Source organism: Streptomyces sp. NPDC048278 (genome assembly GCF_040652195.1).
Classification (GTDB): Bacteria; Actinomycetota; Actinomycetes; order Streptomycetales; family Streptomycetaceae; genus Streptomyces.
In genome coordinates, this window is record NZ_JBEZLP010000007.1 from 281,572 (window position 1) to 337,488 (window position 55,917).

Annotated in this window: 52 protein-coding genes and 1 pseudogene (2 of these 53 cut by a window edge); 30 read left to right on the top strand and 23 right to left on the bottom strand. The window is 69.7% G+C overall.

Annotation, left to right across the window (positions count from 1 at the left end):
- The 10 genes from AB0D74_RS15850 to AB0D74_RS15895 all read left to right on the top strand — a co-directional run.
- A protein-coding gene (locus tag AB0D74_RS15850) for an acyl-CoA synthetase (protein WP_362585803.1) crosses the window boundary here: on the top strand, positions 1-1,344 show its 3' portion. The gene continues 252 nt to the left of window position 1, outside the view; only the last 1,344 of its 1,596 coding nucleotides appear in the window; its start codon lies off the left edge, out of view; the stop codon is at positions 1,342-1,344.
- Positions 1,345-1,386: 42 nt separating this feature from the next.
- Positions 1,387-2,610, top strand: coding sequence for an LLM class flavin-dependent oxidoreductase (locus AB0D74_RS15855; RefSeq protein ID WP_362585805.1), 1,224 nt, complete (start codon positions 1,387-1,389; stop codon positions 2,608-2,610).
- A 7-nt stretch (positions 2,611-2,617) separates the two neighbouring features.
- Entirely contained in the window at positions 2,618-3,571 is a 954-nt protein-coding gene (locus AB0D74_RS15860; RefSeq protein WP_362585808.1) for an alpha/beta hydrolase, read from the top strand.
- Between the two features lie 91 nt (positions 3,572-3,662).
- Complete coding sequence (locus AB0D74_RS15865) at positions 3,663-4,931, top strand: acyl-CoA dehydrogenase family protein (protein ID WP_362585811.1); 1,269 nt, start codon at positions 3,663-3,665, stop codon at positions 4,929-4,931.
- Positions 4,921-6,126 (top strand): flavin reductase, encoded by a 1,206-nt coding sequence (locus AB0D74_RS15870; RefSeq protein WP_362585814.1) that lies wholly within the window; start codon positions 4,921-4,923, stop codon positions 6,124-6,126. Before AB0D74_RS15865 ends, AB0D74_RS15870 begins: the two co-directional genes overlap by 11 nt.
- A 52-nt stretch (positions 6,127-6,178) precedes the next feature.
- Positions 6,179-7,339 carry a membrane dipeptidase gene (locus AB0D74_RS15875; RefSeq protein WP_362585817.1) on the top strand — a complete coding sequence of 387 codons (1,161 nt, stop codon included), beginning with the start codon at positions 6,179-6,181 and terminating at the stop codon, positions 7,337-7,339.
- A gap of 37 nt (positions 7,340-7,376) precedes the next feature.
- Positions 7,377-7,901 (top strand): VOC family protein, encoded by a 525-nt coding sequence (locus tag AB0D74_RS15880; protein WP_362585820.1) that lies wholly within the window; start codon positions 7,377-7,379, stop codon positions 7,899-7,901.
- A 43-nt stretch (positions 7,902-7,944) separates the two neighbouring features.
- Positions 7,945-8,787, top strand: coding sequence for a fumarylacetoacetate hydrolase family protein (locus tag AB0D74_RS15885; RefSeq protein WP_362585823.1), 843 nt, complete (start codon positions 7,945-7,947; stop codon positions 8,785-8,787).
- Positions 8,784-10,307 carry a CoA-acylating methylmalonate-semialdehyde dehydrogenase gene (locus AB0D74_RS15890; RefSeq protein ID WP_362585825.1) on the top strand — a complete coding sequence of 508 codons (1,524 nt, stop codon included), beginning with the start codon at positions 8,784-8,786 and terminating at the stop codon, positions 10,305-10,307. The genes AB0D74_RS15885 and AB0D74_RS15890 overlap by 4 nt, the downstream gene beginning before the upstream one ends.
- Positions 10,308-10,326: 19 nt before the next feature.
- The gene (locus AB0D74_RS15895; RefSeq protein ID WP_362585828.1) at positions 10,327-11,742 is read left to right on the top strand and encodes an FAD-binding oxidoreductase; all 1,416 of its coding nucleotides are present in this window, start codon (positions 10,327-10,329) and stop codon (positions 11,740-11,742) included.
- Positions 11,743-11,830: 88 nt separating this feature from the next.
- On the opposite strand, the gene AB0D74_RS15900 is transcribed toward AB0D74_RS15895, so the two are convergent.
- Positions 11,831-12,562: a glucose 1-dehydrogenase gene (locus AB0D74_RS15900; RefSeq protein WP_362585831.1), complete on the bottom strand. Its 732-nt coding sequence runs from the start codon at positions 12,560-12,562 to the stop codon at positions 11,831-11,833.
- Positions 12,563-12,615: 53 nt separating this feature from the next.
- Positions 12,616-13,413: an NAD(P)-binding domain-containing protein gene (locus AB0D74_RS15905; protein WP_362585834.1), complete on the bottom strand. Its 798-nt coding sequence runs from the start codon at positions 13,411-13,413 to the stop codon at positions 12,616-12,618.
- A 256-nt stretch (positions 13,414-13,669) separates the two neighbouring features.
- Between AB0D74_RS15905 and AB0D74_RS15910 the strand changes: the two genes are divergently transcribed.
- From AB0D74_RS15910 to AB0D74_RS15930, 5 genes are all read left to right on the top strand, one after another.
- Positions 13,670-14,713, top strand: coding sequence for an AraC family transcriptional regulator (locus tag AB0D74_RS15910; protein WP_362585837.1), 1,044 nt, complete (start codon positions 13,670-13,672; stop codon positions 14,711-14,713).
- A 56-nt stretch (positions 14,714-14,769) separates the two neighbouring features.
- Complete coding sequence (locus tag AB0D74_RS15915; protein WP_362585840.1) at positions 14,770-16,293, top strand: NAD(P)/FAD-dependent oxidoreductase; 1,524 nt, start codon at positions 14,770-14,772, stop codon at positions 16,291-16,293.
- 2 nt (positions 16,294-16,295) lie between these two features.
- Entirely contained in the window at positions 16,296-17,444 is a 1,149-nt protein-coding gene (locus AB0D74_RS15920; protein WP_362585843.1) for a serine hydrolase domain-containing protein, read from the top strand.
- Between the two features lie 91 nt (positions 17,445-17,535).
- The gene (locus AB0D74_RS15925; protein ID WP_362585846.1) at positions 17,536-17,859 is read left to right on the top strand and encodes an antibiotic biosynthesis monooxygenase family protein; all 324 of its coding nucleotides are present in this window, start codon (positions 17,536-17,538) and stop codon (positions 17,857-17,859) included.
- 57 nt (positions 17,860-17,916) lie between these two features.
- The gene (locus tag AB0D74_RS15930; RefSeq protein ID WP_362585849.1) at positions 17,917-18,936 is read left to right on the top strand and encodes an alcohol dehydrogenase catalytic domain-containing protein; all 1,020 of its coding nucleotides are present in this window, start codon (positions 17,917-17,919) and stop codon (positions 18,934-18,936) included.
- A gap of 66 nt (positions 18,937-19,002) precedes the next feature.
- Here the strand turns inward: AB0D74_RS15930 and AB0D74_RS15935 are convergent, their stop codons facing one another.
- A complete protein-coding gene (locus tag AB0D74_RS15935; RefSeq protein WP_362585852.1) occupies positions 19,003-19,587 on the bottom strand; it encodes a TetR/AcrR family transcriptional regulator in 585 nt (194 codons plus the stop codon).
- Positions 19,588-19,728: 141 nt separating this feature from the next.
- Between AB0D74_RS15935 and AB0D74_RS15940 the strand changes: the two genes are divergently transcribed.
- Positions 19,729-20,421 carry a PaaI family thioesterase gene (locus AB0D74_RS15940; RefSeq protein ID WP_362585855.1) on the top strand — a complete coding sequence of 231 codons (693 nt, stop codon included), beginning with the start codon at positions 19,729-19,731 and terminating at the stop codon, positions 20,419-20,421.
- A 104-nt stretch (positions 20,422-20,525) separates the two neighbouring features.
- On the opposite strand, the gene acnA is transcribed toward AB0D74_RS15940, so the two are convergent.
- A complete protein-coding gene (gene acnA / locus AB0D74_RS15945; protein WP_362585858.1) occupies positions 20,526-23,147 on the bottom strand; it encodes an aconitate hydratase AcnA in 2,622 nt (873 codons plus the stop codon).
- Between the two features lie 129 nt (positions 23,148-23,276).
- Here acnA and AB0D74_RS15950 point away from each other — a divergent pair, with 129 nt between their 5' ends.
- Positions 23,277-24,626 carry an MFS transporter gene (locus tag AB0D74_RS15950; protein WP_362585861.1) on the top strand — a complete coding sequence of 450 codons (1,350 nt, stop codon included), beginning with the start codon at positions 23,277-23,279 and terminating at the stop codon, positions 24,624-24,626.
- 79 nt (positions 24,627-24,705) lie between these two features.
- Here the strand turns inward: AB0D74_RS15950 and AB0D74_RS15955 are convergent, their stop codons facing one another.
- Entirely contained in the window at positions 24,706-25,569 is an 864-nt protein-coding gene (locus tag AB0D74_RS15955; RefSeq protein ID WP_362585864.1) for an FCD domain-containing protein, read from the bottom strand.
- 80 nt (positions 25,570-25,649) lie between these two features.
- Positions 25,650-26,750 (bottom strand): lactonase family protein, encoded by a 1,101-nt coding sequence (locus AB0D74_RS15960; protein ID WP_362585867.1) that lies wholly within the window; start codon positions 26,748-26,750, stop codon positions 25,650-25,652.
- An 84-nt stretch (positions 26,751-26,834) separates the two neighbouring features.
- Here AB0D74_RS15960 and rraA point away from each other — a divergent pair, with 84 nt between their 5' ends.
- Positions 26,835-27,320, top strand: a complete 486-nt coding sequence (gene rraA, locus AB0D74_RS15965) for a ribonuclease E activity regulator RraA (RefSeq protein ID WP_362585870.1) — start codon at positions 26,835-26,837, stop codon at positions 27,318-27,320.
- Positions 27,321-27,607: 287 nt separating this feature from the next.
- On the opposite strand, the gene AB0D74_RS15970 is transcribed toward rraA, so the two are convergent.
- Positions 27,608-28,171: a helix-turn-helix domain-containing protein gene (locus AB0D74_RS15970; RefSeq protein WP_362585873.1), complete on the bottom strand. Its 564-nt coding sequence runs from the start codon at positions 28,169-28,171 to the stop codon at positions 27,608-27,610.
- A gap of 119 nt (positions 28,172-28,290) precedes the next feature.
- Between AB0D74_RS15970 and AB0D74_RS15975 the strand changes: the two genes are divergently transcribed.
- Together AB0D74_RS15975 and AB0D74_RS15980 are read left to right on the top strand one after the other, a co-directional pair.
- Positions 28,291-29,772: an MFS transporter gene (locus tag AB0D74_RS15975; protein WP_362585875.1), complete on the top strand. Its 1,482-nt coding sequence runs from the start codon at positions 28,291-28,293 to the stop codon at positions 29,770-29,772.
- A 218-nt stretch (positions 29,773-29,990) separates the two neighbouring features.
- Complete coding sequence (locus tag AB0D74_RS15980) at positions 29,991-30,491, top strand: DUF3291 domain-containing protein (protein ID WP_362585878.1); 501 nt, start codon at positions 29,991-29,993, stop codon at positions 30,489-30,491.
- A gap of 119 nt (positions 30,492-30,610) precedes the next feature.
- On the opposite strand, the gene AB0D74_RS15985 is transcribed toward AB0D74_RS15980, so the two are convergent.
- Complete coding sequence (locus tag AB0D74_RS15985) at positions 30,611-31,267, bottom strand: TetR/AcrR family transcriptional regulator (protein WP_362585881.1); 657 nt, start codon at positions 31,265-31,267, stop codon at positions 30,611-30,613.
- A gap of 122 nt (positions 31,268-31,389) precedes the next feature.
- Between AB0D74_RS15985 and AB0D74_RS15990 the strand changes: the two genes are divergently transcribed.
- Genes AB0D74_RS15990 through AB0D74_RS16000 form a run of 3 tightly spaced genes read left to right on the top strand, consistent with a single transcriptional unit; the run spans position 31,390 to position 36,003 of the window.
- Positions 31,390-34,218 carry an amino acid permease gene (locus tag AB0D74_RS15990; protein ID WP_362585884.1) on the top strand — a complete coding sequence of 943 codons (2,829 nt, stop codon included), beginning with the start codon at positions 31,390-31,392 and terminating at the stop codon, positions 34,216-34,218.
- The gene (locus AB0D74_RS15995; protein WP_362585887.1) at positions 34,211-35,038 is read left to right on the top strand and encodes an SDR family oxidoreductase; all 828 of its coding nucleotides are present in this window, start codon (positions 34,211-34,213) and stop codon (positions 35,036-35,038) included. Before AB0D74_RS15990 ends, AB0D74_RS15995 begins: the two co-directional genes overlap by 8 nt.
- On the top strand, positions 35,035-36,003 hold the full coding sequence (locus AB0D74_RS16000) for a patatin-like phospholipase family protein (RefSeq protein ID WP_362585889.1): 969 nt from the start codon (positions 35,035-35,037) through the stop codon (positions 36,001-36,003). Before AB0D74_RS15995 ends, AB0D74_RS16000 begins: the two co-directional genes overlap by 4 nt.
- A 594-nt stretch (positions 36,004-36,597) precedes the next feature.
- Here the strand turns inward: AB0D74_RS16000 and AB0D74_RS16005 are convergent.
- Positions 36,598-37,194: a TetR/AcrR family transcriptional regulator gene (locus AB0D74_RS16005; RefSeq protein WP_362585892.1), complete on the bottom strand. Its 597-nt coding sequence runs from the start codon at positions 37,192-37,194 to the stop codon at positions 36,598-36,600.
- Between the two features lie 148 nt (positions 37,195-37,342).
- On the opposite strand from AB0D74_RS16005, the gene AB0D74_RS16010 reads away from it, so the two are divergent.
- The 3 genes from AB0D74_RS16010 to AB0D74_RS16020 all read left to right on the top strand — a co-directional run bounded on the left by AB0D74_RS16010 (position 37,343) and on the right by AB0D74_RS16020 (position 39,666).
- Complete coding sequence (locus tag AB0D74_RS16010; protein WP_362585895.1) at positions 37,343-38,362, top strand: zinc-binding dehydrogenase; 1,020 nt, start codon at positions 37,343-37,345, stop codon at positions 38,360-38,362.
- Between the two features lie 73 nt (positions 38,363-38,435).
- Positions 38,436-38,894 carry a nuclear transport factor 2 family protein gene (locus AB0D74_RS16015; protein WP_362585898.1) on the top strand — a complete coding sequence of 153 codons (459 nt, stop codon included), beginning with the start codon at positions 38,436-38,438 and terminating at the stop codon, positions 38,892-38,894.
- Between the two features lie 4 nt (positions 38,895-38,898).
- Positions 38,899-39,666, top strand: a complete 768-nt coding sequence (locus AB0D74_RS16020; protein WP_362585901.1) for an SDR family NAD(P)-dependent oxidoreductase — start codon at positions 38,899-38,901, stop codon at positions 39,664-39,666.
- Between the two features lie 770 nt (positions 39,667-40,436).
- Here the strand turns inward: AB0D74_RS16020 and AB0D74_RS16025 are convergent.
- The 7 genes from AB0D74_RS16025 to AB0D74_RS16055 all read right to left on the bottom strand — a co-directional run bounded on the left by AB0D74_RS16025 (position 40,437) and on the right by AB0D74_RS16055 (position 45,935).
- On the bottom strand, positions 40,437-41,384 hold the full coding sequence (locus AB0D74_RS16025; RefSeq protein WP_362585904.1) for an NADP-dependent oxidoreductase: 948 nt from the start codon (positions 41,382-41,384) through the stop codon (positions 40,437-40,439).
- 117 nt (positions 41,385-41,501) lie between these two features.
- Positions 41,502-42,182, bottom strand: coding sequence for a DsbA family oxidoreductase (locus AB0D74_RS16030; protein WP_362585907.1), 681 nt, complete (start codon positions 42,180-42,182; stop codon positions 41,502-41,504).
- Positions 42,182-42,352 (bottom strand): hypothetical protein, encoded by a 171-nt coding sequence (locus AB0D74_RS16035; RefSeq protein ID WP_362585910.1) that lies wholly within the window; start codon positions 42,350-42,352, stop codon positions 42,182-42,184. The genes AB0D74_RS16030 and AB0D74_RS16035 overlap by 1 nt, the downstream gene beginning before the upstream one ends.
- A gap of 104 nt (positions 42,353-42,456) precedes the next feature.
- Entirely contained in the window at positions 42,457-43,524 is a 1,068-nt protein-coding gene (locus tag AB0D74_RS16040; RefSeq protein ID WP_362585913.1) for an LLM class flavin-dependent oxidoreductase, read from the bottom strand.
- A 231-nt stretch (positions 43,525-43,755) separates the two neighbouring features.
- Entirely contained in the window at positions 43,756-44,421 is a 666-nt protein-coding gene (locus AB0D74_RS16045; protein WP_362585916.1) for a helix-turn-helix domain-containing protein, read from the bottom strand.
- A gap of 39 nt (positions 44,422-44,460) precedes the next feature.
- Positions 44,461-44,727 (bottom strand): fumarylacetoacetate hydrolase family protein, encoded by a 267-nt coding sequence (locus AB0D74_RS16050; RefSeq protein WP_362585919.1) that lies wholly within the window; start codon positions 44,725-44,727, stop codon positions 44,461-44,463.
- Between the two features lie 335 nt (positions 44,728-45,062).
- Entirely contained in the window at positions 45,063-45,935 is an 873-nt protein-coding gene (locus AB0D74_RS16055) for a helix-turn-helix transcriptional regulator (protein WP_362585922.1), read from the bottom strand.
- Between the two features lie 187 nt (positions 45,936-46,122).
- Here AB0D74_RS16055 and AB0D74_RS16060 point away from each other — a divergent pair, with 187 nt between their 5' ends.
- Positions 46,123-46,899: an SDR family oxidoreductase gene (locus AB0D74_RS16060; RefSeq protein ID WP_362585925.1), complete on the top strand. Its 777-nt coding sequence runs from the start codon at positions 46,123-46,125 to the stop codon at positions 46,897-46,899.
- Between the two features lie 46 nt (positions 46,900-46,945).
- A pseudogene (locus AB0D74_RS16065) lies at positions 46,946-47,104 on the top strand (acetyl-CoA C-acetyltransferase); the annotation flags it as partial.
- A 369-nt stretch (positions 47,105-47,473) separates the two neighbouring features.
- Here the strand turns inward: AB0D74_RS16065 and AB0D74_RS16070 are convergent.
- From AB0D74_RS16070 to AB0D74_RS16100, 7 genes are all read right to left on the bottom strand, one after another.
- On the bottom strand, positions 47,474-48,055 hold the full coding sequence (locus tag AB0D74_RS16070; protein WP_362585928.1) for a helix-turn-helix domain-containing protein: 582 nt from the start codon (positions 48,053-48,055) through the stop codon (positions 47,474-47,476).
- Between the two features lie 32 nt (positions 48,056-48,087).
- A complete protein-coding gene (locus AB0D74_RS16075; RefSeq protein ID WP_362585931.1) occupies positions 48,088-49,257 on the bottom strand; it encodes an aminotransferase class I/II-fold pyridoxal phosphate-dependent enzyme in 1,170 nt (389 codons plus the stop codon).
- A 24-nt stretch (positions 49,258-49,281) separates the two neighbouring features.
- Positions 49,282-50,076 (bottom strand): SDR family oxidoreductase, encoded by a 795-nt coding sequence (locus tag AB0D74_RS16080; protein ID WP_362585935.1) that lies wholly within the window; start codon positions 50,074-50,076, stop codon positions 49,282-49,284.
- A 73-nt stretch (positions 50,077-50,149) separates the two neighbouring features.
- Entirely contained in the window at positions 50,150-51,154 is a 1,005-nt protein-coding gene (locus AB0D74_RS16085) for a biotin-dependent carboxyltransferase family protein (protein ID WP_362585938.1), read from the bottom strand.
- Positions 51,151-51,894, bottom strand: coding sequence for a carboxyltransferase domain-containing protein (locus AB0D74_RS16090; RefSeq protein WP_362585941.1), 744 nt, complete (start codon positions 51,892-51,894; stop codon positions 51,151-51,153). The genes AB0D74_RS16085 and AB0D74_RS16090 overlap by 4 nt, the downstream gene beginning before the upstream one ends.
- A gap of 18 nt (positions 51,895-51,912) precedes the next feature.
- Entirely contained in the window at positions 51,913-52,728 is an 816-nt protein-coding gene (locus tag AB0D74_RS16095; protein ID WP_362585944.1) for a 5-oxoprolinase subunit PxpA, read from the bottom strand.
- A gap of 31 nt (positions 52,729-52,759) precedes the next feature.
- Positions 52,760-54,136: an MFS transporter gene (locus AB0D74_RS16100; protein ID WP_362585947.1), complete on the bottom strand. Its 1,377-nt coding sequence runs from the start codon at positions 54,134-54,136 to the stop codon at positions 52,760-52,762.
- A 513-nt stretch (positions 54,137-54,649) separates the two neighbouring features.
- Between AB0D74_RS16100 and AB0D74_RS16105 the strand changes: the two genes are divergently transcribed.
- Complete coding sequence (locus AB0D74_RS16105; RefSeq protein WP_362585950.1) at positions 54,650-55,288, top strand: RraA family protein; 639 nt, start codon at positions 54,650-54,652, stop codon at positions 55,286-55,288.
- Positions 55,285-55,917 carry the 5' portion of a D-2-hydroxyacid dehydrogenase gene (locus AB0D74_RS16110; RefSeq protein WP_362585953.1) on the top strand. It continues 435 nt past the right edge of the window, so 633 of the gene's 1,068 nt are visible here — the first part of the coding sequence; it begins with the start codon at positions 55,285-55,287; the stop codon falls past the right edge of the window. Before AB0D74_RS16105 ends, AB0D74_RS16110 begins: the two co-directional genes overlap by 4 nt.

Below are 55,917 nucleotides of genomic sequence, written 5' to 3' on the forward strand. Positions count from 1 at the left end.
TACGCCCTGGCCAGGCTGGGCGCGATCATGGTGCCGATCAACTTCATGCTCAACGCGACCGAAGTTGCCTACATCCTGGAGCACTCCGAAGCCACCGGACTCGCCGTCGAGGACGCGCTGCACCCTGTCGCCGAAGAGGCCGTCCGGCTGAGCGGTGTCGACCTGAAGGCCCGGGGCTGGATCGCCCTCGCAGGGGAGCCGCGCCCCGAGGGCTGGGAGGATGTCGCCTTCTGGGCCGACAGCGGCGAGGACGGTGCGCCTGCCGTACTCGTGGACGACGACGACCCGGTCCGCCTGATGTACACCAGCGGCACCGAGTCTCGTCCCAAGGGCGCCCTCCTGAGCAGCCGCAGTCTCATCTGCCAGTACGTCTCGTGCGTCGTCGACGGCGAGATGGTCCACGACGACATCGAGATCCACGCGCTCCCGCTCTACCACTGCGCGCAGCTCGACTGCTTCCTCGGACCGGACGTCTACGTCGGCGCGACGAGCATCGTGCTTCCACGCCCCGACCCCGAGGTGATCCTGCGGACCATCGAGGAGGAGCGGGTGACGAAGCTGTTCTGCCCTCCCACCGTCTGGATCTCCCTGCTGCGCAGCCCGGCCTTCGCCACCACGGACCTGTCCAGTCTGCGCAAGGGGTACTACGGAGCCTCGCCCATGCCGGTCGAGATCCTCCGGGAACTGCGGGAGCGGCTGCCGCAGGTCCGCCTGTGGAACTTCTACGGGCAGACCGAGATGGCCCCGCTCGCGACGATCCTCAAGCCGGACGAGCAGATCAGTCACGCCGGTTCGGCGGGACGCCCGGCCCTCAACGTCGAGACCCGCCTCGTCGGCGACGACGGCCATGACGTGCCGCCGGGCGAGGTCGGCGAGATCGCGCACCGCAGCCCGCAGGCCACGCTCGGCTACTTCCGGGACGAGGAGAAGAGCGCGGACGCCTTCCGCGGCGGCTGGTTCCACTCGGGTGATCTCGGTGTGATGAGCCCCGACGGCTACCTCACGGTTGTCGACCGCAAGAAGGACATGATCAAGTCAGGCGGGGAGAACGTGGCCAGCCGCGAGGTCGAGGAGGCCCTTTACCGGCTGGTCGGCGTGGCCGAGGCGGCCGTGTTCGGTGTCCCCGACGAGATATGGATCGAGGCCGTCACCGCGGTCGTGGTCCTCCGGGACGGCGCCGGGCTGACCGAGGACGCCGTCATCACCCACTGCCGGTCGCTGCTGGCCGGCTACAAGACCCCCAAACACGTGTTCTTCGCGTCGGAACTGCCCAAGAACCCGAGCGGCAAGATCCTCAAGCGCGAACTCCGGGAGAGCTACGCGCGCGCGGCCGTCGCGCGCTAGTCAGCACCCCCAGGTCGAAGGATCACTCAAAGAGGAGTTGTCATGACCGTCACCCCGGGCATCGACGCGATGCAGTTCGGACTGTTCATCGCACCGCAGCACTACCCGAACCAGAACCCCACCCGCGCCCTGCGCCGCGACCTCGAAACACTGGAGTACGCCGAGACCCTCGGCTTTGTCGAAGGCTGGGTGGGCGAGCACCACTCGTCCGGCCACGAGATCATCGCCTCGCCGGAGGTCTTCGTGGCGGCGGCCGTCGAGCGCACCCACCGGATGCGGCTGGGAACTGGCGTCGCCTCACTGCCCTACCACCACCCCTTCCAGGTCGCGCAGCGGGCCGTCCTGCTGGACCACCTGTCGAAGGGCCGCACGATCCTCGGGATGGGACCGGGCTCATTGCCCTCCGACGCCGCCATGATCGGCGTTCCCTGGGCCGAGACCCGCTCCAGGATGGCCGAGGCCGTCGACGTCATCGTCAGGTTGCTGACCAGCGAGGAAGGGGTGACCCACCACTCCTCCTGGTTCGACCTCGACGACGCATATCTCCAGCTCAAGCCGTTCCAACGCCCCACCCCCGAGCTGGTCTTCACCTCCATGGAGTCGCCCTTCGGCCCCACTTTGGCCGGCCGGTACGGCGCCGGACTGCTCGCGCTCGGCGCCACCAGCCGCAGGGGGTATGCCGCGCTCAGCAACATGTGGCACATCGCGGAGGAGCAGGCCGAGGTCCACGGCACCACGGTGGACCGCAAGAACTACCGCGTCGTCGCGTTCATGCACGTCGCGGAGACACGCAAGCAGGCGTACGCCGAGGTGGCGAAGGGCTTCCCGCGGCACATGAACTACGTCGCCAACGTCAGCGAGCGCACCTTCGCCTGGCTGGAGGAGCAAGCGGCCTCCAACGGCGACGCCCCGTCCGCCGAGCCCACTGTCGAACAGATGATCGATGGCGTGAAGGACACCCACCTGATGTGCGTGGGTGACGTCGCCGACGCCATCGCCTTCATCGAGCACATGCGCGCGAGCGCGGACGGGTTCGGCACCCTGCTGATCACCACCGGGCACGACTGGGCGGCACAGGACGCCGAGCGGCGTTCCCTGGAGCTGATCGCGCGGGAGGTCATGCCGCACTTCCAGGGCTCGACGAGGCCGATGGAGATCGCGGTCCAGCGGGCCGTCGCGACCCGTGAACTGCGCGTCGGCGAACAGCGGGAGAGCATCAAGGTCGCCACGCAGAGCTACGTCGACGCCGGCGGCAAGGTCAGCTGAGGCATCGATGCTCCCCGACGACCAGGTGGCGACGGTGATCCCGGCGCAGGGCGTCGCGGCGGAGGCGGAACTCGCGCGTGCCGTGGAGTGGACCCGTGAGCTGAAGCGCCGGACCCGGGACTGCGCGGACCTGACCGAGGTCCGCGCGGTCACGGGGCGCATGATGGCGACACGGCTGGGGGAGGGGCCGCCGGCCGGGGTCCGGATCGCTCAGGCCGCGTTCGGCGGTGTGCCGGCCGAGGTCGTCACGGCCGACGGCGCACCTCCGGCTGGGCCCGTCCTCCTGCACCTTCACGGCGGCGGGTTCATGCTCGGCGCCCCACCGGACGACCGGCTGTTCCTGTCCGGGGTCGCGACCGGCATCCGGGGGCGGACCGTGTCGGTCGACTACCGGCTCGCTCCGGAGAACCCGTATCCCGCCGCCGTGGACGACGGTGTCGCCGTGTACGAAGCACTGCTCCGCTCCGGGGTGGACCCGAACTCGCTCGTGGTGAGCGGGGAGTCGGCGGGCGGCGGGCTCGCACTGCTGTGTCTGCAACGGGCTCACCGGATCGGACTGCCCCGGCCCGCTGGACTCGTACTTCTCTCGCCGTTGGCCGACTTCACGCTGTCCGGGGCCAGCCACGAGACCAACGCGGAAGGCGAGAGGTTCACTTCACGGGAGGGCCTCGCGCGAGGTCTCGCGAGCTTCCTCGCGGGTGCGGACGCCCACGCCGTGTCGCCGCTGGCGAACGACCTCGCGGGAATCCCGCCGAGTCTGGTGCAGGCCGGGGACACGGAGATCCTCCTGGACGACGCCCGGGGCGTCGCGGCCGGGCTGCGGAGCGCGGGCGTGCCGGTGGCGCTGGAGATCTGGGGCGGCGTCCTGCACACGTGGCACGGCTTTCCTCACATGACAGCGGCGCAGCGTGCCACCACGCACGTCGTGCGGTTCCTGCGCGAGCGCCTGGCCTCGTGCTGACTCCGGGTCGCCGTCGCTGCCTGAACCCCGCGAATCATGCCGTACCACATCGAGACGTATCCAACCCCCCTGAAAGACTTACGGTGCTGCCATGTTGAAGACGAGTGAAGGTGCGCACGACACCCGGCCGTCGGCCGACGCCGGCAACCGTCCGGACGGACGCACCGCGACCGATGAACTGCTGGACCGGGTCAGGGCGTTGCTACCGAACATCCGGGCTCGCGCGGCCGAGGCGGAGGAACTGTGCCGCCTGCCCGAGGCGACCGTCCGGGACCTCACCGAGGCCGGCGTGTTCGCGATGCACGCGCCGGCCGAGTTCGGCGGCGCCGAACTCCAGATAGACGCCCTGTTCGAACTCGCGCTGCTGCTGGGCCAGGCCTGCACCGCGACGGCCTGGACCGCGACGTTCCTCGCGTTCCATAACGCCGCGCTCGGCCGGTTCCCGATCGAGACACAGCGCGAGGTCTACGCCGACCGCAACTACGCGCTGTCCGCAGGGAGTTTCCACCCGCTGCCCGGCACCAAGGGCGAACACGTCGACGGCGGCCTCCGGGTGAGCGGACGGTGGGACTTCTGCAGCGGCATCTTGCACTCCGGCTGGTGCCTGCTCGACGTCCCTGTGGAGCCGGTCGAGGGACGGCCCGCGAACCGCTACGTCTGTCTCCTCCCGATCGGCGACCTCGAGATCCTCGACGTCTGGCACACCACCGGGATGCGGGCGACCGGCAGCAACGACGTCAGCGCGGAGGGGGTGTTCGTCCCGGAGCACCACATCATCCCGACGCATGTCTTCCACGGGACGGAGAGCCCCGGAGCTCTCCTGCGCCCCCAGCACTCGCTGCTGCGGATGCCCTTCTACCGGGCCGCGGGCATCTTCCATCCGGCGTTCGCGATCGGGTCGGCGCAGCGCGCGCTCGATGTCTTCCGCGATGACATCGTCGGCAGGCGCCAGCGGCCCGTGAACGGCGGTCCGCTGGCCGAGGCCCCGCTCACGCACAGCCGGTACGCGCGGGCGGCCCACGCCGTGCAGATCGCGACCCTTCTGGCCCGCTCCCAGGCGGACGAGGCCCGCGAGCACTACGCGGCCCATACGGGCGACCCGGAGCTGGAGCGCCGCGCCTACTTCCGGCTCAGCTCGGTCGGGGCGATCGCACAGGCCGCGGAGGCGGTCGAGCTGGTGACCCGGGTGAGTGGCGGCAGCATGTTCCGCAGCGGCTCCGAACTCGACCGCATCAAGCGGGACATGGCGGTGCTGCTCAACCACAACAGCGGTGACTGGGACTTCCACACCGAGACCGCGGGCAAGGTCCTCCTCGGCCTGCCCACCGACCCCGAGGCGGGTGTCTACCGTGCCCTCTGACATCGCGGCCGTGGCCGCTGACACGATCCCCGCCGAGCGGGCGTCGGACCCCTCGTGGTTCCGCCAGGTCCTCGGGCAGTACCCGACCGGCGTGTGCGTCATCACCGCGGCCGGTCCCGACGGAGAACGCGCCGGGTTCGTGGTGGGATCCTTCACCTCGGTGTCGCTGTCCCCGCCGATGGTGGCGTTCTTCCCCGACAAGAGCTCCACGAGCTGGCCCCGGATCGAACGCGCGGGCCGGTTCTGCGTCAACGTGCTCGCCGCTGACCAGGAGGACGTCTGCCGCAGGTTCGCCTCCCGGGCCGAGGACAAGTTCGCCGGCCTCGCCGTGGGCAGCACCCGTTCGGGCATGCCCCTCCTGGACGAGGTCGTGGCCTGGATCGACTGCGAACTCGAAGCCGTCCATGAGGCGGGCGACCACTACATCGTGCTCGGGCGGGTACTGGACCTCGACGTGTCCACCGGCACGTCACCGCTGCTGTTCTTCCAGGGCGGGTACGGCCGGTTCGCCCGGCACTCCGTCACCGACCTGGACTCGCGCGGCCAGCTCGCCGCCGCCCTGCGGGCGGTCGAGATGGTCCGGACCGACTTCGAGGACCTCGCGGCACTGGTCGGCGGGCACTGCGTCGCCACCACGCTCGACGGGAACGAGGTCGCGGTGATCGCCGGCGCGGGCTTCACCCGGCGCGGCGAGGGCGCCGGCACCCTCGTCGGGCAGCGGCTGCCGTTCTCGGCGCCGACCGGTTCGGTCCTCGCCGCCTGGGGCGGTGCCGATGTCATCGACGAGTGGCTGTCCAGGATGCCGTCCGCCGGGGCCCGCGACGTCCACCGCGAGCATCTGACCGCAGTACGCCGCCGCGGGTACTCCCTGGCGCTGCGCAACGAGGCACACCAGGAACTCACCTCGGCACTGGACCGCATGGCGCTCAACCCGGCGTCGGTGGAACGGGACGAGCTGTACAGCCTCTTCGGCGACCTGGCCTACGACCCGTCCGACGACGAGGACACACCGAGCGACGCGCGGCTCATCAGCGTCCCCGTCTTCGACGAGCACGGCGCGGTCGCCTTCGCCCTGACCGTCTACGGATTCGCCGGACCGTCCTCCGCTCAGGAGGCGCATGAGCGCATCCGCCAGGTCCGCGAGATCGCGAGCCGTGCCACCGACGCCCTCGGTGGACGCACGCCCACCGCCTGACCCTCCCGCGCACCCGCTCCTTTCCGACGGCCGTTCCCCCAAGGAGAGTTCCGTGCCCATCGTACCGATGTCGTCAGCCCGGACCCGGGCGGAGACCCTGGTCAGGGAAGCCTTCCTGCTCCAGGGCTCGGAATTGCCGTGCTCACCGCATGGCGGCGGCGACCGCTTCCTCTTCGACCCCTTCGAGGTGAACGACCAGGTCATCGCGGACTGGCGGGAGGCACACCTGGACGCGGTCGTCGTCCCCACCTTCTGCATGGGCCTCGACCCCCATGCGGGCGTCGTGCGGCAGCTGGCCGCGTGGAACTCCGTCCTGCACGACCACCGTGACCAACTCCTGCGCGTCACGACGGGTGCCGACTTCGAACTCGCCCGGGCCAGCGGCCGGATCGGGGTGCTGATCAGCCTGCACTTCGGCGACCACTTCCGCACCCTCGGCGACGTCGACTTCTTCCACCGGCTCGGCGAACGCAGTTCGACCGTCGTCGTCCGCGGACACAACGCCATCGGCAGCGCCCACCACGAGCGGTACGAGTCCGGCCTCACGCACTTCGGCTGCGCGATCGTCCAGCGCATGAACGAGGTCGGCATGGCCGTCGACATCGCGCACGCCAACGAACGCACTTCGCTGGACGTCCTCGACATCGCCACCAAGCCCGTCTACGTGAGCCACGCCTGTGCCTACGGCCTGTCCCCGCACGAGAAGAACAAGTCCGACGAGGTGCTGCGCAAGCTCGGTGAGGGCGGCGGACTCATCGCCGTACAGCCCGCCAGCCAACTGGTGCGTCCCGTCGAGCCGGTGGAGCTGACACACTTCGTCGACCAGATCGAGTACATCGCCCGGATCGCCGGCCCGCAGAGCGTGGGGCTGGGCTTCGAGGAGCCGTACCAGGGCTGGGGGCACTTCCAGGGGCAGAACCGGCCCGTGCAGTCGGTGACCTTCCAGAAGGGCGAGATCTCCGACGCGAAGCTCGCCGCCACCCCCCGCCCGGTCAACCAGCACCACATCCCGGAGCTGATGACCCGCGACCGCTACACGGTCCTGACCGCCGCGCTCATCGACCGGGGCTTCTCCGACGAGGAGATCCGGGGCTTTCTGGGCGAGAACACCAGGCGGGTCTTCAGCACCATCATGGCCGGCGACGGAAAGCCTCGTGACTACGAGTCCGACTTCCGCGCCGTCCACACCAACATCGGGCACATCGCCCACTGACTCGATCCGGCACCCGCAACCCTTGGACGGTCACGCCATGCCACAGATAGAGGAACTCGCCCACGTGGGGCTCTTCGTCCACGACGTCGACACCCAACTCCGCTTCTACCGCGACACCCTGGGTCTCCAGGTCAGCGACATCGACGAGAAGGCCGGTCTGTACTTTCTCAGCTCCCGGCCGGAGATCGAACACCACGAACTGCTGCTCTGCGCGGGCCGCACGGCGGACCGGGGCACGATGCTGCTCCAGCAGATCTCCTTCCGCTGCCCGACCCTCGAAGACGTCATCGGCTTCTACCGGCGGCTCGTGGCCCAGAACGTCCCCATCGAGTACACGGTGACCCACGGCAACGCCATCGGCGTCTACTTCTACGACCCGGAAGGCAACCGCTGCGAGCTGTACTGGCCGACCGGCCTGAAGGCACGTCAGGGCTTCCTGCTGGAGGTCGACTTCGAGGAACCCACGGAGACGATCCTGGAGAAGGTACGCGTGTACGTCGACGAGCACGGCGAGGCCGGATACGTCGACATGGCCCTGCTCAGCAGGCAGACGGACTCGTGACCGAGGCGCCGCGCCGACCCACTCCACAGGACAGGAACCCCACATGCGCCTGATCGCGTACACCGAGAACGGCCGCCGGCACATCGGCGCCGTCACCGACGGCAAGGTCGCCCCCGTGGCCCCGCTCGACGAGTTCTACGCCGATGCCGCGGCGGCGTTGCGGACCGAGCCCGGGCCGCCCGCGCTGCTGCTCGCCGATCTCGAACAGGTCCCCCCGGTGCCGGAGACCGCCCGTGTGTTCTGCGTGGGTATCAACTACCACTCGCACGCCGGTGAGTCGAAGACCCTGGCGGGCCTGGACGTGCCGCGGGTCCCCATGGTGTTCGGCCGCTGGGCCAGCACCCTGGTCACCGGCGGCACCCCCGTGCCGGTCCCGCCGAACGAACCCGGGCTGGACTGGGAGGTCGAACTCGCGGCCGTGATCGGCACCCGTGCCTGGAACGTGTCCCCCCAGGACGCGTCGGCCCACGTGCTCGGCTACACCGCGTTCAACGACCTGAGCGCCCGCCGCAAACAGCTGGAGACCGCGCAGTTCACCGTCGGCAAGAACGCGGACCGCAGCGGACCGATCGGGCCGGTCCTGGTGACAGCCGACGAGATCTCTCCGGCGGCCCTGCGCGTCCGCACCCGGGTCAACGGCGAGGTCATGCAGGACGGCAACACCCGCGACCTGATCCACGACGTCGGGAAGATCATCTCGTACATCTCCGACACCGTCACCCTGCTGCCCGGCGATGTGATCGCCACCGGCACACCCGGCGGCATCGGCGCCGGCCGCGACCCCCAGGTGTTCCTGCGCCCCGGAGACGTCGTCGAGGTCGAGGTCGAGGGGATCGGCACGGTACGCAATCCCATCGTCGACCGCAGCGAGATCGAGGCACCATGAGCACGGACCCGAACACCCTCCCCGTGATCCCGCACTTCGTCGGGGGAGAGCGCGTGCCGGGCACCTCGGGCCGCCTCGGCGACGTCTTCGACCCCAACACCGGGCGGGTCCAGGCACACGTGGCCCTGGCGGACGCCGCCGAGACCCGCGCGGCCATCGCCGACGCCGAACGCGCCCAGCGGGACTGGGCGGAGTGGAACCCGCAGCGCCGGGCCCGCGTCCTCATGCGGTTCGCGCAGCTCGTCGAGCGGGACATGACCAAGCTCGCCCGGGCCCTCTCCGGCGAGCACGGCAAGACCCTCGCCGACGCGGAGGGGGACATCCGCCGGGGCCTGGACGTCGTCGAGTTCGCCGCCGGTGTCCCGCACCTCCTCAAGGGCGAGCACACGCACGGCGCGGGCGGCGGCATCGACGTCTACTCCCTGCGCCAGCCCCTCGGCGTGGTCGCCGGGATCACCCCGTTCAACTTCCCCGCGATGATCCCGTTGTGGAAGGCCGCGCCCGCCATCGCCTGCGGCAACGCCTTCGTACTCAAGCCCTCCGAACGCGACCCCTCGGTGCCGCTGCTGCTCGCCGAGCTGTTCCTGGAGGCGGGACTGCCACCCGGCGTCCTCAACGTCGTCAACGGGGACCGCGAGGCCGTCGAGGTCCTGCTGACGGACGACCGCGTGCGCGCCGTCGGCTTCGTCGGCTCCACCCTGATCGCCCAGTACGTCTACGAGACCGCCGCCCGGCACGGCAAACGGGCCCAGTGCTTCGGCGGCGCGAAGAACCACGCGCTGGTCATGCCGGACGCCGACCTGGACGAGGCGGCGGACGCGATCGTCGGCGCCGCCTACGGCTCGGCCGGCGAACGCTGCATGGCGCTCTCGGTGGTGGTCCCGGTCGGCGAGGAGACGGCCGAACGCCTCCTGCCCAAGCTGGTGGAGCGGATCAAGGCACTGCGGATCGGCCGCTCCGACGACCCCGGGTCGGACTTCGGCCCGCTGGTGGGCGCGGACGCGGTCGCCCGCGTCGACGGCTACGTGGAGCTGGGCGTGTCGGAGGGCGCGGAACTCGTGCTGGACGGGCGCGGCCAGTGCCCCGCCGGCCACGAGGGCGGCTTCTTCACCGGCCCGACCCTCTTCGACCGGGTCACCCCGGACATGCGCGGCTACCGCGAGGAGATCTTCGGACCCGTGCTGCAGATCGTGCGCGCCGCGGACTTCGAGGAGGCGGTACGGCTTCCTTCCCAGCACGAGTACGGCAACGGGGGAGCCGTCTTCACCCGGGACGGCCGTACGGCCCGCGAGTTCGCCCAGCGGGTCCAGGTCGGCATGGTCGGCGTGAACGTGCCGATCCCGGTGCCGATCGCCTACCACACCTTCGGCGGCTGGAAGAGGTCCGGGTTCGGTGACCTGAACCAGCACGGCCCCGACTCCATCCGCTTCTACACCCGGACCAAGACCGTGACACAACGGTGGCCCAGCGGCGCACCGTCCGACCGGTCGCAGCACTTCGTGATTCCGAACATGGCCTGATCACCGGAGGAGACGACAGTTGACCAAGACCGCTCCCGAGTCACGGGTACCGGACGACGACACCGTGGCCGAACTGCGCCGCCGATTCCGCGGCCCGATACTGCGTCCGAACGACGAAGGCTACGACGACGCGCGCGCGATCTGGAACGCCATGCACGACGCGCGCCCCGCCCTGATCCTGCGGGCGACGGGCACCGCGGACGTGTGCGCCGCGGTGGACTTCGCCCGCGAGGGCGGATGGTCCCCGTCCGTACGCGGCGGCGCGCACGGCGTGACGGGCCACGCAGTGGGCGAGAACGACCTGATGATCGACCTCTCCCTGATGAAGGCCGTACGCGTCGACGCCGAGCGGCGCGTGGCCCACGTCCAGGGCGGCGCCACCTGGGGGGACTTCGACCACGAGGCACAGCTGTACGGGCTGGCGGTCCCGGGCGGAGCCGTCTCCGAGACCGGGGTGGCCGGTCTCACGCTGGGCGGCGGTTACGGATGGCTCACCCGCAAGCACGGGCTCACCCTCGACAACCTCCGCTCGGTGGACATCGTCTGCGCCGACGGCCGTCCCCGGACCGTGAGTGAGAGTGCCGAGCCCGACCTGTTCTGGGCGATCCGCGGTGGCGGCGGCAACTTCGGCGTCGTGACGTCCTTCGAGTTCCAGCTGCATCCGGTGGGTCCGACGGTGCTCGGCGGCGCCGTGCTGTGGCCGTTCGAGAAGGCCGGGGAGGTCGTCCGCTTCTACCGTGACTTCGGGGTGAACTCGCCCCGGGAACTCGGGATCAACTCCGCGGTCGTCACCGTGCCGGACAACCCCCTCTTCCCGGCGGAGCTGCACGGCAGCAAGGTGTACGCCGTCTTCCTGTGCTGGAACGGCCCCCTCGACGAGGGAGAGCGGGTCCTGGAACCGCTGCGCCGTTTCGCGGAGCCCGCGCTGGACCTCATCCAGCCACTGCCCTACACGGCCCAGCAGCAGATGGTGGACCAGCTCGGATCCGGCCCCTTCGGGAGCCGGCAGTACTGGAAGACCGGTTACCTGGACGAGCTGGACGACGCCGCCATCGACGCCTTCCTCGCCTCCGCCGAACGGGCCACCGGGGGCACGCAGTGCGAGCTCAACACCATCGCCGGAGCGCCCAACGAGGTCGATCCCGAGTCGACGGCCTTCACCAAGCGCACCGGCCGCTGGAACCACGTGCACATCCAGTGCTGGGACGACGCGGCGGACGACGAGTCCAACCTCGCCGACGCCCGCCGGGCCGGGGAGCTGATGGCGCCCCACTACGCCGAGGGCGCGTACGTCAACTTCCTGGACAACGAGGAAGCAGAGAAGATCCGGCAGGCGTACGACGAGAAGACCTGGACGCGCCTGCGGGAGACCAAGACCATGTACGACCCCGCGAACCTCTTCCGGCGGAACCAGAACGTACCCCCGATCACCTGACCGGAGGTCCACGCGGTCGACGGACACCGCGAAGCAGGGCTGCGGCGCCACTGGCCGCAGCCCTGCCCAAACGTCTTCGCAGCAGCGCCTACGGCACGATCGAGCCGCCGTCCACGGGGAGCGTCACTCCCGTGGCATAGGAGGAACGGTCGGAGGCCAACCAGACGACTGCTTCGGCCATCTCCTGGGGCGTGGCCGGCCGTCCCATGGGGATCGACTTGCTGAACTCCTCGACGGACGCGGGGGCGTTCCGTATCGCCACGTCGAGCATCGCCGTGCGCGTGAGGCCGGGAGCGATGGCGTTGACACGTATCCCTTGTTTCGCGTAGTCGAGGGCCGCCGCCTTGGTCAGCCCCACCACGCCGTGTTTCGAGGCCACGTACGCCGACATGCCCACCCCGCTGGTCAGGCCGGCCACGGACGCGGTGTTGACGATGACGCCGCCACCCGTCCTCACCATCTGCGGGATCTCCGCCTTCATGCAGACGAACACGCCGGTCAGGTTGATCCGCAGGACACGCTCCCAGTCGGCGACGCCGCATTCGGCCAGCGCAGCGCCGAGGTGTTCGATGCCGGCGTTGTTGTGCGCGACATCGAGGCGCCCCCACGTCTGGACCGTCCTGCGGACCGCGTTCTCCATGGCCACGAGGTCCGACACATCGGCGCGGACGAAAATCGCGTTGTCGGAGCCGACACGGTCGACCGTCGCCTCCCCTTCCTCGACGGCTATGTCCACCACCGTGACGCGGGCGCCCTCCTCGACGAACGCCTCGACGGTCGCGCGGCCTATACCGCTCGCGGCTCCCGTGACGAGTGCCACTTTCCCATCAAGCAGTCCCGACATGCCTTCCTCCCAGAGCCGCGAGATTCTTTCTACGCTCCTTCGGGCCTCCGCCCGGAAATCATGTCCGGTTCGACCCCGGGCGGCAGATTGCCGCCCGCCGGGCCGCGCACCGCCGCCTCGACCAGTGCGCGCACCTCCGCGGCGGGGACGACACCGCCCGAACTCTCCAGACTCCACGAGAACCAGTCCCCCGGCTCCAGTTCGCCCGGAGCCTCTCCGAGATAGGGCGTCACATAGACAGGGGAATTGGGCTCGCAGCGCCAGCTCTCGGAAAGCGGGCCGATGTCCACCGCGTCCCACCCCAGGACGTCCAGCAGCCGGGTGGCTTCCTCTTTCGCCTCCCCGTCGTCGCCGGCGATCGGCAGGGCGCTGCGATCGTCGGCGACGACGGGCCGGGCCAGGGTGAACAACTGGCGTGCACCGATGTTGTTGAACACCTTCACCACGCGGGAATCCGTGAGATGGCGCTGCACCAGTCCGCTGGAGGTGAGGTTGTCCGCATCCAGTTCCGGCAGCCGCCCGTCACGGTCGGGGTAGTAGTTCAAGGTGTCCAACACGATCTTGCCCGCCAGGGCCTCGGCGGGCAGCTTGTCGTACGCATGCATCGGAATGGTCGCCACGACCAGGTCTCCGGCCAGGGCAGCCTCTGCGGGAGTGGCCGCGGATACGTTCTCACCCAGCTCGGCGACCAGGTCTGCGAGCGTTTCGGGTCCTCGCGAGTTACTGAGGACGACATCCAGTCCCGCTGCGACGGCCAGGCGGGCCAGGGCTGCGCCGATTGCCCCGCTTCCGATGAATCCGAGAGTTCGAGGCACGGTGTTCTCCATTGAAATCCAGGCGATTCGCCGCACGAAACTGACATGGATCGCCAGATCCGTTGTCGAAGTGCGTCCAATATTGCACAATAATGATTTCCGGGGTCGTCTCACTTTGATACGGCAGAAGCGTATGGTGTTTGGTCGCTGTACTGCCCTGTTGTCGGCAATGCCTAAAAAATGATGCAGAACGCCGTGGTCAGGCAGGACACCACCTCGTTGCACGGTGAGTGCAACCACTGCGAGCGGGCGAAGATACCGTTGGCCCATGCAGATGGAGATCCGCGCCGCCGCGATCCGGGGTATCGATCGCCTGATTGACGATCTCGGTGGGGACGGGGCCGAGCTGTTGGCCGAGTTCGGCGTTACTCCGGCCGATCTGGGCTCCGACCACGGGTTGTTGCCGACGGTGACGGCCGGTCGGATCCTGCGCAGGGCCACGAAGAAGCTGAAGTGCCCGGATTTCGGTCTGCGTCTGGCGGCATACCAGGACATGTCGATGCTCGGCCCGTTGGCTCTGGCGGTCGGGAACTGTGACACGGTAGGGGAGGGGCTGGACTGCGCGTCCCGGTTCCTGTTCGTGCACAACCAGGGCATTCGCCTGTCTCGCGCGGATGATCCCGAACGTTATGCGGGAGTGGGAGCCGTCGAGTACCGGATGCTGAGTCCGGACATCCCGTACGAGCCGCAGACGATCGACGCCGGGCTGGGGATGCTGCACCGCAATCTCGTCACGATGAGCGGTGGATACGAGTTGCTCGGGGTCCACATGCCTCATCCGCCTCTGGCGGACGAGTCGGTGTACACCGAGTTCTTCGGTGCGCCGGTTCGGTTCAGTACCGGACGCGCCCTGCTGCGGGTGCCGACGAAACTCTTCGCCCAGCCGATGTCGACCCCCGTCAATCCCGAGCTGCGGCACATGGTCGTGGAGTATTTGGAGGCGCACTACACCGATCCCCGTGAGAGCGTGACGGTCACGGTGCGGTCGGCGGTCGGGCGCGCGCTCGGCACGGTTCCCACGCGGATCGAAACTGTCGCCGGGTGGCTGCACATGCATCCGCGCACGCTGCAGCGGCGACTGGCACGGGAGGGCACCTCGTTCCAGTCGATCGTCGACGACGTGCGCAGGACGGCGGCGCACCGGCTGCTGACGGGAACCGACATGCCGTTCTCGCAGGTCGCCTCCCTGATCGAGTTGGCCGGACAGGCGGCGCTCACCCGTGCCGTGCGCCGCTGGTTCGGACGGACACCCACCCAGGTCCGTCGTGACGCCCGGTGCGCCGCGCATTCCCCGAGTGTCGTGCAGGGTTAAATTCTTGTCGCCCAGAGGCAAGTGGAGCCGTCCGGGCGCTTCGATACTCGGGTGCCATGACCAGTTCCCCACACTCCGAGTCGCTGCCCGCCCATGTGGACGTCCTGATCGTCGGCGCGGGGATCTCCGGTATCGACGCCGCGTACCGGGTTCAGTCGCGGTGCCCGGATCGGTCGTACGCCGTGCTGGAGGCCCGTGAGTCCCTGGGCGGGACGTGGGATCTGTTCCGGTACCCGGGGGTCCGGGCCGACTCCGACATCTACACCCTCAGCTTCCCGTTCCAGCCCTGGACCGGCGAGAACTCCATGGCCGACGGGGACGAAATCCTGGAGTATCTGCGGCGCACCGTGGAACGGTTCGGCATCGACCGCCACATCCGCTGCTCGGCCAAGGTGGTCGCCGCGGACTGGTCGGGTGAGACGGCCCGCTGGACGGTGACCGTCGAGCGGAGCGGCGGCGGACGAGAGTCGCACCGATCCACCCTGACGTGCTCGTTCCTCTACATGTGCGCCGGTTACTACGACTACGAACGCGGCCACGAACCCGAGTTCCCGGACTTCGAGTCGTTCGCCGGCCGGGTGGTGCATCCGCAGTTCTGGCCCGAGGGGCTCGACCACACAGGCAAGCGTGTCGTCGTGATCGGCAGCGGCGCCACCGCGATTACGGTGGTCCCCGCGATGGCGCGGGACGCGGCGAAGGTGACCATGCTGCAACGGACCCCGACATGGATCAGCGTGTTGCCGAGACGGGACCGTTTCGCCGCGAAGATCAGACGGTTGTTGCCCGCGAGGTGGGCGCACCAGCTGATCAGGGCGCGCAACGCGGCCTATTCCAACGGCTTCTACCACTACTGCAGGCGTTTTCCCGACCGGGCGCGGGCGCTGTTGACCGCCGCCGCCGCTCGGCGGATCGGCGCGGACACGGCGCGCGAGCACTTCACCCCGTCGTACGCGCCGTGGGACCAGCGGGTGTGCATCACGGCCGATGCGGACCTGTTCAAGGCGATCAAGCGCGGGAAGGCCGACGTGGTCACCGATCACGTCGAGCGGTTCGTCGCGGAGGGGATCGTGCTGCGGTCGGGCAAGGTGCTGTCGGCCGACATCGTGGTGACCGCCACAGGGCTGCGCATGCTCGCGTTCGGTCACGTCGCCGTGAGCGTCGACGGCAAGGCCGTCGAGCCCGCGCGGCACCTGCTGTGGCGGGGCACCATGCTCAGCGACGTGCCGAACTTCGCGCTCTGCTTCGGCTACGTCAACCTGTCCTGGACCATGCGAGCCGATCTCACCGCACGACTGGTGTGCCGAATCCTCAACCACATGCGCCGCGCGGATCTCGCGGCGGTCACTGTTCCCTCGGAGTCCGGAGTCCGCGAGGAGCCCATGATCGGACTGGCGGCGGGCTACGTCCAGCGGGGCGTCCGGAGCTTTCCCCGGCAGGGCCACCGCGCCCCTTGGCGGATGCGCCAGACCTATGTGCTGGACGCGACCGACATCGCCCGCGCGAGCCTCCGTCGCGAACTGCACGGCGTACCGCGTGCGGCGGTGCGCCCGGCCGGCGAGGACCTCCGGACGGGGGGCTGACCATGGCGGATCTCGAAGGGGTCTACGACCCGCGCTTCGCGGAGCTGGCCGAACGGCTGTCCGAGAACCTCGACACCGGGGAGGAACTCGGCGCTTCGGTCGCGGTCGTGGTCGGCGGAGAGTCCGTGGTAGACCTGTGGGGCGGCTGGGCGGACCGGCGGCATATGGTGCCGTGGCGGCGCGACACGATCACCAACGTCTGGTCGTGCACGAAGACGGTGACTTCCCTGGCGGCACTGGTCCTGGTCGATCGCGGGCTGCTCGATGTCGACGCCTCGGTGGCCCGGTACTGGCCGGAGTTCGCCGCGGGCGGCAAGAAGGGCGTGCTCGTCCGGCATCTGCTGTCACACACCTCCGGCGTCTCGGGCTGGGACCGGCCGGTGACCGTCGCGGACGTCTGCGACGTGCCGGCGTCCACGGCCCGGCTGGCCGCGCAGGCACCCTGGTGGCCCTCGGGCACGGCATCCGGCTGTCACCTGCTCAACTACGGCCATCTGGTCGGCGAGTTGATCCGGCGGATCGACGGGCGCACCCTGGGCCGTTTCGTCGCCGAGGAGATCGCCGGTCCGTTCGGCGCCGACTTCCACATCGGACTGCCGGACTCCGAGTTCGACCGGGTCGCCGATGTCGTACCGCCGCCGTTCCGGTCCAGCGACCTCGCGGGCGCCGATCCGAACGGCGTGGCGGTGCGTACCTTCACCGGCCCGGTGGGCGGTGCCGAGGAGTCGTGGCGCCCGCAGTGGCGCCGCGCCGAGATCGGCGCGGCCAACGGCCACGGCAACGCCCGGTCGCTCGCCAGGATCCACTCCGTCATCGCCTGCGGCGGCACGCTCGACGGCATGCGCCTGCTGTCACCGCGGACCGTCGACCAGATCTTCCGACAGCAGACCGACGGCCCGGACCTGGTCCTCGGGGCACACCTGCGTTTCGGCATCGGGTTCGGGCTGCCGTCGCCGGCGGTGCCGTATCTCCCGTCCGGGCGGATCTGTTTCTGGACCGGATGGGGCGGATCGGTGGTCGTGATCGACACCGAACGCCAGGCGGCGATCTCGTACGTCATGAATCGCATGGGCACCGGACTGCTCGGCAGTGACCGCACCGACCAGTACGTGACGGCCGCGTTCGCCTCCCTGGAAAAGGCGCGGACATGAGCTTCGCCCACCGGTTCGGCCCCTGGTTGCCGTGAGCACTAGGACACCTGTCATAATTATAACGAGCGTCATACGGCAAAGGAGTGAAGCCATGACCGATCCGGTAGTCGTCGTAGCGACGATGGTCGCCAGGCCCGGCCAGGAAGAGCTGGTCGAGAAGGCGTTGACGGCGGCGTTGCCCAGGGTGCACGAGGAGCCGGGATGCCTGCGGTACGCGCTGCATCGCAAGGCGGGCACCACCGGCGAGTTCGTCGTGATCGAGAAGTGGGCCTCGCAGGACGACTTCGGCGCGCACTTGAAGGGTGACGCGATGCGCGGGGTCGGAGGCGCCCTGGCCCAAGCCCTGGCCGGTCCGCCGGACGCCGTCTTCCTGGACGCGCTCGCCGCCGGAGACGCGGACACCGGCGCCGTCTGACCCGAATCCAGGACCGGCCGGCCGGCCCGGTACCTCACGCAACCGAGGAGCTTTCCCATGAAGAGCCTGATGTTCGTCGCGCCGGGGCAACTGCGCTTCGACGAGGTCGACGCCCCCACCGTCGTCGACGGCACGGACGCGCTCGTACGCCCGCTCGCGGCCACGACGTGCGATCTCGACCACCATGTCATCGGAGACAAGACGCCGTTCTCCGGATTCGGCCCGTTCCCGCTCGGCCACGAATGCGTGGGCACGGTCGTCGAGGTCGGCCCCGACTGCACGGACGTCGCCGTCGGTGACGTCGTCGGCGTCGCGTGGCATATCGCGTGCGGCACCTGTGCGCAGTGCAGGCTCGGACACACCGCCCGCTGTGTCCTGCACGGCGACGCCCAGTACGGCCTTCCGGTGAACGGTGCCTGGGGCGGCACCTTCGACGAACTCATCCGGGTTCCCTACGCGGACTTCAACCTCGCCACGCTGCCCGCCGGTGTCGATCCGGTGCACCTGGCCTCGATCGGCGACAACTTCGCCCTCGGCTGGGAGACGGTGATGCCCACCGTCGCCGGGATCCCCGACCCGAAAGTCGCGGTCTTCGGCGGGACCGGCTCCATCGGCCTGTACTGCGTCGACGTGGCGGTCCACTGCGCGGGTGCCCGCACTGTCTACTACGACGACGACCCGGTCCGCATGAAGGTCGCCGAGCGCCTCGGCGCGGAGGTCCAGGACGTCAACGGCAAGCGGGAGAAGGACTTCCACCTCGCCGTGGACGCCAGCTGTAACCCCGAGCGGCTGCGCAAGGCGCTGCTGTCGGTCGTGCCCGAGGGGCACGTCAACAGCGTCGGCATCTACTTCGAAGAGGTCCAGCTTCCCCTGCTCGCGCTCTACCAGCGCGGCGTCCACTTCCACAACGGCAAGGGGCACGCGCGGCCGAACATGACTCCGACGCTGGAGGCGGTGGCCGCCGGCAAGCTCCACCCCGAGCTGGTCACCAGCGGAATCTACGGCTGGGACGAGATCCCCGCCGTCCTGACCTCCGACCGGGCCGGCCACAAGCCGATCTTCGTCCTGGAGGGGTGAGAGGCCGAGGCCCGCCGGTCCGGTGCCGGCCGGGCCATGTCGCCCCGGCGTCCCGGGGCGCTGAGGTCACTGGCCGATCGCGGCCAGGACCAGCGCCCGCAACTGCTCCGCAGTGTCGTCGAGAGGCCGGGTGGTGCGCTGGGCGCGGCACATCGCCACCGTCCCCTCGACGGCCGCGACGACAAGTGTGGCGATCTGGGTTGCCTGCTTCGGCTCGGCGCCGTGTGCATGAAGGGAGTCGGCCAGGAGGCGCTCCCACTCGGTGAAGACGTCGGCGGCGGCCGCCAGCGCGGCGGGCGTCTCGTCGGTGGCAGGTTCCTCGATGGAGACGGCGAGGACAGGGCATCCAGCCCGGAAGTCGCTGTCCACGACGATCTTGCGCCACAGTGCGAGAAAGGCCTGCAACCCGGCGACCGGACCCGCCGCCAGCTCCTCGCGCAGGACGCGCGCCGTCCATGCGCCGGTGTAGCGGACGGCCTCCGTCGCCAGCTGCTGCTTGCCCTCGGGAAAGTAGTGGTACGTCGAGCCGAGCGGTGCCCTGGAGTGCTTGGCCGTATCGCGGATGCTCGTCGCGTTCAGGCCGCGTCGGCCGATCATGTCGGCCGCGCCGGCCACGATCCGCTCGCGTGCCGACCCGCTGGACTTCGGCACCTGTGAGACTCCTTCCCGTCCGACTGGCTATAACGCCTGTCATAGTCTAGCGTGAACGCGGCTATAGCAGCTGTCATAGCCGTCCAGGTGGATGACGGAGACCGTCCGGATCCCGCCCCGCCCACCTCTCTGAGAAGACTGATGTATACACCTCTGCCCGATCGGCCGGACACCGGCACTCCCAACCCGCAGACGACGGCGCACGACCTGGATCGCCGGAAGGCGGCTGTCACCCGTCTGGGCCGCGAGTTGCGCGCCCTGGTGGAGGCCACCGTCCGCACCGCGGCCTCCCCGGAGACCCTCCACCGAGTGGCGGACGGCGTTCGCCAGGTCGCCGGAGAACTGACCGGGCGGCAGCGGAGGCGGGCGGAGATCCCCGAGGTCGACGAATTCCCCGTCGGGGCGCGCATGTACAGTCCCGTCACCGGGGCTGGGAGCCCGCTGGCCCCGCCGGTGCGTGTGGAGTCCACCGGCGACGGCCTGCTCGGGCGGTGCACGCTCGGACTCGCCCACGAGGGCCCGCCCGGTTACGGGCACGGAGGCATGAGTGCGATGCTCCTCGACGAGCTGATGGGGCGTGCCTGCGCGACGGCCGGAATGCCGGGCATGACCGTCTCTCTCCGGATGACTTACCACCGCCCCGTGCCGCTGGAGACTCCGCTCCGTATCTTCGCTCGTGTCACCGGCACCGACGACCGTAAGGTCTTCGTCGACGGAACGATCGTCACCGAGGCCGACCCCGCCAAACCCCTGGTCACGGGCGACGGAGTGTTCGTCATGCCGGACCCGGAGCGGGTCCGCGCTCTGTTTCCCGGGATGAGCCAGGAAGCCTGACGACGACGTGGGTCGATGAGGGCGAGGCCGACGGCCTCGCCCTGGCGTCCGCGAGTCCGGCAGCCGGTCGCGGAAGCCGCGTGTGCGCTCCGAACTCGCCTCGCTCAGGAGCTGAGCGTCCGGCGGACGACGTAGGGCAGAATGCCGCCGTGCCGCAGGTAGGCGAGTTCCTGGCGGGAGAAGATCCTGAGCCTCAGCTCCGCGGTCGTCTCGGAGCCGTCCGGCCTCCCGATGCGCAGCATGAGGCGGTTGGTGCCGACCGTCAGGTCGTCGAGCCCCTCGAAGGAGAGGTCCTCCGCACCGGTGAGGCCGTATGCCGAGCCGCTGTCGCCGTCGGCGAACTCGATCGGCAGGACGCCCATGCCGATCAGGTTGGACCGGTGGATGCGCTCGTACGATTCGGCGACGACGGCCCGGACCCCGAGCAGTGCCTGGGCCTTGGCGGCCCAGTCGCGGCTGGAGCCGGCGCCGTAGTTGCGGCCGGCGACCACGACCAGGGCGTGCCCGGCGTCCCGGTGGGTGGCGGCCGCCTCGTACGCGGGGAGGACGGACGAGCGGTCGGCGGCGTATGCGTGTCCGCCCGGCGCCGGCTGGTCCGGGAGCAGCAGGTTGGTGACGGTCGCGTTGGTGAAGGCGCCGCGCAGCATCACCTCGTGGTTGCTGCGGCGGGTGGAGTACTGGTTGAGGTCGCGCCGGGCGGTGCCGCGTCTGGTCAGCCAGTGGCCCGCGGCGCTGGTGGCGGGGATGGCGCCGGCCGGGGAGATGTGGTCGGTGGTGACGTCGTCGCCCAGGTGCAGCAGGAGCCTGGCCCGGTCAAGGCGCAGTCGGACCGGAGGTTCCGGTGACAGGCCCGTCAGATGCGGAGGCCGGCGTATGTAGGTGGAGTCCGGGTCCCAGGGGAAGTGGGTGCCGGCGGGGGCCTGGATCTGTTGCCAGGCCGGGGTGCCCTGCCGGATGCGGGAGGCGTTGTCCCGGAACATCTCCGGGCGTACGAACTCCCTCACCCGCGCGGCGACTTCTTCGTCGGAGGGCCACAGATCCTTGAGGTGGACGGGGGTGCCGTCGGTGCCCGTGCCCAGAGGCTCTTGGTCGAAGTCGTGCAGGATCGAGCCGGCCAGGGCGTAGGCGACGACCAGCGGCGGGGAGGCCAGGTAGGACAGGGAGATCCGTGGGTTGACGCGGCCGGCGAAGTTGCGGTTGCCGGAGAGCACGGCGACGGGTTCGACGGCGTTCTTCGCGGCGAGCCGCTCCATCTGCGGGTGCAGGGGGCCGGAGTTGCCGATGCAGGTCATGCAGCCGAAGCCGACGATGTGGAAGCCGGTCTTCTCCAGTGCGGGCAGCAGATCGGCCGCGCGGAGGTAATCTTCGACGACCCGTGAGCCGGGGGAGAGGGAGGTCTTCACCCAGGGCTTGGCGGTCAGGCCGGCCGCCACCGCCCGCTCGGCGAGGAGCCCGGCCTGCACGACCAGCGTGGGGTTGGCGGTGTTGGTGCAGCTGGTGATCGCGGCGATGGCGATCGGGCCTTCCGGCAGCGGTTCGTCGAACTCGCCTGTCTCCACGGCGTAGTTGTCGGCGGGTCGCGCGGCAAGCCGGTAGGACTCCGGTACGGACGACAGCGGCACCCGCTGGTGGGGCAGGCTGGGCCCGGCCAGGCTGGGTTCGACCATGCCGAGGTCCAGGTCGATGACCTGGTCGTAGCGAGGCTCGGTGCCGTCGTCGGTGCGCTTGAGGCCCTGAGCGGTGAGGTAGGCGTCGACCAGCCGGACGTGCTCCTCGTCCCGGCCGCTGAGCCGGAGGTAGGCGGCGGTCTCGTCGTCGTACGGAAAGAAGACACAGGTCGCCCCGTACTCGGGTGCCATGTTGGAGACCGCGGCGCGCTCCGCCCAGCCCAGGCGCGCGACACCGTCACCACAGAACTCGACGAACTTGTTCACCACGCCTTCGGCACGCAGCAGTTCGGTCAGGGTCAGGGCGAGATCGGTGGCGCCGACACCCGGGCTCAGCCGGCCGGTGAGGCGGACGCCGACCACCTCGGGGTACTGGATGGTGACCGGCTCGCCGAGCATGGCCGCCTGGCCCTCCAGGCCTCCGACGCCCCAGCCGACCACGCCGAGTGCGTTGATCATCGGGGTGTGGCTGTCGGTGGCGACCAGCACGTCCGGATGCAGGACCGGCAGCCCGTCGTCATCCGGGTCCGTCACGCACACCACCTGCGCCAGGGCCTCCATGTTGACCTGGTGGATGATGCCGGTGCCGGGCGGGACCACGCGGAAATTGTCCACGCTGCCCTCGGCCCACTTCACCATCCCGTACCGCTCGCCGTTGCGCCGGAAGTCGATCAGCAGGTTCCGCTCGACGGCGTCGGGGCGGCCGTACTCCTCGACGATGACGGAGTGGTCCACGGTCAGGTCCACCGGGATGGACGGCTGCAGCCGCTCGGGGTCACCGCCGAGTTCGGCGACGCTGTCGCGCATCGCCGCGAAGTCGGCCAGGGCCGGCAGGCACGTGGTGTCGTGCAGCATGATCCGGTTCGGATGCACCGGCACCTCGCAGGCGCCCTTCCCCGCCAGCGCCCGCGCGGCAACCTCCGGGAGGGCTTCGGGTGCCCGGCGGGCGATGTTCTCCAACAGGATCCGCATGGCGTACGGAAGCCCCGGCAGCCGATCGGACGGCAGCAGCTCGTCAAGCGGCCGGTAGCGGTAGGAGAGACCGCCGACGGTGAGCACAGCGGTGCGATGGCAATCGGAACTCAAAACCTGACTCCGGGTCTCTTGACGCGGCGAAGAACACCCCCAATATTGTCTCAAGCCGCTCATTGATACAACCGCTCTTGCCTGAGCCGTCTGGAGCTCCGTATGGCGATCAACGTCGATCCGAGCGAGGCCACCGCGACGATGCGTACCGTTTCCCGGCGCATCCTCCCGTTCCTCTTCGTGCTCTACGTCGTCAACTACATCGACCGCGCGAACATCGGCTTCGCCGCCCTGCAGATGAACAAGGAACTGGGCCTGAGCAGCCAGGCCTTCGGCCTCGCGGCCGGACTGTTCTTCTGGGGCTACTTCCTCTTCGAGGTGCCCAGCAACCTGGCCCTCGCGCGCTTCGGCGCGCGCCGCTGGATCGCCCGGATCCTGGTCAGCTGGGGGCTCCTCGCCACCGTCATGGCGTTCGTGCACTCCCCGGTGCAGCTGTACGTGCTGCGTTTCCTGCTGGGTGTCGCGGAGGCCGGCTTCTTCCCCGGCATCGTCATCTACCTGACGTACTGGTTCCGCAAGAAGGAGGTCGCCACCGCGACGGCCCTCTTCCTCACGGCGATCCCCGCCGCGTACGTCATCGCCGCACCGCTCAGCGCGCTGATCATGGACCATGTCCACTGGTTCGGACTCAGCGGCTGGCGCTGGATGTTCATTCTCGAAGGCGCGCCGGCCGTGGTGCTCGGCATCGCTTGCTACTTCGTCCTCACCGAGAAGCCCGCCGACGCGAAGTGGCTCACCGAGCGACAGCGGGAGTGGCTGACCGCCGAGCTGGAGCAGGAGCAGGAGGCCAACCCGCACGCCAAGAAGCTGAGCACGCTGAAGGTCATGGCCGATCCGAAGGTCCTGCTCCTGGCCGTGGTCTACTTCGTCTACCAGGCCGGCAGCCTGGGCGTCGGCTACTGGCTGCCGCAGATCGTGAAGGGCTTCTCGTCCGGCCTGAGCAACACTGCGGTCGGCTTCATCAGCGCGATCCCGTACGTCGTCGCCGCCGTCGGCATGGTGTGGTGGTCGCGCCGCTCCGACCGTACCGGTGAGCGCAAGATGCACTCTGCGATCCCGCTCGCGCTGGCCGCCGTCGCCCTGATCGCCGCGGGCTTCGCCCACTCCGCGGTGCTCGGCATGACCCTGATCGCCATCTCCCTGACCGGCATGTACAGCTTCAAGTCGCCGTTCTGGGCGCTGCCGACGCAGTTCCTCACCCGCTCCACCGCAGCGGTCGCCGTCGCGGTGGTCAACTCCATCGGCAATCTGGGCGGCTTCTTCGGCCCGTATGCCATCGGCTGGGTGAAGGGCTCCACCGGAAGTGCCACGGGCGGGCTTGTGTTCCTCGGTGGTCTGACGGCGCTGGCCTTCGTGCTCACCGTCGCCATACGGATCAACGGCGCCACCAAACCTCCGAGCGGGCGACGGCGGACCGGTGAGACACAGCAGCCGTCGTCCGTCACGCCGTAGTCGTCCGGAGCTGTCGGCCCGGATCTCGACAGCCGGCCCCGCCGCGTCGGCGGCGGGGCCGGCTGCTCTGTCACAGGTACTAGGTTTCGGGGCCGGCCCCGGTCTTCACCGACCGCACCTTGCCCAGGTGTTCGTGGAGAAAGGCCGAGGCCTCCTTGAGGTCGCCGTTCTCGACCAGGTCCAGGATCCGCAGATGCTCCCGGGTCTGATTGGCCAGGCGGGAGCGGTCGAGCTGGTGACGGTACTCGATCAGGCGGCGCAGCCGGTTGACCCGCCGGACCGAATCCAGCAGGAACTGGTTGCCGGAGCAGCCCACCAGCATCTCGTGGAACGACGCGTTGACCTGGAACAGCTCCGCCCGCGGCAGGAGCAGGATGTTCCCGTGCAGCAAGGCCTCCTGCTGCTGCCGGTGCACGGCGAAGGCCTTGTGGTCCGGGGTGAAGCCGGGTTCCAGGAGCGCGGCGGGCTCGATGATCATGCGGAACCGGTAACTCTGCGCGTGAGCCTCGACCGTTGCCATGACGTGCTGGAATTCCCAGCCGCGCCCGCCCGCTTTGCGCCGTACGAGATCCTCGGCCTCCATCCGGGACAGCACGCGGTCGGCCTGTCGCGGCGTCAGACGGTAGCGGCGGGCGATGTCCGCGGAGGTGAAGGAGCCGCTGAAACGTCCGCCGACATAGTCGTCCGCGATCTCGAAGTACGCCGCCTGCTCCACGTCCTCACCGTCGGTGAGGTCGGGGCGGGAGAGCGCGCCTGCGTCACGGGCCAGGAAGAAGCCGCGGTTGGGCACGCGGTCCAGGATGCCCACCTCGGCGAGGAAGAGCATCGCCTTGCGCACCGGCGTACGGGAGACCTCCAGCTCGTCCGCCGCCCACTGCTCGGTGATGTGCGCGCCTTCGTCGAGACCGCTGCGACGCATCAGGTCCACGAGCTGCGTGGCCATGGAAGTGGTCAGGTTCAGCCGTGACATGGCCCCCTGCGCTCTGCGCGTGATGGAACAGGACACCTCATCCTATGAACCCCTCACGGGAAGAGGACACACACGGGTGAGCCGGTCCGTACGACCGCGCCGTTCGGGCGTGGAAGGCCCGTGCCCGGGTCCACGTCGAAGACGACTATGGAGTGACTGCGCTCGTTGGCGGCGTACAGTTTCCTGCCGTCCGGACCGAGACAGAAGAAGCGGGGCCGGATGCCCTCGGTGGACGTCCAGCCCACGGGCGTCAGCATGCCGTCCTCCACCGCGAACACGCCGATGGTGTCGGGTTCGGGACCCCCGGGGGTGCTGTCCCCGGCGCCACCGCGATTCGACGCGTACACGAACCGCCCGTCCGGGCTGACCGCGATCTCCCCGCCACGGCTGTCGCCGGTCGTCGTGGGCGCGGTACTGGACAGTGTCTGGACGGCTTCGAGCGCTCCGTCCCGCGCGTCCCAGCGGTACGTGGTGACGGTCGAGCGCAGTTCGTCGATGGTGTAGGCGTACGGAAGGCGCGGGTGGAAGGCGATGTGCCGGGGACCGGCGCACTCTCGGGCCGCGGCCGACCGCAGGTGACCGAGCTTCCCGGAGTCCGGCTCCAGAGTGAGCGTGAAGACCTGGTCCAGGCCCTTGTCCGGTACGACGACGAAGCGGCCGTCGGGGGTGAAGGGCACGTGATGTGGCTTGGAACCGGTCTGGTCCGTGCGGTGTGGGCCGGGCTCGCCGGGCAGGGCGAGGAGATCCGAGACAGGACCGAGCCGTCCGTCGGCCAGCAGCGGCAGGGAGGCGACGCTGCCCGAGGAGTGATTGGCGACCACCAGGAAACGGTCGGTGGGGTCGACCGCCAGGTGCGCGGGATTGCGGCCACCGGTCTCCTGCCGCCCGAGGGCGCTGAGCAGCCCGCTGTCCGGGTCGATGCGGAAGGCGCTGACGTAGTCGAGGTCGCCGTGGGCGGCGTACAGGAAACGCCGGCTGTGGTCGGTCGCCAGGAAGGTCGGATTGTCGAGGCCGACGGTCTGGAGGAGCGTCCAGACATCGCCCCGAGGACCCACGTCGTACACCTCGATGCCCTTGCCCCGGCCTTCACGCGCCGCTGTGGTGCGGGAGCCGACATAGGCGACGGCGCCTGTCCGGCGATCGGTTACGGTCATGGGCATATTGTATTGGTCTGCCTTCTGATACAAAAGGGCGGCGTGTGTCGCACCCGCTCACAGCCCCGTCGCCCTGGAGGCCCGATGTCCACCACCCCGGTTCCCACCGCCGACCTCGTAGACCGCTACGGGGAGGAGCTGCGTGTCTGTGACACGCAGCTCACTTCGTACGGCTCGGTCCGTTCCTTCTGCGGCCCCGTCCGCACGGTCTCCTGCCATGACGACAATGCCTTGCTGCATGAGCTGCTGCGCAAGCCCGGCGACGGGCACGTGGTGGTCGTCGACGGCCTTGCCTCCCTGCGCACCGCACTCCTCGGCGACATCATGGCCACCCGCGCCCGGGACAACGGCTGGGCGGGCCTGGTCATCCACGGCGCCGTCCGTGACGTCCCCGCACTGGCCGGCATCCACCTCGGGGTACGGGCCCTCGGCGCCAACCCGCGCAAGAGCGGCAAGGCCGGCACCGGGGCCGTCGATGTCCCGGTCACCTTCGGCGGGGTGACCTTCCATCCGGGCGACATGTTGCACGCCGACGACGACGGCGTCGTACTGCTGCCGAATCCGTCCTGAGACCTCGACGACGTGCCTCTGCGCCGGCTGCCGCGGACGCCCGGGCCGCGCCCCTGCTTGCCGTCGGTAGGAATGGCCATCCCGTCCCGAGGGGTCTGTCCGGGAAAAACTGATCCGAATTCTGCATGCCTTTGTGTAGCGATCGAGTCCGTCGACGCGACCCCAACGCCCCTGCTCCGCACGTCGCTGTGGGGGATGCCGGTCTGGCTGCGTTGGCCGTCGACGGGGCCGTATGGCGTCGAGGCGCTGTGCGCTTGCGTGCGCGGCGCCGCGACTCGGTGTGCAGATCATGCATCGCGTATACGTAGTCCGGCGAGCACCGCGTCGAGCATCGGTTGTCGGTACTGCGGAGTGCCGGGGATCTTGGCCACGGCGACAACCAGATCAAGGATCTGGTCGAGATCGAGTCCGGTACCGATCCGGTGTGCGTCCTGGGCGGCGGTGAGCAGAGGCTGGCCGGCGGAGAGCATCCGGCCCCGGGTGTCGAAGACGGGGTTGTCGGTGTCGGTCTGCTCAACGAGCGCGATGACGACGGGCCGCTTGGTGGTGACGTACTGGAAGAACCGGCGCAGCCAGTTGGCGAGGCGCTCTTCCGGGTCGTCGCCGTCGATTGTCGCAGCGGCGGCGCAGACCTCGTCGACCTCACCGGAGAGCAGTGCTTCCAGAAGTTCGTGGCGGCTCTTGAAGTTGCGGTAGAGGGTTGCGGGGTTGACCCCGGCCCTTCGGGCGATCTCGGCCATCGACGTCGCGGGCCCGTCCTCGGCGAACGCTGCGCGGGCGGCATCCAGGATCCGCTGACGGTTGCGGACCGCGTCGGCCCTCTTCGAGGGCGAGGGTACATGGTCAGCCATTCGAACATCCTTGCGTGCGAGGCCGAAGCTCAGTTGCGTAAACGAAGAGGGTGTTCGTATCATCCGAACTGCCACTTCGTTTCACTCGGAACTCTAGCTCCTCGACCAAAGGATCCGCCGTGAGCGCAGCAAACACCCCCATCGCCCCGACCGGGGCGATGGCGATGAGCGGCCCTCCGTATCCCGTCCGCCGCTGGCTCGTACTGGTGATCTGCTGCCTCAGTGTGGGTGCGACCGGCATCAACCTGACCATCGTCAACGTGGCGCTCCCGTCGATCAGTGCGGACCTGCACGCCTCGCTCAGCAGCCTGCAGTGGACGGTTTCCGTCTATTCCCTGGTCATGGCCTGCCTGCTGATACTTTCGGGCTCGATGGCCGACCGCTTCGGCCGTAAGCGGATCTTTCAGCTTGGGCTGACGATATTTGCCCTCGGCTCCCTGTTGTGCAGCCTGGCGCCCGGCGTGGGGTGGCTGATCACCTTCGTCGGCGTGCAGGCGGTGGGCGGCTCGATGCTCAACCCGGTCGCGATGTCGATCATCGTCAGCGTTTTCCCCGACCGTGGTGAGAGAGCACGCGCGATCGGTGTGTGGGGATCCGTGATCGGGGTCACCATGGCAGCCGGGCCAGTCCTCGGTGGCCTGCTGGTCAGCGACATCAACTGGAGGTCGGTGTTCTGGATCAGTGTTCCGATCGGGGTCGCCGCCTTCGTTCTTGCCCGCAGGTTCGTCCCCGAGTCCAAGTCCGCCCGGGCCCGTACCTTCGACCCGTACGGCCAGGCGCTGATCATCGTCTTGTTCGTGTCGGTCATCGCCACCACGATCGAGGGCCCCCGCCGCGGGTGGACCGATCCCTGGATCATCGCGTTGATCGTGCTCGCCGGCGCGGCTCTGATCGGGATTCTCCTTGTGGAGCCCCGCCGACCTGAGCCCCTGATCGACCTGCGGTTCTTTCGCAGCCCTCCGTTCTCCGGAGCGAATCTGATCTCTCTGATGATGACCGCTGGTCTGGGCGGGTTCCTGTTCCTCAACACTCTTTACCTCCAGGACATCCGCGGCTGCAGCCCACTGCGCGCCGGTGTCATGGTCATTCCGATGGCCGCAGGCCAAGCCGTCGCCGCCACTGCCTCCGGGCGACTCGTCGCGGCCCGACGCAACCGTCTCGCCCTTGCGCTGGGCGGTGCCCTCCTGGCCGCGGGCGCCTTCCTCCTCGTCGCCCTGACCGCTCATACCGCCATCGCTTGTCTGCTGGTCGCCTACGCCGTCTTCGGCCTCGGCGCGGGCATGGTCAGTCCGCCGGTCAGCCACACTGCCGTAGCGGGACTGCCGCTGGACCAGGTCGGCGTCGCAGGCGCACTCGCCGCCAGCGCCCGCCAGTTCGGCAGCGCCATCGGAGTCGCGGTCGCCGGCTCGATCGTTGCCAACTCCCACAGCGGGTTCATCCAGTCGAGCCACGCCGCCTGGGTCGTCATCGGAGGCTGTGGACTCGCCGTGCTGGCGCTGGGCATCATCTCCACCGGCAGCTGGGCGAGGGACGTGGCCGCCCGGAATGGTCGGCGTCTCACCGACCGCGCCGACGACAGAAGCGAATATCGCCCGGCTTGACGTGTTGTCGGCTTCACTTCCCTGCGGGCCTCGCCTCGAACTGTGATTCCCCCCCGGACCGTCGCTTCGAGGCTACCGGGAGACGGATCGCGTCGGCCCACGGGCGTTGCTGCTCCACGGTCGATATGACGTGCGGGCAGTGCGGTGGGAACGGATTTCCTGTTCGGAAAACATAGGCACGGGCCGACAGCCCGAGCCCTTGGCGGAAAGCGGCCGGCATGAGCAGCATCGCCCTTTACACCTTCGGCTTACTCGATCCCGCAGCGGGACCGTCCAGGCTGGACGACTTTGCCAGGCGCGGTCGCGAAGTCTTCAGCGCCAGCGATCAGGCGTCCGGATTTCTTGGCCGAGCCGAAGGGGCCGAGGAGCCCGCGACATATTCGCCCGGTGAGGACTTCGGGCGCTGGGGTCTCTACGCGTTGCCCCTCGACCTTCCGGACTTCGAGGATCACGACCCCCAACTCCATATCGCCACGCTGAGCCTGTGGCAGGATATCGAGAGCGCGCGCCTCTTCGTATACAGAGGACTCCACGGGCAGGCTCTGAAAATCCGATACGACTGGTTCCTGAAGGGGCCCTGGCCCGGCCACGTTCTCTGGCGTATCGAGGACGGCACCGTACCTCTCTGGTCGGACGGTGTGAGCAGGCTCGAAGCTCTCGCCAAGGACGGGGCATCGGCCGAACGGTTCACCTTCGGCTCACGCTTGAGCCGAGCATGACGCCGCCGAGGCGGCCGCCATGTTCGCGTCTTTGAGCCCTTCGCCGAGTGTCCACGAGAAATCGACCCGAGGTTTCGCTCCGATCACGGCCAGCGCGAGCGGCGGGGCCGCCCCGAGGGTCAGTCGGGGGCGTCGTTCCGTGCCCGGAGCACCGCGTCCACGAGCAGGTCGAGCACCTGATCGGCGTCCGTTGCCTCGGGATCGGCCAGCCAGGCGAGGGCGAGCCCGTCGAAGGTGACGGCCACGAACTGGGCCAGCGCAGCGGCCCGTCGGGGTTCGAGATCCTGGAGCGCAGGGGCCAGGGCGAGTGCCGCCAACTCGCGGTAGCTGCGGTACTGATGCCGGGCCAGATCGCGCATCGACGGGCTCCGCAGCGCGAGCGCGGTGAGCTCGTAGTAGCCGAGCTGGGTGCCCGGGGCGTCGCCGGTCACCTCGGCCCACGCGGCCCGGAGCCCCGCCCGCAGATCCTCGGCCGTGGCACCGCCGCCCGGCCGATCGCCCATGGCGACGGTCTTCTCCAGGCGTTCGACGATCGAGCGGACCACGTCGTGGAGCAGTTCGTTCTTGTCGGCGAACCAGTAGTGGACGGTGCCCTGCGGAACGCCCGCCTCCTCCGCGATCTTGCGGGTCGTCGCCGCGGCCACGCCTTCCCGGCCGATGACCCTGATGGCCGCCGCGACCAGTTCCTCGCTCGTGGTGCGCTGTGCGCGACGGCGCCTGCTCGGTGACGGCGCGGGATCGACGGGATCGGCGGTGGCGGCGGGTTCGGCGCTCATGGGCCCCAGTCTCGCACGGTGTCTCGATTTGGTCACGCGACCAGTATATCTGGTCAAGCGACCAAGAGCGGCGTACATTCACAGCCCTCCAACCTCTCCGAGAGCAGGAAAGAGGAGGATCCGTGAGCGCCTTGGAAAAGGGTGAACGCCGTGTTCTGACCACCCGCCGAGTGGTCTTCCTGGTGATCGCCGCCGCCGCCCCGATGGCCGCCATCGCGGGCAACACCCCCCTGGCACTCGTACGCGGCAACGGGATCTCCCTGCCCGCCGCGTACGTCGTGGCCGCCGGAGTCCTGTTGTGCTTCGCCGTCGGGTACTCGGCGATGAGCAAGCGCGTCGTCAACGACGGTGCCTTCTACGTCTTCGTCGCCCGGGGACTCGGCAGACCCGCCGGCGTCGCCACCGCGTACGTCGCGGCACTGGGCTATCTGTCGCTCACCGTCGGAATGGGTGCGGTGTTCGGCTACTTCACATCGCTGGTCTTCGCCCAGTCCGGCGTGGACGTCCCGTGGGGCGTGTTCACGGCCGTCGGGGTGGTCGTCGTCACCGCCTTCGGGCACCGCAGCGCGGATGTCTCCGCACGGTTCCTCGGCTTCCTGATGGCGCTCGAGTTCGCGGTGCTCCTGGTCCTCGACGTCCTCGTCGTCGGTGACAAGGGCACAGGCGCGTTCCCGGCGGAGTCGTTCTCGCCGGGCCAGCTGTTCGGCGGGTCGCTCGGTATCGCCCTCATGTTCGCCTTCACCAGCTTCGTGGGGTTCGAATCGGCGGCGCTGTACGGCGAGGAGACCAAGGACCCGGCGCGCAGCATCCCCCGCGCGCTGTACATCTCGGTGACGTCGATCGCCGTCTTCTACGTCCTCACCGCATGGGCGGTCATCGGCGGAGCGGGCGGCATCGCGGCCCCCGAGCGGGCCGGCAAGGACCTGGGAAACCTCGTCTTCACGCTGTCCGAGCAGTACGGCGGGACGGCGCTGATGGACGCAGCCGCGGTGTTGCTGTGCACGAGCGTGCTCGCCTCCTGGATCGCGCTGCACAACGCCGCGAGCCGCTATCTGTTCGCTCTCGGCTGGGAGCAGGTCGCGCCCCGCACGCTCGGCCGCTACCACCCGGTGCACCGCAGCCCGTACATCGGCAGCGCCGTCGTCACCGCGGTCACGATCGGCGTCGTCGGTGTCATGGGCCTGGCCGGCGCCGACCCCTACGAGACCATCGCCGCGGCGGTCGTCGGCACCGGCACGCTGTCGATCGTCCTCGTCCAGGCCTTCACGGCGCTGGCGGTCGCGGTGTTCTTCCGCGGTCGCGACGACCGCCGGCTGTTCTCGGGTGTGATCGCCCCCGTTGTCGGCGCCCTGGGCCTCGGCACCGCGTTCGTCCTGGCCTCCAGCAACTACGCGACTCTCACCGGTACCGACAACCCGCTGATCAAAGTCGTACCGATCCTGATCGTCGTCACGGCCGTCGCGGGCGTGGTCGCGGCCCTACGACTGCGCTCCCGACGCCCGCTCGCCTACACCCAGCTCGCGGGCAGCGCCAACCGGCACCGCCCGGACCTGCGCGCTCCGCACGAGCGGCCGACGTACACCCGCCGCTACTGCGTCGTCGGTGCCGGACCCTCCGGCATGATCATGGCCCGCAACCTGCTGCGCGAGGGCGTCCCCTTCGACTGGTACGAGCGCAACCCGGACTTCGGCGGGATCTGGGACCCCGAGCACCAGGGCAGCCCGATGTACGACAGCTGTCACTTCATCAGCTCCAGGTACACCAGCGGCTTCTACGGCGCCCCCATGCCCACGCACCTCCCGGACTACCCGAGTTGGCGGCAGATCCGCGACTACGTCCGGGACTTCGGCCGGCAGTACGACCTCTACCGGCACGTCCGCTTCGGCACCGAGGTGTCCTCCGCCGAGCCGATCGCCGGCGACCGCTGGAAGGTCACGCTGTCGGACGGCACGGTCCACGAGTACGACGGCCTCGTCTGCTGCCCCGGTGTCACCTGGCACCCCAACGAGGTCCGGCTCCCCGACCAGGAGATGTTCCAGGGGACGATCCGGCACTCGGTCACGTTCCGGGACGGTCTGGAGTTCCGCGGCAAGCGGGTCCTGATCGTCGGTGCGGGCAACTCCGGTGTCGACATCGCCTGCGACGCCGCCCGGCATGCCGACGCCGCCTATCTGTCGGTGCGGCGCGGCTACCGGTTCGTGCCCAAGCACGTCGCCGGGCTGCCCACCGACGCCCTGCTCACCGGGAAGCTCGACCCGCCCAAGGGCGTCGTCCTCACCAGCGACGTCAACGCGATGCTCGACGCACTCGTCGGCGATCTGACCCGTTTCGGACTGCCCGCACCGGACCACGATGCCCTGAGCAGCCATCCGATCATGAACACCCAGGTGCTGCACTACCTGGCACATGGTGACCTCGTCGCCCGACCTGACATCGCCCGAGTCACCGCGAACGGCGTGCTGTTCACCGACGGCAGCGAGATCGAGGTCGACGAGATCGTCCTCGCGACAGGCTACGAGTACCGCATGCCGTTCCTCGACCCGGGACTGCTGGAGTGGCGGCAGGGGCATCCGCAGCTCTATCTCAACGTCTTCTCGCGGGAGTTGGACTCCCTGTACGTGCTCGGATTCGTCGAGTTCGCGGACGCCGCCTACAAGCGGTTCGACGAGATGGCCCAGCTCGTCATGATCGACATCAACGCCCGGGAGACCGGCGTCCGCAAGGACGAGCTGACCGAACTCAAGCGCACCGACACCCCCGACCTGCGCGGCGGGGTCAAGTACCTCGACAGCCCACGCCACACCAACTATGTCGAGCGCTCCACGTACATGGCCTACCTCGCAAAGTTCCGCGATCGGTTCGGCTGGCACGACGTCGACGAGCACACCTACGACGCCCAGCGCGCAGACGCGCCCTCCACCACCGCGCCGAAGGAGCCCACCCATGCCTGACCGCCCGTCCCTCGCCCTCGTCACCGGCGCCGCCGGAGGGATCGGCGAAGCCGTCTGCCGCCGCCTTGCGGCACAGGGCCGCACGCTGCTGTGCGTGGAACGGGACGAGGCGCTCGCGGAGAAGGCGGCCCTCGCCGCCGGACCGGACGCCGTCCCCGTCGCCTGTGACCTGTCCGACCGCGAGGCGGTCACCGTGCTGTGCGAGCGCATCGAGGCTGAGTGGGCCGAGCGGCTGGAGCTGGTCTTCCTCAACGCCGGCGTGATCGTCCCAGGCGATGTCGTCGACTGCTCGGCGGCCCAACTCCGCCTCCAGCTGGACGTCATGCTCGGATCCGTCATGGAGCTCGCGGCGTCCTCGGCCCGTGCCATGACCGCGCGCGGCCGAGGTCACATACTCGCCACGGTCTCCATGGGCGGGATCATCGCTCTGCCCGGCTCGGCGGCCTACTCGGCGGCCAAGGCCGGCCTGCGCGCCTACCTCGCCGCCCTCAGCTGTGAACTGCGTGGAAGCGGGGTGGCGGTGAGCGGGATCTACCCCAGCGCGGTCGACACCCCGATGCTGTTCCACGAGGCGACGCACGACGGCAGCCTGCTCAATTTCCTCGGCAAGGTGAGCACCGCGGACGACGTGGCCGACGTCTTCGAACGCGCTGTGCGCCGACGTCGGCTGGAGCACTACCTGCCTTACAGCGACTCGATCCTGTGCCGGTTCCTGGAGACCTTCCCCTGGCTGGTCCCGTCGATGCTCGGACCGGCCGAGGTGATCGGTCGGCGCGGGCGCGCCAAGTACCTGGCGCGCAAGGGCGGCACCCGAGGATGAGGGCTCCCGGCCAGCGGCTGACCGGGCTCCTCGCCGCTCGCACGGCGGCGGGGAGCCGCCCCGGGGCCCGGACCGACGGATACCAGGTCGCGCTGGCCATCGAGGGTGGCGGAATGCGGGGCACGGTGTCGGCCGGCATGGCCCTGGCGGTGCAGGAACTGGGGCTTCTGGCCGCCTTCGACGCAGTGTACGGTGCCTCGGCCGGGGCCATCTCGGCTGCCTGGCTGCTGAGTTCACGTCCCCAGGGTCTCCGGGGCTGGGCGGACCCCCGATTCGCCAAGGCTCTGATCCGCAGACGCAACGTGCTGCGCGGACGCCCCACCGTCGACGTCGAGACCCTGATCGAGGAGATCTACACGAACCAGTTCCCGCTCGACTACCCCTCGGTGCTCGCCGCCCCCATAGAGATGCACCCGCTGGCGACCGCCCTCGACAGCGGTCGATCGGTGGACCTGCATGGTGAGTTGACGGACGAGAGGGCCCTTCGTCTGGCGCTGCGTGCGAGTGCGGCGCTGCCCGTGCTCGCGGGCGGCCCGGTCCTGCTCGGCGGGCGACTCTACTACGACGCGGGTCTGGCCGAATCGATCCCCTTCCGGCAGGCGTTGCGAGACGGCGCGACGCATGTGCTGGTGCTCCGCAGCAGGCCTCCGGCCCGCGACCGGCCGGTCCGGGTGACGCCCTCACCCGGGTCCCGGCTCGTCGCCGCGGTCGCCCTGCGCCGCCACCCGGCCGAGCTGCGGACCACGTTCCTGAACCGGCCCGCCCAACTGGCCGACGACGAACGGCTGCTTGCCGCGTACGACGCCGCGGCCCCGGAATCGCCGAGTGATCCCGTGGTCGTGTCCATCCGTCCCGATGCCTCGGCGCCGCAGGTCGGCCGCCTGGAGACGGATGGCCCGATCCTCCAGGAAGCTCTCCAAGCCGGGTACCGGGCGGCGGAAGAACACCTCGGTGGTCTGCGGTGACCGAGGAGCGAACACGCTCGCCTGACGGGCCGGGCGCCACCTGACTGGTCCATCCGAGAGGCGACGCCAACCCGAGCGGCTCAAGACGACAACGGATCCTGCCGACCTCGGTCGGAGTTGTCGATCTGAGAGGCTCGAAATGCACGCAGGTGTTCTCGGCCTTGGTACGGTCCTCCGGACCGCGTTGTCACGAACGACGAACCCGAAGCCTTCACCGAGGTCAGCGACGGGTGGATGAGAGGGAACAACGGCATCGGGGCCCGGCGCCTCTGCGCGGCCGAAGAGACCGTCGGCCACTTGGCCCTGAGAGCCCTCCACGATGCCTGCAAACGCTCGGGAACCGCTCCGGGCGAGATCGACGCCATCGTCACCTGCATCAGCACGCCCGACACCGTCATGCCCGGCATGGGTGTGCGAGTGCCGGCTCAAGCCATTCTGAATCCGGGCGCGTGGACGTGGCCGGAGCGGGATGTGCGGGAGGGGTGCCTGTACTCCGACTCGGCGCGCGGTTGGTCGAAGCGGGAGCCCGCACGGTGGCCGTGGTGTAGTCCGAGGCGAACAGCCGCATGATCGGTGGGTCCGTGGTCCAGACGATCAGTCCGAAGCGGTGTCCCTCGGTGCGAGCAGCCGCAGGATCAGGTCAACGGTGCGGTCGACCGGAGTACGGCGTGCCGTGGCACCGGGCAGGAGGACGCGGGTCAGGATCGCGCCGAGGAGCATGTCGAAGACGTCGTCGGGGTCCACCGCGGAGTCGACGCTCTCCGCTGGTGCCGCGCGCAGGATGGCCTGGAACCGGGGGCGCGCGGACACTCTGAGATCCAGCTCGGGCGGGCGTGGCCGGGGAGAGGTCTGGTTGTGCGCCAGCAGCCCGGCCGCGGCGGCCCGGGCCGCGGGGGCGGTGAAGACGGTCAGATAGGCGTTCACGAACCGACGCAGATCGCTGCGGAGGTCGCCGGTCGGTCGGACGGCGTTCTCGTCGAGGCCCGGAAAGGTGGCCTCCGCGATGAGCTCGATCCGTGAGGGCCAGCGCCGGTAGAGCGCGGAGGCGTGTACCCCTGCGTGCTCGGCGACGGACTGGATCGTCGTCGCCTCGAAACCACGCTCGACCAGTAGTTCGCGCGTCGCGGCCAGAGCCCGCCCGTCGATCGTCGTGTCGCGCGGTCGGCCGCGGCCTCGTCCGGAATCTGGCACGGTCGTCATCGTATCCGCCCAGGTGGACCAGGTGGCGAGGATAAATTTCAGGAGACTGCATTCTATAAATCAGGAGATGTGGCTACAGTCCATGAACACAGGCGTCCCGCGACGCGAGTGCACGGACGTCCCTGCCGAGGAGCGGCCCATGCGAGCTGCCGTACTGCGGAACAAGACGGTGCGGGTGGGGACGGCCCCGGACCCCGTGCCGGGCCCCGGCCAGCTCCTCGTCCGCTCGCTGGCCTGCGGGATCTGTGCCTCCGACCTCCACTACATGGACCACCCGGAGGCAGGGGAGGACGACGACAGCGGTATGTCCACCTACGACCAGGACGTCGGCATCGTCATGAGGCACGAGTACTGCGTCGAAGTCGTCGGCCATGGGCCCGGTACAGCGCGGCGCATCCCCGTCGGCGCACGGGTCGGCTCCCTTCCGATCCTGGTCGTCCCCGGCGGCCGGAAGATCATTGGGCAGAATCCGGAGGCGCCGGGCGGGTTCGGCGAGTACTTCCTGTTGACCGAGGCACTCACCCGGCTCGTGCTGTCGGACCTGCCCAGTGAACTCGTCTGCGTGGCCGACGCGATGGCGGTCGGTTGGTCGGCCGCCTCGCGCGCCCAGGTCACCTCCACGGAGGTGCCGCTCGTCATCGGCTGCGGCGCCATCGGCCTGGCAACGGTCGCCGCTCTCAAGTCGCTTGGCGTCGGACCGGTGATAGCCGCCGATTTCGTGGCCTCTCGCCGACGGACCGCCCTGGCCATGGGCGCCGACGTCGTCGTGGATCCCGCCGAGCTGTCACCGTATGAGGCATGGCGTGAGGCGGCCGGAGCAGGTGACTCGGGTTGCGTCGTGTTCGAGTGCGTCGGCCTGCCCGGTGTACTCGACTCCGTCATCAAGCAGAGCCCGGGCCGCACCCGTGTCCTGTCGATGGGAGGGCCGCCGCAGGGCGACGTGCTGCACACCCTCACAGCCAAACGCAAGGGCATCAACATCCAGTTCGGCGGCGGGCCGACGACAGACCATTGGAACGAGGCGTTCGACGCCGTCGGCACCGGGCGGCTCGACGTCCGGCCGCTGCTGGGTCGGACGGTCGGTCTGGAGCAGGTTCCGCAGGCGCTCGACGCCGCACGCGCAATGGACGCTCCGGCACGCATCGTCGTCGTGCCCTGAACCCTGGAAAGGATCTGCGCCGGTGGGCGAGGTCGAAGAACTACGTTCAGTGGTAGAGGAGTTGAACCTACGGGTGCGTGCCCTGGAGGACCAGGCGGAGATCGCCCAGCTGGTAGCCCAGTACGGGCCGGCGGTCGACAGCGGCTCGGGAGAGGCGGCCGCACGGCTCTGGACCGAAGACGGCACCTTCGACGTGGTCGGCCACTTCACGATGCGAGGCCACGCCGACATCCGGGGCATGGTGCACGGTGGCGGGCACCAGCACCTCATCCGCAACGGCGCCGCGCACGTACTGACCGTGCCCCACATCCAGGTCGACGGGGACGAAGCCGTCGGCCGCGGTTACGCCCTCAACATCCGCTGGGACGCCGACGCCGACCACTTCCGGGTGGTCCGCGTGTCGGCCAACACCTGGCGCTGGACGCGCACTACGCACGGCTGGCGGGTCGCCGAACGCGTCAACGCCAATCTGGACGGTGCCACCGAACACCGGAACCTCCTGGCTCCCCAGGACGCGGACGAAGGGCAGTGACGTCATGACCGACAAGTACGGGCCGTGGGGAATCGTCGCCGGAGGATCCGACGGAGTCGGAGCCGCGTTCGCCGAAGCCATGGCCGCGCGCGGCATCAATCTCGTCCTGGTCGCGCGGCGGGTACCCCTGCTGGAGAGCGCGGCAGACGCCATCCGGCGGCGGTACGGCGTTCAGGTCCGCACCGTCCCGCTCGATCTCGCGACGGACGACGCCCCGGTCGAACTGGCCGATGCCACGGCGGACCTGGAGATCGGCCTGCTTGTCTACAACGCAGGAAGCGACGACAGCACCGCAGACTTCCTCGACCGGGAACCGGCGGACCACCTGCGGCTGGTGCGACGCAATTGCGTGAGCGCGCTTGAGACGGTCCACCACTTCGGCGCACCGATGGCCCTGCGAGGACGCGGCGGAGTGATCCTCGTGACCTCTGGGGCGGCCTGGGCCGGCGGTGCCACCCGTGCCACCTATGGCGCGACCAAAGCCTTCGGACTCGTCCTGGCCGAATCCCTGTGGGCGGAGTGGCGTGCGCATGGCGTGGACGTCCTTGCTCTCGTTCTGGGCCGCACCGACACGCCTTCCCTGCACCGTCTGCTCGGCGACGAGGATCAACCGCTCGGCGGGCTCGCCGATCCTGCGGAGGCGGCGGAAGAGGCTCTCACGCACTTGGGCGACGGGCCCACCTGGATATCCGGCAGCGCCGACCCAGCCGGTGCCTCCCCGGTGGGTGCCCTGAGCCGCCGAGACGCGGTGCTCGCGATGAACCCACGATGAGCCTTCAGGCCGAGGCGCTCCGGGTTTGACCACCCCAGCCCTTTGAGTACGGTCAGTACCGGGCCGCGAACCTCTCGTTGAGCTTGGCCAGTTCGACGTTCGCCGAGGACTGCTCGGTCACCGAAGATGATCCCGCGCTCGTGATCGCTGTGATCAGCCAGTGCGTTTTGTGCAGTGCTTCCAGAGCCTGAACGGGCTCTTGGCCGCGCCAGTTGACACGAAGACCGCAGGCAGCCTGGGCGAGGGACACCTCGATCCGGTCGTCACGAGCTACCGCTCCTGGTCAGTTCACGTGGCCTGGCTCGGATCCGTTCCCGGGCATCCGCACCGGGCACGGATCCCAGACCGCCCGCTCTGCGATGTCGCCGAGACGAATATCCGCAGCCACGGCATGCGGGTCACCTGCTCGAAGTACCTGGAGATCATGAGGCAGGACGGCCTGACGATCGCCGTCGACCAGCGGACGCCTCGTGTCATCGGCCCCTCTGCTGGACGCCGGCCTGGACGGCGCCGTCCAGGTGCCCGAGACCTTCTCCAGGACCTTGTGAACTCCTCGTCGCCGAAGCGGGTGGGGAGGCCCTCGTGGATGACCTTGCCATACCTTTCCTGCTGGGCCGAGAGACTGTGGATCGGCGAGGCCGGGGCGGAGTGAGCGGACCCCGCAGCGGAGCGGGGTGCGGTCCGGATCGAACAGGCCCGAGCAGGGGGCGTGTTCGATCCGGGCCGCAGTCGTGTCCGCGAGCAGGGCCGACGTCTGCTCTCCGGGGCGGTTACTCGCCGATCGTGACGACGATCTTGCCGCTGGCCTTCCCGGCGGCGATGGTGGCGAGTCCGTCGGTGGCCCGGTCGAGGGGCAGGACGGTTCCGACCTCGACGATCAGGGTGCCGGCGGCCGCCTGCTCGGCGAGCGGGGCGATCGTGTCGGCGCTGGGTGTCGCGAAGACGGTCGTGCCGGTGAGGCCTGCGGCGGCGAGCGCGTCCGCGTCGGGGTGCAGGGTGGTGCTGCCGACCTTCCCGTTCGCGCGGACGGCGGCGAGGGGAACCTCGTCGATGCTGTTCCCCACCAGGTTGACCAGCGCGTCGACGCCCTCGGGGTGGTGGGCCTTCACCTGGTCGGCGACGGAACCGGCGGTGAAGTCGACCACGACGGCGGCCCCCAATCTGGTGAGCCGGTCGGTGTCGGCGGCGAGGCCGGTGGCGACGACGGTCGCTCCGCGGGCGGTCAGGAGCTGGACCGCGTAGGAGCCGACGCCGCCCGTGGCGCCGTTGACCAGTACGACCTGACCGGGCTCGGGGGCGACGGCGTCGACCGCGGCGAGGGCGGCGGCGCCGGCCAGCGGGAGCGCGGCGGCGGTGACGAAGTCGAGGTTCGCGGGTTTGGCGGACACGTTGGTGCCGGGCAGCACCGCGTACTCGGCGAGGACACCGGTCTGGATGGGCGGGACGAGCGGGATGTGGCCGATCACCTCGTCGCCGGGCGCGACATGGCTGACGCCGGCACCGGTCTGCTCGACGACCCCGGCGGCGTCGCGGCCGAGGACGAGCGGGTACTCGTGCGGCATCATCTCGGCCATGAAGCCCGCGGCGAGGACGTTGTCGATGGCGTTGAGAGCGGCGGCCTTGACCTTGATCAGCACATGGCCGTCGGGAACCGCAGGGACGGGCAGCTCGGCGAGGACGGGCTGTTCACCGGCGGCCGGGACGTGCAGTGCGCGCATGACTTTTCCTGTCTGCGAGAGGGGCGCCCCAGCTTGAGGCTGAATGAGGGGGCGGCCTCTCCGGGAGACCGTCGTCGGACGGATGCGTGATGCGTCGTCGGTGTGTGCCGGAGTTCCTCACGCGGTCCTGGTGGACCGGTCCTTCCACGCGGCGTCGAGCGCCTGGAGGAAGGTGTCGACCGGCTGGGCGCCGGAGACCGCGTACTTCTCGGCGAAGACGAAGAACGGCACGCCGCTGATGCCGAGGTGCCGGGCCTGCCGTACATCGGCCTCGAAATCGGCGTCGAACGCGCCGTCGTCGAGCGCCTTGCGGGCCGCGGCACCGTCGAGTCCGATCTCCACGGCCAGCCCGGCCAGCACGTCGTGGTCACCGATGTCGGCCCCGTCGGTGAAGTAGGCCCGGAACAGTCGCTGCACCATGTCGTGCTGGCGGCCCTGGCTCTTGGCCCAGTGGATCAGCCGGTGGGCGGTGCGGGTGTTGGTCGCGACCGCGGACTCCAGGCGGAAGTCCAGCCCGATCTGGGCGGCACGGGCCGTGACCTGGGCGTTCATCGCCTCGGCCTGGGCCCGGGGGAAGCCGCGCTCCTTTTCCAGCAGGTCGGCGAGGTCGGCCGCGTGATCGGTGGGGAGATGCGGCATCAACTGGAAGCTGTGGTAGCGGATCTCGACGTCCGAGCCGTGGGTGAACTTCTCCAGGGCCTGCGCGAGCAGGGTGTCGCCGATGTAGCAGAACGGACACATGATGTCGCTCCACACATCGATGAGGAGGCGGCCCTCCGCATGCTCAGGGGCGTTCATCAGGAGCACTCTCCGTTCATCGCGCACACGCCCACCGAGTCGGCGGGAGCGAGCATCACGAACGCCGCGGGCGCCTCGGTCACGGCGGCCTGTCCTGCGTCGTCCGAGTCCGGCTTGGCTGTGCCGGCCGGGTCCGGAACCGTCTCGGTACTGTTCGGGGTCGCTGTCATCGCGGATGCGCCTTTCTGCTGGTTTCCATCGGGCGCGGACATGTACGACGGGCCTTCGGCACCGATGACTCCGATCGACCGCACGTCGGTGGTCCTGTCCACGTTCATCGCGATACCCGGACGTTCTCGGCGGTCTTGGTGTCCGCGGTTTTGGTACGCCGTGCTACCTCGGCGCGCACGACCGGCGCGACCTCGGTTCCCAGCAGCTCGATGGCGCGCATGATGTCCCGGTGGGCCAGCGGGCCGACGGCGAGCTGGAGCATGGTGCGCCGGTGCCCCAGCACCTCGTGCTGGTGGAGCAGTTTCTCCACGACCTGCTCGGGCGAACCCACCGCGTACGTGCTTCCGGGGCCGTTCTTCGCCGCCATGGATGCCGCCGTCACCGGAGAAAGCCCCCGCTCGGCGCCGACCATGTTGAACAGCGCGGCGTCGGCAGGGAAGTAGAGTTCGGCCGCTTTCTGGGAGGTATCGGCGACGAAGCCGTGAAGGGTGAGGGCGATCGGCAGGGCCGGCCGACCGTAGTGTTCCAGCGCCTCGCGGTACAGCTCCGCCATGGGCGCGAACTGAGCGGCCGTGCCGCCGACCGTGCCGACGGCCAGGGGCAGACCGAGGGACGCGGCGCGCACCACGGAGTCGGGACTGCCGCCTACTCCGACCCACACCGGAAGCCGGGCCTGCACCGGCCGCGGCAGGATGAGCTCGTTGACCAGCGGAGCCCTGAACCGTCCCGACCAGGTGACCGGCTCGGGCTCACGCAGGGCCAGCAGCAGGCGCAGCTTCTCGTCGAACAGAGCGTCGTAGTCGCCCAGGTCGTGCCCGAACAGACGGAACGAGTCGGTCAGCGCGCCCCGGCCGACCATGATCTCGGCACGCCCCCCGGACACCAGGTCGACGGCGGTGAACTGCTCGAACACCCGGACCGGATCGTCCGAGCCCAGTACCGTCACCGCGCTGGTGAGCCTGATCCGTGAGGTTCGGGCCGCGGCGGCCGCGAGGAGGACCGCCGGTGCGGGTGCGCCGAACCCGGGGCGGTGATGCTCACCGAGGCCGAACACGTCCAGTCCGACCTCGTCGGCGAGCGCGATCTCTTCCAGTAGTTCCGGGATGCGCCTGGCGGGCTCGATCCCCTCGCTGACCGCCACGTCGGCGAAGGTGAAGGCGCCTATCTCCATCGTGCACCTCCTGTCCGTACGTGAGTATTCGTCCGCGCCGACGACACATGTGACGCAAGTATTCCACTTACCGGGACTCCGTAGCGGGACGACTGCATCCCCCGGTGACCTGGCTCGCGAAAACGTTACAGTTTGGGCGCGCCTGATGCTCGCTTCTGTGTGCGTACGGGAACCCTACCGGTAAGTGTTGCACATGCGTCACTTAACGGGGGTGGGATGAACCGGCGTGATTCAGGAGGTGGAGGTCCGGTCGTCCGAGTGCATCCGGAGCAGGGCCCGATACGTCTCGACCATGGTCGGCGGAGCCGGCAGCGGGCCGGTCCCCGGAGCGGCGAACGCCTGCGTCAGGTAGGCGATGAGCCTCGGGGAGAGCTTGCCGGAGATGTCGCCCGCCCCGGCCACGATGCCCGCGTGGGCGATGAGCAGCAGGATGATGTCCTCGGGCGTGAAGTCCTCCCGCAGGGCGCCAGCGGCCTTGGCGCGGGCGATCAGCATGCTGATGTTCTCGTAGGCGCGGCGGCGTTCCGCTTCGAGCCTGATGGTCTTCGGGAAGGTCATCGTCAGGACCTCGGTGAATCCGCGGTCCCCGAGCTGCATGCCGACGAGCCGGTCGATGAGGGTGGTGAACCCGCGCCAGGGGTCCGGGTCCGCAAGCGCACCGGCCGCGGCGTCGGCATGGGCCGTGGCCTTGTCCTTGAACACCTCGGCCACCAGATCCGCCTTGGTGGGGAACCGTCGGCGCAGGGTCGGCTCGCCGACCTCGGCGCACTGGGCGATGTAGCGCATGGAGACGCCCAGACCGCGCTCGGCGAAGATCTCGCGAGCGGCGTCGATGATGCGCTGACGGTTCCGTTCGGCGTCGGCCCGCAGGTGCTTGTCCGGTCCCGATTCAGCCATACGCCGATCATACGTGGAGAAGTGGCGAGCAGACTCCGCTTACGTCGTCCGTCGGCTGCCCGCGTCGCCCGCTCGGTGATCCCGCCATCCCGAGGCGCTGAACCGATGGCGCATCTCAACGATTCCCTCGGCTCGGCCGACCAGTTCGTCGGTCGGGCGGAGGTGCCGCCGGGGACGGCGTCCCCAGCCCGTGCAGGACGGCATGCCGGTGAACACGAGGTCGCCCGGCAGCAGCGGCAGGACCTGCGACAGGTAGGAGACGATCCGCGGCACCGCGAAGGTCATGTCACCGGTACTCGTCGACACTGACCACAGGCCGGCCCGCTCGGTGTGAAAGCTGGGGTAGGACTACGCCAGGCTGTACTGCTGCGGCACCGGACCGGACGTCTGCAGCTCGCGTTCCGGCAGATCCTGGCCGGTGGTCAGGCTCGCGACACGGCTCCACGCTTCCGCCACCTCGACACAGTGCCGGCTTGCCGATGCCCGCGACGAGTGCCCCGTCGTGGGGCAGGCAAGCCGCGCCGCCCGGTCTCATCCTGATGCCCGCTGAGCGCACGCCCGGTGCACCGGCCGGAGAGGACGCGGTACGGGCGGACCGGCGGACGTCGACCGGCCACTGCGGCCGATGCACGGCCCCAGTGTCAGGCGAGTGGCTCGGGCGGGGGCTGCGTCAGTGACTGTGGTGCTGTCCAGCTGCTCAGGAGCCGGAGGGCCTCGGCGGTGGGGGAGCCCGGTTCGGCGTTGTAGACGCACAGGGTCTGGTCGGGGTCGCCCAGGGGCTGGAAGGACTCGTAGGTGAAGTGGAGGTCGCCGACGAGCGGGTGGTGGTAGGACTTGGTGCCGTGGGTGCGGTTCAGTACCCGGTGGTCGTTCCACCAGGCGGTGAACTCGGGTGATTTGAGCATGAGTTCACCGACGAGGTCGGCGAGCCGCCGGTCGTGCGGGTGGCGTCCGGCCTCCAGCCGGAGGATGGCGACCGTCTCGGCGGCGACCAGTTCCCAGTGGGCGACGCGTTCGCGGGCCTCGGGGTCGAGCAGGTAGTAGCGGGCGAGGTTGCGTCGGGTCGCGGGCAGGGCGTCGAAGTCGGTCAGCACCTCGCGGGCGAGGCGGTTGGAAGCCAGTACGTCGGCGCGGCGGCCCAGGATGAAGGCGGGCACGTGCTCCAGGGTGTCCAGCATCAGGTACAGGCCCGGTCTGACCCGCTGCGGGCTGGCCGGGGTGCGGCGTGCGGTGGCGGGTCGGGCCAGCAGGTTGGTGAGATGCTCGTGCTCGGAGGCGTCCAGATGGAGCGCCCGGGTGAGAGCCTCGACGACCTCGGGCGACGGCGAGCCGGCGCGGCCCTGCTCGAGTCGGGTGTAGTACTCGGTACTGACCCCGGCCAGCCGGGCCACCTCGTCGCGGCGCAGCCCGGGCACGCGGCGCACCCGCCCGTCGGCGGGCAGTCCGGCCCGGTCTGGGGTGAGACCGGCCCGTCGTGAGCGCAGGAAGGTGGCGATCTCGCTGCTTCGGTCCATGTCTTCCAGTCTCTCGTGGGCGGCCGCGTGCCGCCGGGCGCTGGGTGGCCCTGTGGGTACCAGCCTGGGCAGGGCATGTTTCGGCGGTCCAAGGCGCCCTGCCGACTGATTTTCTGGTGGAGGACAGACGGTGACCGGTCGTAACCACCGGTTCATCCGACCAGTCATCTCCCGGAAGGCGTTCATCATGACCACGCAGACCAGTTCCCTCCCCCTGACCGGCCGTGTCGCGGTCGTCACCGGCGCCTCCAGTGGCATGGGCGCGGCGTCGGCCGAGCACCTGGCCGAGCTGGGTGCTCGGGTCGTGGTCCTGGCCCGGCGGGCGGACCGGCTGACGGACCTGGCCGCCCGGATCGAGAAGAACGGCGGTCAGGCCCTGGCGCTGGCGGTCGACGTGACCGACGCGGTGGCGGTGCAGGCGGCTGCCGACCGGGTCGCGGCCGAGCTGGGCGGTGCCGACCTGCTCTTCAACAACGCGGGTGTCATGCTCTTCAACCCGGCCGAGGCGCTCTCCGGGGGCTCGTGGCGCAGCGAGATCGACCTCAACATCACGGGTCTGACCAACGTCATCGCCGCGTTCACGCCCCAGCTGGTGAGGGCCGCCGCCGAGCGTGGGGTGGCCGACCTGGTCAACACCTCGTCGGTGGGCGCCCACTCCATCCTGCCGGCCTTCTCGGTCTACGCCGCGACCAAGGCCTACGTCACGCACCTCTCCCACAACCTGCGTGCCGAGCTCGGCACGCAGAAGGTCAGGGTCTCCGTGATCGAGCCGGGCCTGGTCGACACCGAGCTGAAGGACCATGTCGCGGGCAGCGGCGGCCCGGCGTTCCCGGAGGGCTTCAAAGCCGTCGTGCCGTGTCTGGAGCCCCAGGACATCGCGCAGACGGTCGGCTTCCTCGCCGGCCTCCCCGCACGGGTCAACCTCTCGCACGTCACGGTCATGCCCACCGGCCAGGCCGCCTGACGCTGACGAGCACGCCCGTGACTCGCAAGCCCAGGCCGCCTGCGCGATCGGAGGGGACCGATTCAAGGGCCAGATCGTGCCCCTCACGGTCGCCGGGGCGGATGGCGGCACGCGCGTCTTCGACACCGACGAGGGTGTCCGCCAGAGCGGCACCCCGGAGCAACCGGCCCGGCTGATGACTCCGTTCAAGGAGGACGGAGTCATCACCGAGGGCAACGCCTCGCAGATGTCCGACGCCGCCTCGGCCCTGCTCGTGACGACCAGCGAGGTCGCCGCGGCCCACGGCTGGACGCCGATGGCCCGCTTCCACACCGGTGTGGTCGTCGGCACCGGCCCGATCACCATGCTCAACGGCCTGATCGCCGCCACCGGGAAGGCCCTCGGCCGAGCCGACCTGGCCATCGGGGACATCAGGGCCTTCGAGATCGACGAGGCGTTCACGTCCCTGGCCTGGCAGAGCCGGACGGGCGCGGACTGCGACGGTCCGAACCAGGGCATACGCCAGGCCTTCAGTCCATGTGCGAGGGCGGTGGCAAGGCCAACACCACCGTCCTCGAACCTTTGTGACTTTCCGTCACTTCCGGGATTCTGCTGCGGACCAGCCGATCAGGGCACCTCGCAGCGCCGACACGAGGCAGGTCGCGGCCTCCTCTTCCGTCCGTCCGCTCTTGATGAGGTCGAGGATGTCCCGGGGGTCGAACAGGACGTTCCATACATACAGGGCCTCGTCGCCGAGGTCTCCGAGGCCGAGGTCCTCGGTGGTCTGCCGCAGCGGCTCGGCGAGTGCCTCGGCCTGCGGGGCGAGGTAGCCGGTGCCCTCGCGCAGCCGCTCCAGATAGCCGCGGTGCGAGCGCATCTGGGCCATCGCGCCGCCGTGTTCGAGGACGAGGGAGACCCAGTGCCGGGACACCGCTTCGAGCCTCGCCATCCCCCGGGTCGTCTGCTGTGCGCTGAAGTCCCGCAGGTCCGAGCCGACTTGGGCGCGGAAGGCGTGCAGGATCTCCTCGACGGAGGAGAAGTGGCGGTAGGCCGTCGCGGTGGACACCTCGGCGTGCTTGGCGATCTCGGCGAGGCTGACCGGCGTCGGCGAGTTCTCGAACAGCAGTGCGGCGGCCTTGATGAGCTGCCGGCGGTTGCGCTCGGTGTCGCTGCGCATGGGGCGACTCCTGGTTGCGGACGGGACGGTGCTCATCGCAGCGCCGCGAGACCGTCCGCCAGCCGGCGGACCCCCTCGGTGATGGACTGCGGGCTGGCAGCGTACGACAGGCGCAGGTGCTTCTCCCCGCGGGCCCCGAACTCGCTGCCCGGCCGCACCGCGACGCCGCGCGAGCGCAGCGCCGCCACGACCTCCACCGAGGGCAGGTCGAGGTCGTAGCGCGGGAACTGGTAGAAGGCACCTTCCGGAGCGCTGAGAGTGAGGCCGGGGATCGTGGACAGCGCGTCGCGCATGATGTCCCGGCGTTCCTCGTACGCGGCGCGCATCCGGGCGACGTCCGCCGCGCAGTGTTCCACCGCGGCGAGCGCGGCGTCCTGGACCACGGTGTTCACCGAGCCGTTGAACGTGTTGTGGACGCGCGCGGCGGCCTGGATGAGCGACGTCGGTCCCCAGAGGTAGCCGACGCGCCAGCCGGTCATCGCGTAGCTCTTGGAGAAGGTCTGGCAGTAGACGGTGCGGTCGCGCAGGCCGTCGACCGAGATCGCCGAGGTGAAGGGGCGGCCGGTGTAGTCGAGGTCGGAGTACGCCTCGTCGGAGATGACGAGAGTGGGTGTGCCGTCGAGCAGTTCGGCGAGCGCTTCGAGTTCCGCGCGGCTGTGCACGATGCCCGTCGGGTTGACGGGGTTGCAGAAGACGAAGAGCTTGGCGTCTGTGAGGGCGTCGGCGAGCCGGTCGAGGTCCCAGTGCAGGTCTTGCGCGAGCGGGACGGGGACGACGGTGCCGCCCGCCATGGCGACCAGGTCGCCGTAGAGCGAGTACGTGGGGTCGGGGATCACCACCTTGTCGCCGGGGTTGACGATGCCGAGGATCGAGGCCGAGAGCCCGGCCGTGCCGCCCTGAGTGATCAGGACGTCGGCGGCGGAGGCCGGTGCGCCGATGGTGGCCGAGAGCCTGGCCGCGAGCGCCTCGCGCAGGGACGCCTCGCCGAGCAGGGGGGAGTAGTGGGTGCGTCCGGAACGCAGCGAGGCGGCGGCAGCCTCGGTGACCTTCTCCGGGGTGTCGAAGTCGGGCTCACCCATGGCGAGGGAGACGAGGTCGCCGCGGGACTGCGGCTGCTGCGTACGGCGGGAGGCGGCGGCGATCCGGGCGACGGCGTCGGCCGTGCCGTACAGCGGCGGCTGGGTGGTCATGGTGGGCGGCATGCGCTCCTCCTGTTTGCGAGTAGGTCAGGCCTGCGATGTGGCGGCGGCGGGTGCGCCCGCCCAGCGGCTGGTCTCCAGGTCGGCGGAGACGTCGCGCTGCCGGGTGGGGGCGACGACGATCTCCTGGAGGACGACGCGCTGGGGCAGGGCGACGGCGAGCCGGATGGCCTCGGCCACGTCCTCGGGGCGCACCATGTCGCTGCGTTCTTCGGCGGCCGGCGGCCGGGCGCGGTTGTCGAGGATGGGGGTGTCGGTCTCGCCGGGCAGTACGGTGATCGCCCGCAGGCCCTGGTTGCGGAAGGTGTTGTGCAGGAAGGTCATGAAGTTGCGGACCCCGGCCTTGGCCGCGCCGTAGGCGGCGCCGCCGAGCAGGTTGGGGTTGACCGCGGCGAGGGAGGAGACGGTGACGATCGTCCCGGTGCCGCGGTCGAGCATGTCGGGCAGGACCGCCTGGGTGAGCCGGAAGACCGCGGTGAGGTTGACGTCGAGTACCTGGCGCCACTCCTCGTGCGGCAGCCACTGCGGGTTGAGCACCGAGGAGGCGCTGCCGGCGTTGTTGACCAGGACGTCGACCGGGCCGAGTTCGGCCCGCACCCGGTCGAGGGCGCGTGCCACGTCGTCCGCGCTGGTGATGTCCGCGGCGAGCGCGAGGGCTACGCCGCCCTCGGCGCGGATCTTGTCGGCGGCGGCGGCGAGTGCTTCCTGCCTGCGGCCGACCAGCGCGACGGCCACACCGTCGCGGGCGAGGAGCCGCGCGGTCTCCAAGCCCATCCCGCTGCCGGCTCCCGTGACGAGCGCGACCGTGCCGGGTGTTGTCATCCCGCGTTCCTCCTCCGTAGGTGAACCAGAGCGTGAAGAATTTGAGTACTGCATCGCATATGAGAATAGATTCTCAATTCAGATGAAGCAAGGGCGTCGCGAAACCCAGCGCGGCGAACGCCTCGGCGGTCGCCTGCCCCAGCACCCGGATCTCGTCCTCGACCTGCGCATGGCGGCGTACCGAGGTTTCCCGGTCTGTCCAGCGGAAGCGCAGCTCCCGGCCGGGCCCGGCCTGTCCGAGCAGCGGCAGCGAGGCCCGGGAGGCCACGCCGACGATCGGATAGCCCGCGGTCAGACTCCGGTAGCGGCCGAGGACGATCAGTTCGTCCGCGTGCGGGATCTGCAGTGCCCCGACGGGCACGCCGTGCGACACGATCTCCGTGTCGGCGTCCGGGTGCCGGACCGGTCCGGCGAGCCGCAGTCCGACGTGGTCGGAGCGAGGGGTGACGACGTAGAGCGACTCCTCGATCAGTTCGCGGACGCCGGTGATCGACCGCATGCCGTGGGTGGCGACCACATCGATCGCCCAGGGGCCTTCGTCGAAGCGCGGGACGGGGACGGGCAGCCTGAACAGCGGCGCTCCGAACAGCCGACGGCCGAATCCGCGGAATTCCGTCTCCAGCAGGACTCGCGATCCCCGTACGACCGCCTGGGCGAACCCCATCCGCGGATCCGGGGCCGCGCTGCCCAGCAGAGCCTCGGCACCGACCGTCCCGTTGACGGCCAGGTAGGTACGGGTGCCCCGGCTCAGGTCCCCGCGGATCCGCACCTCCTGCCCCGCCGGCACCACCAGCGGTGACCAGCCGTCGGCGGGCGAACCGGCGACGGCGACCTCGGCGGGGGCGCCGGTGACGGCGATCAGGACGTCGGCGTCGGGTACGAACGCCAGCTCGCCACCCAGGCTCTCGATCAGAGTCGCGTCACGGCGGTTGCCCACGAGCAGGTTCGCGACGGCGGCCGAGTGCTGGTCGGCGGCACCTCCGGTCGGCACACCGCGTTGTTCTGTACCGCTGCGGCCCAGGTCCTGGTAGGTGGTGATCCAGCCGGTGTGGGTGAAGTCGAGTGCCACGGTCCTCATACGGTCACCTCCGTGACGGGCTTCAGCAGGCCGGAGCCCAGCACCTCGGCTTCCGCCCGGGTGACCGGGACGAAGCGCACGAGGTCGCCGGCGCCGAACGAGACGGGGTCCGGGCGGGAGATGTCGACGATGGTGCGAGGGGTCCGTCCCACCACTCGCCAGCCGGTCGGACCGGGGAACGGCTGGATGATCGCGTTGGTGCCGGCGATCATGACGGAGCCCGGTGCCACATCGGTGCGCGGCTCGGCCCGACGGCGTACCGGTCGCGGCACCTTGAGACCGTCCATCATGGGAGCCATCGCGGCACCCAGCAGGCTGATGGTGAAGGCCGACCCGGCGATCGCCTCGACCACCTCGGCGGGGGACAGGGACAACTCCTCGGCGACGGATGCCAGATCGGGACCGTACTCGTCGTCGAAGACCACGGGGACGGCGAAGGTCCGTATCCGTCGTCGGGGAGCGGCCGGGTCGTCCGCGGGCGAAGGCGCCCACCGTGCCACCAGCCGGGCCGCGTACTCCACGTGCTCCAGTGCCGTGACCAGGGGGTCGTACTCGATGAGCAGGGACTCGAGGCCCGAGACGACGTCGACTACCCCGTGCGGGCGATGGGCGAGGAACCGGTCGCGGAACGCGACGATCCCCGCCCGGCGGACAGCTTGGTCGGTGTGGGGGATGGTCACCATCGCCGCCGAGTCCCCGAAGGGCTCGACGGTGATGGCGCCGTACTGTGCTGTGGTCATCGGCTGATGCGCTCCGCCTCAGCCGGCGAGCGCGGCCTCCGCCTGCTCCGACTTCTCCGCCAGGACCTCCCGCAGACCGGCGACCCGGATGCCCTCGGCGGCGAGCGCGGCCCGCAGCGCGGTGCCGTTGGCCAGGACGGACGGGTGGTCGCCGTGCAGGAGCAGGACGTCGGCGTCGTGGCCGAGCGGGACCACGTTGCCGTCCACCGAGCGGACCGTGCCCTCCCTCACGACCTGGGCGGACCGCTCGCCGATCAGCTCGGGGTCGTGGATCAGGCCGTCCGGGCGTGAGCGGGAGACGGGCATGCCGTCGTCGCCGTAACCCCGGTCCGCGAGGAAGACGTAGCCGACCTCCAGGCCGCGCTTGCGGGACTCCTCGGCGAGCAGCCCGCGCTGGCAGATGACGACGTAGTCCTTGTTGTACGCGGCCACCGCGTCGGTGATGGCCCGGGCGTGCTTGGCGTCGGTCTGGGCGATCGAGCCCATCCGGCCGTGCGGGGCGACATGGCTGATGGTGCCGCCGTGCACCCGGGCGAAGGCATCGAGCGCTCCCAGCTGGTAGAGGACGTCGGTGCGGATCTCCTCCTCGGTCGCCTCGATCAGCCGGCGGCCGAAGCCGACCAGGTCGGGATAGCCGGGGTGGGCGCCCAGCTCGATGCCCCGCTCGACGCAGTCCTTGACGGTCCGGTCCATGATGCGGGGGTCGCCGGCGTGGAAGCCGCAGGCGATGTTCGAGGAGGTGACGAGGCCGAGCAGGGCGCCGTCGTCGCCGATGGTGTAGTTGCCGAAGCTCTCGCCGAGGTCTGCGACGACTGCTACGGAGTTGATACCCATGAGAGTTGCTCCTGTGGTGGGGGTGGGCGGCTCAGCGGGCCTCTAGGGGCCTGCCCTTGGTCTCGCGCAGGAAGGCGACGGTGGCCAGGGTAATCAGCGCGGTGATGATCGAGGCGAAGGCAGGGATCAGGTTGGAGCCGGTCGATTTGATCAGCGAGGTCATGACCAGCGGGGCGCTGCCGCCGAAGATGACCGTCGAGATGCTGAAGCCGATGCTGTAGGCGGAGTAGCGCACGCTGGTCGGGAACATCTCGGCCAGCATGGTGTGCACGACCGCGGCGTGCCCGGAGAAGGCGATCGCGAGGACGACCGTACCGATGCAAGCGAGCCCGAACTGTCCGGTGGTGATGAGTTTGAACATCGGGTACGAGACCAGGGCCATGGCGATCGCGGAGCCGGCCAGCACGGGCTTGCGGCCGTGCCGGTCCGAGAGCCGGGCCATGACCGGGATACATATGACGATGGCGACCAGGCTGAACGCGGTGACCGTCAGTGCCCGCAGCATCGAGAAGCTGTGTGTGCCGAGCGAGGTCTTGAGGTAGGTCGGCATGTAGGCGAAGAGCAGGTAGTAGCCGGGGCCGTTGAGCGCGGGAAGGAAGATCGTGAGCGCGATCGCCTTGAGGTGCCGCGGGTTGGTGAAGGTGTCCTTGAGGGGGTTGCGCGCGACGGTGTTCTCCTCGCGCAGTGCTGCGAAGTGCGGGGTCTCCTCCAGCCGGCGCCGGATGTAGAAGCCGATGTAGCCGAGTGGGACCGCGAGCAGGAACGGCACCCGCCAGGCCCAGGACGTCATCGCGTCGTCGCCGAGCGCGGTGATGAGGACGGCCGAGAAGGCGCTGCCGAACATCAGGGCGACGAAGGAGCCGACGGCGATGAAGCTCATCATGAAGTTGCGGCGCGCGTTGGGCGCGTACTCGCCGACGAACGACATGGCGCCGGCCACTTCACCGCCGGCGGAGAAGCCCTGCAGTACGCGGAGGAGTACAAGCAGGATCGGCGCGCCGACCCCGATGGCCGCGTGCGAGGGGATGAGGCCGATGGACGCTGTGGCGGCGGAGATCAGTACGAGAAGGGTGGCGAGCAGGCCCTTGCGGCCGAGCCGGTCCCCGAGATAGCCGCAGATCACGCTGCCGAACGGGCGGGCGATGAAGCTGATCAGGAAGCCGACGTTGGTGAGGAAGAGGTTTCCGGCGTCTGCCTCGCCCATGATGTTGATCGCGAGGTAGGTGACGAGCAGGCCGTAGATGCCGTAGTCGTACCACTCGACGAAGGAGCCCACGGCGCCCGCGAAAGTGGCCTTGCGGACGACCTTGTGGTCGGCGGAGAGGGCGTCGATGGCTGCCGCACCGGGCTCGCGTGCCGCTACCTCGTCACGGTCCGATGGGATGCCGAGCTGATCTGACGTTGCCATACGCGTTCACTTTCAGTGTCGCGGACTCCGGGGACGGTGTCCTGAGGGTCGTGCGCCGAGCGAAGCCGCTGACGGCGATCGCTCCTGCGCCGAGATGCACCCGACGGTGTGGGGCGCAAGGGGGAGGCCGGTGACGGCGCCTCAGGGGAGTTGTGCGGCCCTGGCATGGTCCGGGACCGGAGACGGTGGGACAACATCAGAGCCAAGATGCGACTTGAATCGCGAATGAGAATAGGTTTGCAGTACGGGGTGGTCAAGGATGCGGTGTTGACTCTGTATTAACTCGTGGTTTCACCCCGCTTTCGCCTTCGGTCTCACTGCTTCACGGTCCGGATTAGCCCTCTTTCCATGGTCTCTGCCGAGGTTGTGCGACCCGATTCGGCCACTTCGGTGCCCCTTGTGCTGTACGGCGGATGGATGCAGACTGACTCTCATCAAAACGCGAAAGCTTTCGCACTTTACGGTAGGGGTGCTCCTGATCTCCCCACGCCCACACACCCGAAGGAACCCGCGATGACCCAGGACAACGTGCGTGCGAACACCGGATGGGAACGCGTCGGCGGACACGTGCTCGACCGCTTCCGCGCCCACTCGGTGGCCAACCTCGGAGACGCCCTCGACCGGCTCAACATCGTCGACGGCGGCATCGCACCCATCTGGAGCGGAGCCAGGGCCGTCGGCACGGCCCTTCCGGTGCTCACCGTCGCGGGCGACAACAAAGCCGTGATCGAGGCCCTCGACCACATCCGCCCCGGCGACATCCTCGTCATCAACGCGTTCGGATACGAGGGCCGTGCGATCATCGGAGACAACCTGGCCCAGCGCTTCGCGGTGTTCGGTGCCGCCGGCGCGGTCGTCGACGGATACGTGCGGGACGCGGCCATCATCGAGAGGCTCGGCGTTCCGGTCTTCGCCCGCGGTCTGACGCCGGCCGGCCCCTTCAAGAACGGTCCCGGCGCCATCGGCGAACCAGTAGCGATCGGCGGCGTCGTCGTGAATCCGGGTGACATCGTCGCCGCCGACGGGGACGGCGTCATCGTCATCCCGCCGCACCGCGCCGAAGAGGCCCTGAAGGGCGTAGAGGAGATCGTCGCCCGCGAGGCCGCGCTGGACGCCGAGGTCGAGGCTCTGCGGAACGCGGCTGCCAAATGAGCGGACGGGCCGGCCGACCGGACCGGCTCCGGGTCGCGGTCGCCGCACCGCTGTCCGAGGAGAACTGCGCACGCGTCCAGGAGCTGGAGCCGCGTGTCGACCTTGTCGTCGACCAGTCCCTGCTGCCGCCGATGCGCTGGCCCGCGGACTTCGCGGGCGATCCGGACTGGCGGCGCTCCGAGGAGCAGCAGCGAGCCTACGAGGCCGCCATCGACTCCGCCGACGCTCTGTACGGGATCCCCGACGTGGATCCGGGCGCACTCGCCCGTGCCGTTCGCGCCAACCCGGGGCTGTGCTGGGTGCAGACGATGGCGGCCGGCGGCGGCGGACAGGTCAGGGCGGCCGGGCTGACCGGCGCGGAACTCCAGCGGGTGCTCTTCACGACGTCGGCCGGAGTGCACGGACGGCCGCTCGCCGAGTTCGCCGTCTTCGGCGTGCTCGCGGGAGCCAAGGATCTGCCGCGCCTCAGCCGCCAGCAGCGCGACCACGCATGGAGCGGGCGCTGGACGATGGGGCAGGTGAGCCGGCAGACCGTGCTGGTCCTGGGGCTCGGCGGGATCGGCCGTAAGGTCGCCGAGGCGCTGCACGCGCTGGGGGCCACCGTCATCGGCACGAGCAGAAGAGACGTC

Bases quoted from the DNA above. Each gene is read 5' to 3' on its own strand.
- AB0D74_RS16030 (WP_362585907.1), bottom strand. From the start codon at position 42,182: ATGAACGCCCCTGAGCATGCGGAGGGCCGCCTCCTCATCGATGTGTGG.
- AB0D74_RS15890 (WP_362585825.1), top strand. From the start codon at position 8,784: ATGAGCACGGACCCGAACACCCTCCCCGTGATCCCGCACTTCGTCGGG.
- AB0D74_RS16045 (WP_362585916.1), bottom strand. From the start codon at position 44,421: ATGGCTGAATCGGGACCGGACAAGCACCTGCGGGCCGACGCCGAACGG.
- AB0D74_RS15995 (WP_362585887.1), top strand. From the start codon at position 34,211: ATGCCTGACCGCCCGTCCCTCGCCCTCGTCACCGGCGCCGCCGGAGGG.
- AB0D74_RS15950 (WP_362585861.1), top strand. From the start codon at position 23,277: ATGGCGATCAACGTCGATCCGAGCGAGGCCACCGCGACGATGCGTACC.
- AB0D74_RS16010 (WP_362585895.1), top strand. From the start codon at position 37,343: ATGCGAGCTGCCGTACTGCGGAACAAGACGGTGCGGGTGGGGACGGCC.
- AB0D74_RS16060 (WP_362585925.1), top strand. From the start codon at position 46,123: ATGACCACGCAGACCAGTTCCCTCCCCCTGACCGGCCGTGTCGCGGTC.
- AB0D74_RS16105 (WP_362585950.1), top strand. From the start codon at position 54,650: ATGACCCAGGACAACGTGCGTGCGAACACCGGATGGGAACGCGTCGGC.
- AB0D74_RS16040 (WP_362585913.1), bottom strand. From the start codon at position 43,524: ATGGAGATAGGCGCCTTCACCTTCGCCGACGTGGCGGTCAGCGAGGGG.
- AB0D74_RS15985 (WP_362585881.1), bottom strand. From the start codon at position 31,267: ATGAGCGCCGAACCCGCCGCCACCGCCGATCCCGTCGATCCCGCGCCG.
- AB0D74_RS15860 (WP_362585808.1), top strand. From the start codon at position 2,618: ATGCTCCCCGACGACCAGGTGGCGACGGTGATCCCGGCGCAGGGCGTC.
- AB0D74_RS15855 (WP_362585805.1), top strand. From the start codon at position 1,387: ATGACCGTCACCCCGGGCATCGACGCGATGCAGTTCGGACTGTTCATC.
- AB0D74_RS15920 (WP_362585843.1), top strand. From the start codon at position 16,296: ATGGCGGATCTCGAAGGGGTCTACGACCCGCGCTTCGCGGAGCTGGCC.
- AB0D74_RS15940 (WP_362585855.1), top strand. From the start codon at position 19,729: ATGTATACACCTCTGCCCGATCGGCCGGACACCGGCACTCCCAACCCG.
- AB0D74_RS16025 (WP_362585904.1), bottom strand. From the start codon at position 41,384: ATGCGCGCACTGCACGTCCCGGCCGCCGGTGAACAGCCCGTCCTCGCC.
- AB0D74_RS16035 (WP_362585910.1), bottom strand. From the start codon at position 42,352: ATGACAGCGACCCCGAACAGTACCGAGACGGTTCCGGACCCGGCCGGC.
- AB0D74_RS15885 (WP_362585823.1), top strand. From the start codon at position 7,945: ATGCGCCTGATCGCGTACACCGAGAACGGCCGCCGGCACATCGGCGCC.
- AB0D74_RS15955 (WP_362585864.1), bottom strand. From the start codon at position 25,569: ATGGCCACGCAGCTCGTGGACCTGATGCGTCGCAGCGGTCTCGACGAA.
- AB0D74_RS15970 (WP_362585873.1), bottom strand. From the start codon at position 28,171: ATGGCTGACCATGTACCCTCGCCCTCGAAGAGGGCCGACGCGGTCCGC.
- AB0D74_RS16070 (WP_362585928.1), bottom strand. From the start codon at position 48,055: ATGCGCAGCGACACCGAGCGCAACCGCCGGCAGCTCATCAAGGCCGCC.
- AB0D74_RS16085 (WP_362585938.1), bottom strand. From the start codon at position 51,154: ATGAGGACCGTGGCACTCGACTTCACCCACACCGGCTGGATCACCACC.
- AB0D74_RS15905 (WP_362585834.1), bottom strand. From the start codon at position 13,413: ATGGAGAACACCGTGCCTCGAACTCTCGGATTCATCGGAAGCGGGGCA.
- AB0D74_RS15915 (WP_362585840.1), top strand. From the start codon at position 14,770: ATGACCAGTTCCCCACACTCCGAGTCGCTGCCCGCCCATGTGGACGTC.
- AB0D74_RS15865 (WP_362585811.1), top strand. From the start codon at position 3,663: ATGTTGAAGACGAGTGAAGGTGCGCACGACACCCGGCCGTCGGCCGAC.
- AB0D74_RS16095 (WP_362585944.1), bottom strand. From the start codon at position 52,728: ATGGGTATCAACTCCGTAGCAGTCGTCGCAGACCTCGGCGAGAGCTTC.
- AB0D74_RS16090 (WP_362585941.1), bottom strand. From the start codon at position 51,894: ATGACCACAGCACAGTACGGCGCCATCACCGTCGAGCCCTTCGGGGAC.
- AB0D74_RS15980 (WP_362585878.1), top strand. From the start codon at position 29,991: ATGAGCAGCATCGCCCTTTACACCTTCGGCTTACTCGATCCCGCAGCG.
- AB0D74_RS16100 (WP_362585947.1), bottom strand. From the start codon at position 54,136: ATGGCAACGTCAGATCAGCTCGGCATCCCATCGGACCGTGACGAGGTA.
- AB0D74_RS15930 (WP_362585849.1), top strand. From the start codon at position 17,917: ATGAAGAGCCTGATGTTCGTCGCGCCGGGGCAACTGCGCTTCGACGAG.
- AB0D74_RS16000 (WP_362585889.1), top strand. From the start codon at position 35,035: ATGAGGGCTCCCGGCCAGCGGCTGACCGGGCTCCTCGCCGCTCGCACG.
- AB0D74_RS15925 (WP_362585846.1), top strand. From the start codon at position 17,536: ATGACCGATCCGGTAGTCGTCGTAGCGACGATGGTCGCCAGGCCCGGC.
- AB0D74_RS16055 (WP_362585922.1), bottom strand. From the start codon at position 45,935: ATGGACCGAAGCAGCGAGATCGCCACCTTCCTGCGCTCACGACGGGCC.
- AB0D74_RS16075 (WP_362585931.1), bottom strand. From the start codon at position 49,257: ATGCCGCCCACCATGACCACCCAGCCGCCGCTGTACGGCACGGCCGAC.
- AB0D74_RS16080 (WP_362585935.1), bottom strand. From the start codon at position 50,076: ATGACAACACCCGGCACGGTCGCGCTCGTCACGGGAGCCGGCAGCGGG.
- rraA (WP_362585870.1), top strand. From the start codon at position 26,835: ATGTCCACCACCCCGGTTCCCACCGCCGACCTCGTAGACCGCTACGGG.
- AB0D74_RS15910 (WP_362585837.1), top strand. From the start codon at position 13,670: ATGCAGATGGAGATCCGCGCCGCCGCGATCCGGGGTATCGATCGCCTG.
- AB0D74_RS16020 (WP_362585901.1), top strand. From the start codon at position 38,899: ATGACCGACAAGTACGGGCCGTGGGGAATCGTCGCCGGAGGATCCGAC.
- AB0D74_RS15960 (WP_362585867.1), bottom strand. From the start codon at position 26,750: ATGACCGTAACCGATCGCCGGACAGGCGCCGTCGCCTATGTCGGCTCC.
- AB0D74_RS15880 (WP_362585820.1), top strand. From the start codon at position 7,377: ATGCCACAGATAGAGGAACTCGCCCACGTGGGGCTCTTCGTCCACGAC.